Here is a 57,671-nt window from a genome sequence, read left to right on the forward strand (position 1 = left end):
ACCTGCTCTCCGGCCACGCCGACGCGCCGGGCGGGGCGATGTTCCCCGAGCCCGCCGCCGACACCGTCGGCCTGCGCGTGCTCGGCCCGGGCACCCAGGGCCGGTGGCGCAGCCGCGTGCGCGACGCGGAGGAGGTCGGCGGCGAGCTGCCGGCCGTCGTGATGGCGGAGGAGATCGCGACGCCGGGCGAGGGCCGCATCCGCGCGATGGTGACGATCGCCGGCAACCCGGTGCTCTCGACGCCGTCGGGCGACCGGCTGGGCGAGACGCTCGCGGGTCTGGACTTCATGGTCTCCCTCGACATCTACCTCAACGAGACCACGCGGCACGCCGACGTCGTCCTGCCGCCCACGACGCTGCTCGAGCGCGACCACTACGACCTGGTCTTCCACGGCTTCGCGGTGCGCAACACCGCCCGCTGGACCCCCGCGGTCTTCGAGCCGGACGACGACCAGCGCCACGACTGGCAGATCGCCGCCGCGCTGGCGCACCGGCTGGCCGAGCGGCTCGACGCCCCGCTGCCGGCGAGCGCCGCCGGCGCGCTGGACGCCGACCCGCGCGACCTCGTCGCGATGCTGCTGGCGGGCACCGGACGCACCACCTTCGAGGAGCTGCTCGAGCACCCCGAGGGCGTCGACCTCGGGCCGCTGCGGCCCACGCTGCCCGGTCGGCTGCAGACCGCCGACCAGCGCATCGACCTGGTGCCCGAGGCGCTGGTCGCCGACCTGCCCCGGCTGGCGGCGGCCATGGCCGAGCCGCCGGGCGACGGGCTGGTGCTGATCGGCCGGCGCCACCAGCGCGACTGCAACTCCTGGCTGCACAACACCGACCGGCTCACGCGCGGCCGGCCGCGCCACCACCTGCTCATGCACCCCGACGACCTCGCCGCGCGCGGCCTCGCCGACGGCGATCGCGTGCGCGTCGCCTCCCGGGTCGGCAGCGTCGAGACCGAGGTCAGCGCCGACGACGCGCTCATGCCGGGCGTCGTCTCGCTGCCGCACGGCTACGGCCACGGCGCGGCCGGCACGCGCCTGGGCCACGCCAACACGGTGCCGGGCGTGTCCGTCAACGACCTCACCGACCCCTCGCTCGTCGACCCGGTCTCCGGCAACGCCGCGCTCACCGGCGTGCCGGTCGAGGTGACCGCGGGCGGCTGACCCGCAGGGCCGCGCCGCGTCAGTCGAGCAGCGCCCGCACGGCGTCGCGGGCGGCGGCGGGGTCGCCCGCGGCCAGCGCGGCCTCGGCGGCGGCCTCGCACTGCGCGAGCGTGACCCGCGCGAGGCGCGCGCCGACGGGACGCACGGCCGCGGCCGCCATCGACAGCGAGGTGACGCCGAGACCGACCAGCACGCAGGCCAGCAGCGGGTCGGCCGCGGCCTCGCCGCACACGCCGACCGGCTTGCCGGCGCCGCGGCCCGCGTGCGCGGTGATGGCGATGAGCTGCAGCACGGCCGGCTGCCACGGGTCGGTGAGGTGCGCGAGGTCGGTGGCCATGCGGTCGGCGGCCATCGTGTACTGGGTGAGGTCGTTGGTGCCGAGGGAGAGGAAGTCGACGACCTCGAGCATCCGGTGCGCGAGCAGCGCCGCCGAGGGCACCTCGACCATCACGCCGGCCCGCAGGCCGCGGGCGCGCACCTCGCGCGCGAAGGCGTCCGCCTCGGCGACGGTGGCGACCATCGGCGCCATCACCGACGTCGGCGTGCCGGTGCGGCGGGCGGCGGCCGCGATCGCGTCGAGCTGGCGGCCGAGCAGTCCGGGGTTGTCGAAGGAGAGCCGCAGTCCTCGGACGCCGAGCGCGGGGTTCTCCTCCCCCTCGTGCGTGGCGAAGGCGATCGGCTTGTCCGAGCCCGCGTCGAGGGTGCGGACGACGACCGACCGCTCGCCGAACGGCTCGAGCACGGCGGCGTAGACGTCCGCCTGCTCCTCGACGCTCGGCTCGTCGGCGGCGGAGAGGAAGCACAGCTCGGTGCGGAACAGGCCGACGCCCTCGACCGGGCCCGTCGCGGCCTGGGCCGCGGACTCGCCGTCGGCGACGTTGGCGAGCAGCCTGACGGCGTGACCGTCGGCGGTGCGCCCGGGGCCGGCCCAGCCGGCGACGGCGGCCCGCTCGGCGCGGTCGGCCTCGACCCGCGCGGCCGCGGCCACGGGATCGGGACCGAGCTCGACCAGCCCGGCACCCCCGTCGACGAGCACGATCGCGCCGTCGGCCAGGCCCAGGGCGCCCGCGGCGCCGACCACGCAGGGCAGACCGAGCTGCCGGGCGATGATCGCGGTGTGGCTGGTCGGGCCACCGCGCTCGGTGACCAGCGCGACGACCAGGCGCGGGTCGAGCCCAGCGGTGTCAGCGGGGGCGAGGTCCTCGGCCACCAGCACCGAGGGGACGTCGGGCACCGGGACGCCGGGCTCCGGTAGCCCGACCAGCCGGGCGAGGACGCGTCGCTCGATGTCGCGCAGATCGGTGGCGCGCTCGGCCATCAGCCCGCCCTGCTGGCTGAAGAGCTCGACGAACTGGGCCACGGCGGCGTGCACCGCGTCGAGCAGCCCGGCCCCGGTGCGCAGGTGGCGCCGCACCGCGCCGCGCAGGCCCTTGTCGCGGGCGAGCCCCGCGCTGGCCGTCAGCACCGCGGCGGCGGCGCCGCTCCCAGCGGCGACGCGGCGCTCGAAGCCCGCGGCCACCTCGGCCGCGGCGGCGTCGAAGGCGGCGAGCGCGTCGGCCTCCTCGAGCGCCGGACGGGCGGCGTACGCGGCGACGGCGACCGGGTCGAGCTCGGTGCGGGCGACGACGACGGGGCCGAGCCCGAGGCCGGGGACGACCGGGGTGCCGGAGATCGGGGAGACGGGTGCGCTGGTGACCACGCTCACACCGTATCCGCGCGCCCTCTTGACAGTCAAAGACGTTCGGGCATAAAACAACACAAACACAGAACGTGACGGGAGCCACACCATGTACGCCGAGGAACGCCAGCAGGCGATCGCGCAGCAGGTCGCCGAACGCGGCCGACTGTCCGTCGTCGAGCTCGCGCAGGCCTATGACGTGACCACCGAGACCGTGCGCCGCGACCTCTCCGCCCTCGAGCGGCTGGGCCTGGTGCGGCGCGTGCACGGCGGGGCGGTGCCGCCGCACGCCCTCTCGACCCTGGAGGCCGGCCTCACCGAGCGCGACCGCGTGCAGGTGCCGGAGAAGGACCGCATCGCCCGCGCCGCCCTCGAGCTGCTCCCACCCGCCGGCTCGACCGTCGTGCTGGACGCCGGCTCGACCACGGCCCGCCTCGTCGCCGAGTGGCCCCTGGACGTCCGGCTCACCGTCTTCACCCACGCGGTGCCGCTCATCGGCCGGCTCGCCTCGCTCCCCCAGGTCGACCTCCACCTGCTGCCCGGCCGCGTGCGTCCGACCACCCAGGCGGCGGTCGGCGCCGACACCGTCGAGGCGCTCGGGCGCCTGCGCGCCGACGTCGTCCTCGTGGGCACCAACGGGCTCAGCCCCGAGCACGGCCTCTCGACGCCCGACCCGGAGGAGGCGGCGGTCAAGCGCGCGCTCGTCCGCGCGGGTCGTCAGGTCGTCGTGGCCTGCGACTCCTCGAAGATCGGCCAGGACGCGCTGGTGAGCTTCGCCCCGCTGGACGCCGTCGACGTGCTCGTCACCGACGCGGGCCTGCGCGACGCCGACCGCGGCCGCATCGAGGCCGCCGGCGTCGAGGTGGTGATCGCGTGATCCTCACCGTCACCGCCAACCCGAGCCAGGACCGCACCGTCGCCCTGGACGGCCCGCTCGAGCGGGGCGCCGTGCACCGGGTCGCGTCCGTGATCTCCCAGGCCGGCGGCAAGGGCGTCAACATCTCCCGCGCCTGCGCGGCGGCCGGCGTGCCGACCGAGGCCGTCGTCCCGGCGCCGCCGGAGGACCCGTTCGTGCTCGAGCTGCGGGCGGCCGGGGTGAAGGTGCGGCCCGTGGCCGTGAGCGTCCCGCCGCGGGTGAACCTGACGATCACCGAGCCCGACGGTACGACCACCAAGCTCAACAGCCCCGGCCCCGAGGCCTCCCCCGCGCTGCTGGACGCCCTCTCGGAGGCCGTGCGCCGCCGGGCCGCCCGCGCCACCTGGATCGTCCTGGCCGGCTCGCTTCCGCCCGGTGCGCCGGCCGCCTGGTACGCCGACCTGGTCGCCGACCTCGCCGCCTCGCCCGCGAGGGTCGCCGTCGACACCAGCGACGCGCCGCTGGCCGCCCTCGTCGCCGGGCTCGGGCGTGCCGCCCCCGCCCTGATGAAGCCCAACGCCGAGGAGCTCGCCTCCTTCACCGGCACCGACGCCGGCCTGCTCGAGGACGACCCCGAGGCCGCCGCCAAGGCGGCCCGCACCCTCGTCGACGCGGGCGTCGGCACCGTGCTCGCCACCCTCGGCGGCCGCGGCGCCGTGCTGGTCGACCGCACCGGCGCCTGGCACGCCACCCCGCCCCCGACGACGGTGGTCAGCACCGTCGGCGCCGGCGACTCCAGCCTCTTCGGCCACCTCCTCGGCGACCTGCAGCAGCAGTCGCCGTCCTCACGACTCGCGCTGGCCGTGGCCTACGGCAGCGCAGCAGCCGGGCTGCCCGGCACCACCATCCCGCTGCCGACCCAGGTCCGCCCGGACCTGGTCACCGTCCGCAGCCTGTCCACCACCCTGGGAGGGTGACGTGTCCGACCTGATCACCACCGATCTGATCACCCCGGACCTGGTGCGGCTCGACGCCGACCTGGGCCCGGACAAGCACGCCGTGATCCGGGCCCTGGCCCACACGCTCGACGCGGCCGGCCGGGCGGCCGACGTCGAGCAGGTCGTCGCGGACGCCGAGGCGCGCGAGGCCACCTCGTCGACCGGCCTGCGCGGCGGCATCGCGATCCCCCACTGCCGGACCGCCGGCGTCTCCTCGCCGACCCTGGCGTTCGCCCGGCTCGCCCCCCGCGTCGACTTCGGCGCCAAGGACGGCGACGCCGACCTCGTCTTCCTGATCACCGCGCCGGCGGGCGGCGACGCCACCCACCTCGAGCTGCTCACCCAGCTGGCCCGTGCCCTGGTGCGAAAGGAGTTCACCGACGGGCTGCGCGCCGCGACCACCCCCGCCGAGGTGGTCGCGCTGGTGACCCAGGTGATCGGCTCGCCGGCCGCGACGCCGACGCCGGCCCCCGCGGTCGCGACGGCCGACCGACGTCGCCTCGTCGCCGTCACCGCCTGCCCCACCGGCATCGCGCACACCTACATGGCCGCCGAGGCCCTCCAGGCCGCGGCCACCCGCGCGGGCGTCGACCTGGTCGTCGAGACGCAGGGCTCGGCCGGCTCCAAGCCGATCCCGCAGACCACCATCGCGGCCGCGGACGCGGTCGTCTTCGCCGTCGACGTCGGCGTGCGCGACCGGCACCGCTTCGCCGGCCTCCCGCTGGTCTCCGGCGGCGTCAAGCGCGCCGTCGACGACGCCGACGCGATGATCGCCGAGGCGCTCCGCGCCGCCGACGACCCTCGCGCGCCCCGCGTCGAGGGCGGCGCGGGCGCGGGATCCGACCTGCCCGCCGCCGGCACCGGCGAGAGCTGGGGCGGCCGCACCCGCCGCGTCCTGATGACCGGCGTCTCCTACATGATCCCGTTCGTCGCCGCCGGCGGCCTGCTGATCGCGCTGTCGTTCCTGCTGGGCGGGTACCAGATCGCCCTGCAGTCGACCTTCGACGGCAAGGCCGGCATCAACACCGCGCAGCACATCGCGCTGAACTCCACCTTGTTCGACCTGCCCGACCCGGCTGCCTACCAGATGGCCGGCGCTGCCCTGCCTCATGGCCCGCTGCTGACCTATCTGGGCGCCCTGCTCCTCACCCTCGGCGGCGCGGCCTTCGGCTTCCTGGTCCCCGCCCTGGCCGGCTACATCGGCTTCGCCATCGCCGACCGGCCGGGCATCGCCCCCGGGTTCGTCATGGGCGCGATCGCCGTGACCACGAGCTCGGGCTTCCTCGGCGGCATCGTCGGCGGCGTCATCGCCGGCGTCCTGGCGCTGTGGATCGGACGTCTCCAGGTGCCGGCGTGGGCCCGCGGCCTCATGCCGGTGCTGGTCATCCCGCTGGGCGCCACCCTGATCGCCGGCTTCGTCATGCTCGCCGTCCTCGGCCAGCCCCTGGCCGACCTGATGAAGGCGCTCACCGACGGCCTCAACTCGATGAGCGGCGGCTCGGCCGTCCTGCTCGGCGCGGTGCTCGGCCTGATGATGGCCTTCGACATGGGCGGCCCGCTGAACAAGACCGCCTACGTGTTCGCCACCACCGGCCTCACCGCGGCGGCCACGGCCACCGACGCGCCCCAGCTGAAGATCATGGCCGCGGTGATGCTCGCCGGCATGGTGCCGCCGATCGCGCTCGGCCTCGCGACGTTCCTGCGTCCCCAGCTGTTCAGCCCCGCCGAGCGGGAGAACGGCAAGGCGGCGATCCCGCTGGGCGTCTCGTTCATCACCGAGGGCGCGATCCCGTTCGCCGCGGCCGACCCGCTCCGGGTCATCCCGTCGATCATGGCCGGCAGCGCGGTCACCGGCGCGCTCGCCGAGCTCCTCGGGGTGAGCCTGCGCGCCCCGCACGGCGGCATCTTCGTCCTGTTCGCCGTCGACGGCATCCCCGGGTTCTTCATCGCCCTGGCCGCCGGCGTCGCCGTGTCCACCGGCCTGGTCATCGCCCTGAAGTCGATGAGCGGCCGGGCCACCGCGGCCGTCGCCGCCTGACCGTCCCTGCAGCATCCCGCTCGAGGAGGAGCCCATGCCCACCACCACCGTCACCGTCGGCTCGGCCGTCGGCCTGCACGCCCGGCCCGCGGCGATCATCGCCGAGGCCGCCGAGGAGCTCGGCTCGGAGGTGTTCCTGGCCGTCCCCGGCGAGGAGCCCGTCGAGGCCGACTCCGCCCTGCTGATCATGACCCTCGGCGCCGGCAAGGGCGCCACCATCGAGGTCAGCGGCGAGGACGCCGCAGCCGTCGAGGCGATCGCGGCGCTCGTCGCGCGCGACCTCGACGCCTGAGCGGCACGCCACACCGCTCCGGCAGCCCAGGGCGGCGATCCCCGACGCGGGGGTCGCCGCCCTGGTGCGTCCGGGCGTGGGGCCGGGCACGCTTCGGACCGGGCTGCTTGCGGGCCGGGTTCCGACCGGGTACGGGCGGGAGCGGCATCGACCGGCGTCCTCAGTGACGCGTACGGCACCTCGACGACGTCCCCGGGGTGCCGTGCGCGTCACGCAGCGTCGGTTTCCCCGGTCGACCGGGGAAACCGACCGGAGCCGCCGTCAGGCCCCCAGGATCTCCCGGGTGCGGGCGACGTCGTCGCCCATCTGCACCAGCAGGGCGTCGAGCGAGTCGTAGGCCTCCATGCCGCGCAGCCGGTCGACGAAGGACACCTCGACCTCGACGCCGTAGAGCTCGAGGTCGGTGCGGTCGAGCACGTAGGACTCGACGCGACGGCCGACGACGCCCTCGAAGGTCGGGTTGGTGCCGATGCTGATCGCCGCGGGCAGCCGCTCGCCGGTGTCGAGGCGACGCAGCCAGCCGGCGTAGACGCCGTCGGGCGGCACGGCCGTGAGCCCGTCGGCGGGCACGTTGGCGGTCGGGTAGCCGATCTCGCGCCCCCGCTGGTCGCCCTGCACCACGATCCCGCGCACCGCGTAGGGCCGGCCGAGCGCCTCGGCGGCGCCGGCGACATCGCCCGCGGCCAGGCACGTGCGCACGTAGGTGGACGACCACACCTGCGGGCCGCCGTCGAGCGGGATGCCCTCGGCGCTGAAGCCGCGCTCGCGGCCGAGCTCGACCAGCAGGGCGACGTCGCCCGCCGCCCGCTGCCCGAACCGGAAGTTCGCCCCGACGACGACGGCGGCGGCGTGCAGGGCGTCGACCAGCACGCGGTCGACGAACTCCTCGGGCGACCACGCGGCCACGCCGCGGTCGAACGGCACCGCCAGGACGTGGTCGGCCCCGGCCTCGGCGAGCAGCTCGGCGCGCGCGGGCATCGAGGTGAGCGTGGTCGGGGCGTGCTCGGGCCGCAGCACCGCCATCGGGTGGGGGTCGAAGGTGACGGCGCCGACGGGCAGGCCCTGCTCGTCCGCGATCGCCCGGGCGCGCGCCAGCACGCGTCGGTGGCCGAGGTGGACGCCGTCGAAGTTGCCGATCACCGCGACGGTGCGGCCGAGCCCGTCGGGCACGTCGTCGAAGGAGCGCCAGATCTGCACGGATGGAAGACTACGGACCGTGACCTCGGCGAGCACGACGACCCCGCGCCCCGGACGGCTCCGCGGACGCCGCGGGCGCCCCGGGCGCGGCGGGCGCCCGCCCCGCGGTCGCGGCCGGCCGGTCCTCGAGGCGCTGGGCTGGCTGCTGCTGGTCGGCGGCCTGGGCTGGCTGGCCTGGGTGGCCTGGCAGATCTGGGGCACCACCTGGCAGGCGCACCGCGAGTACCGGGCGACGGTCACCCGCATCGAGCAGGGCTTCGCGCTCGGCCCGAAGGCGCCGGCGCGGAGCATCCCCGGCCTGGGCATCCTGCGCGTGCCGCGCTTCGGCGACGACTACGCCGTCCCGGTGCTCGAGGGCACCGACGCCGACACCCTCGCCAAGGGCGTCGGTCACGAGCCCGACACCGCCCTGCCCGGCGAGCGGGGCAACCTGGTGCTGGCTGGCCATGTCGTCACCCACGGCGAGCCGTTCCGCGACCTCAAGGGGCTGCGCCCGGGTGACGTCGTCCGACTCGAGACCCGCGAGGGCACCTACCGGTACCGCATCGACACCCCGGGCGACGCCCTGACCGTCGACTTCTCCGCGGGCTGGGTGCTCGGCGCCGACCCGCGCAACCCCGACCCCGGCGGCGTGGAGCCGAGCGGTGCGCCGCGCCTGATCACGCTGATCACCTGCGCGGAGCTGTTCCACACCGACCTGCGCACCGTGGTCTTCGGGCACCAGGTGGGGTTCACCCCGCGGGCGACCGCGGCGGGCTGAGGGGTCAGACGAAGACGGCCACCGGACGGGCGCGCCCGTCGCGCGGCTCGTAGAGGGCCAGGAACGCCCCGTCGGGGTCGAAGACGGCGCTCAGCGCCTCCAGCGGACGGTCCAGCGCGCGACCGACACGCACCGCCGAGGCCTCCACGGCGTCGAGCTCGACGGCGGGGAACGCCGCCCGGGCCGCGTCGCCGAGCGGCACGAGCGCGAGGTCGTCCTCCAGCTGCGCCAGCGTGCGGGCCTGCGCGAGGTCGTAGGGCCCGACGGCCGTGCGGCGCAGCGCGGTCAGGTGGCCGCCCACGCCGAGCGCGGCGCCCACGTCGCGGGCGATCGCCCGGATGTAGGTGCCGCTGGAGCAGCGCACCGCGACGTCGACGTCGAGCCACGGTCCTGCCGGGCGGACGTCGTGCACCGTCAGCTCGTGCACGGTGACGACACGCGCCTTCAGCGCGACCTCCTCGCCGTCGCGCACCCGCTGGTAGGCCCGCTTGCCGTCGACCTTGATCGCCGACACGGCGGTGGGCATCTGCTGGAGCTCGCCGACCTGGGTCGCGAAGGCGGCCCGGACGACGTCCGGGTCGAGGTGGGCGGCCGGGGTCTCGGTCAGGACGTCGCCCTCGGCGTCGTCGGTGACGGTCGTCCGTCCGAGCCGGACGGTGGCGGAGTACCCCTTCTCGGTGAGCATCAGGTGGCCGAGCAGCCGGGTGGCCCGCTCGACGCCGACCACGAGCACGCCGGTGGCCATCGGGTCCAGCGTGCCGGCATGACCGACCTTGCGGGTGCCGGCGAGGCGTCGCACCCGGGCGACCACGCCGTGCGAGGTGAGGCCGGGGTCCTTGTCGACGATCACCAGGCCCGACGCGCTCACGCGCGCGGGGCCTCGTCGTCGACCTCGTCGGCCGCGTCGCTCTCGTCGTCCCCGTCGGACCAGTCGTCCTCGTCCTCGTCCTCGAGGTCGTCGTCCTCCCGCGGCTTGCGGTACGGGTCGGCCTCGCCGGCGTAGGCGGCGCCGCGGCGGGCGGCGAGCTCGTCGTCGAGCGCCTTGGCCTTGGCGAGCACCTCCTCGAGCGCGGCGGCCTCGGCGGGCAGCACGTCGTGGACGAAGGTGATGGTGGGGGCGGTGCGCATGCCGAGCTGCTTGGCGACCTCGGAGCGGATCATGCCGGTGGCCGAGGTCAGCGCCTGCGCGCTGCCGAGCTGCTCGGTGGTGCCGCCGAGCACGGTGTAGTAGACCGACGCGTGCTGGTTGTCGCCGGTGAGGCGCACGTCGGTGATGGTGACGAAGCCCAGGCGCGGGTCCTTGAGCCGCCGCTCGAGCAGCTCGGCGACGATGACCTGGATCCGGTCGGCGATGCGGCGACCACGCGGGTTGGCCATGGCGGTTCCCTTCTGGGACGGCGGGCGGGGCGGGCGGGGGCGGAGCGGCCGACGGCGCAGGCGCCCGCGGTGTGCGGGCGCCTGCGCCGTCGAGGGGTGATCAGCCGCGCGGGATCTCGCGCATCTCGAAGGCCTCCACGACATCGCCCTCGCGGATGTCCTGGAAGTTGCGGAGCACCAGACCGCACTCGAAGCCCTCGCGGACCTCGGAGGCGTCGTCCTTCTCCCGCTTGAGCGAGGCGAGGTCGAGGTTGTCGGCGATGACCGCGTTGTCGCGGAGCACGCGCACCTTGGCGTTGCGTCGGATGACGCCGCCGGTGACCATGCAGCCCGCGATGTTGCCGATCTTGGACGAGCGGAAGATCGCGCGGATCTCCGCCTGGCCGAGGGTCGACTCCTCGTACTCGGGCTTGAGCATGCCCTTGAGGGCCGCCTCGATCTCCTCGATGGCCTGGTAGATGACCGAGTAGTACCGGATCTCCACGCCCTCCTTGTCGGCCATCTGGCCCGCCTTGCCCTGGGGCCGGACGTTGAAGCCGATGATGATCGCGTCGGAGGCAGCCGCGAGGTCGACGTTGGTCTCGGTGATCGCACCGACGCCGCGGTCGATGACCCGCAGGCTGACCTCGTCGCCGACGTCGATCTGCGCGAGGGCGTCCTCGAGGGCCTCGACCGAGCCGGACACGTCGCCCTTGAGGATCAGGTTGAGCTCCTGGCTCTCGCCCTTCTCCATCGAGGCCATGAAGTCCTCGAGCGTGCGGCGCACGCGGCGCTTGGCCTGCTGGGCCGCCCGCTCGCGGGCCTCGCGCTTCTCGGCGATCTGCCGGGCCATCCGGTCGTCCTCGACGACCAGGAAGTTCTGGCCGGCGCCGGGGACGGCCGAGAGGCCCAGGACCATCGCGGGACGCGACGGGTCGGCCTGCTCGAGCTCGTTGCCGTGCTCGTCGAGCATCGCCCGGACGCGACCGAAGGCCGGACCGGCGACGATGGAGTCGCCGACCCGCAGCGTGCCGCGCTGCACCAGCACGGTCGCGACCGGGCCGCGGCCGCGGTCGAGGTGGGCCTCGACGACGAGGCCCTGGGCGTCCTGCGTCGGGTTGGCGCGCAGGTCGAGCGAGGCGTCGGCGGTCAGGACGACGGCCTCGAGCAGGCCGTCGAGGTTGAGCGCGGACTTGGCCGAGACGTCGACGAACATGACGTCGCCGCCGTACTCCTCGGGCACCAGGCCGTACTCGGTGAGCTGGCCGCGGACCTTGGTCGGGTCGGCCTCGGGCTTGTCGATCTTGTTGACCGCCACGACGATCGGCACGTTGGCCGCCTTGGCGTGGTTGAGCGCCTCCACCGTCTGCGGCATGACGCCGTCGTCGGCCGCGACCACGAGGATCGCGATGTCGGTGGCCTGGGCACCACGGGCACGCATGGCGGTGAACGCCTCGTGACCCGGGGTGTCGATGAAGGTGATGCGCCGCTCGGTGCCGTCGACGTCCGCGCCGACCTGGTAGGCGCCGATGTGCTGCGTGATGCCGCCGGCCTCCTTGGCCACGACGTTGGCGTTGCGCAGCGCGTCGAGCAGCTTGGTCTTTCCGTGGTCGACGTGACCCATGACGGTGACGACCGGCGGCCGCACGACGAGGTCGGACTCGTCGCCCTCGTCCTCGCCGAACTCGATGTCGAAGGACTCGAGCAGCTCGCGGTCCTCGTCCTCCGGGGAGACGACCTGGACGACGTAGTTGAGCTCCTCGCCGATCAGCTCGAGGGTCTCGTCGCCGACCGACTGCGTGGCCGTGACCATCTCGCCGAGGCTGAAGAGCATCTGCACCAGCGAGGCGGCGTCGACGCCGATCTTCTCGGCGAAGTCGGTGAGCGAGGAGCCACGGGCCAGCCGGACGGTCTCGCCGTTGCCCTTGCGGACGCGCACGCCGCCGATCGTCGGGGCCTCCATGGCCTCGAACTCCTGGCGACGGGCCCGCTTCGACTTGCGACCGCGACGCGACGGGCCGCCGGGACGACCGAAGGCGCCCTGGGTCTGACCGCGCTGGCCGGGCCGGCCACCGCCGCCGGGACGACCCGCACCCGCGGGACCGCCGCCGAAGCCGGGGCGACCGCCGCCGGCACCGGCACCGGCGCCGGGACGACCCGGGGCGCCGGCGCGACCGCCGGGGCCCGGACGACCGGGGGCGCCGGGACGGCCGGGGCCGCCGCCGGGACGCGCGCCGAACGCGGCCGGGGACTTCGGCATCATCGCCGGGTTGGGACGCGGCATGCCCGGACGCGGGGCCGCGCCGTCACGACCGGCCGGCGGCCGCGGCGGCCGCTGGTCGCCGGCTCCGGCGCCGCCCGGGGCGGGCGAGCCGCCGGGAGCGGGCGCGGGACGGCGTCCCATGCCCTGCGAGGAGGCGAACGGGTTGTTGCCCGGGCGCGGGGCGCCGGGACGGCCCACGGGCCGCGGCGCCGGGGTGGGCGCCTTCGGGGCCGGCGCCTTGGGCGCGGGGGCCTTCGGAGCGGCCGGAGCGGCCGGGGCAGCCGAGGCGGCGGGCGCGGCCGGGGCCGGGGCCGCGGGCGGCTCGGGAGCCGACGGGGCCTTCGGCGCGGGGGCCGGACGCGGGCCGGGGCGCGGCCCGGGCGCGGGACGACCGCCGGCGGCGGGCGCGGGAGCGGACGGGGCAGCGGGAGCGGCCGGCGCTGCGGGCGCCGGAGCGGACGCGGCGGGCGCCGACGGCGTGGCGGGCTTGGGGGCGGCCGGCTTCGGGGCCGCGGGCGCGGACGCCGCGGGGGCGTCGCCGCCGCCCTTCAGCGTCGGGCCGATCTCCTTGCGGAAGCGCATCTCCGCGGGGAGCTCGATGGTCGAGCTCGCCGACTTGACGAACTCCCCCATCTCCTTGAACTTCTCGAGAACGAACTTGCTCTCGACTCCGAACTCCTTGGCGAGTTCGTGGACTCGGGTCTTGGCCACGGTTCTCCTTCTGGCCTGAGACCCGGACGTCCCGGGGGTGTGTCTCAGACCGTTAGTGGGTGTGCTGGTCGAGCTGGCTCATCGCGAAGTACTCATCGAGTGCTCATGAGCTGGTGCTCCAGTTCCTGGTCGGTCCGGCATGGTCGGTGGGCTCCTGCGCGGCATCCTCGCGAGCGAGGTGGGCGGCGAGCAGGTCGGTGGTCGGCGCGCGATCGAGCCGCAGGGCCCGGGCGAACGCCTTCCGGCGCAGCGCGAGCTCGAGGCAGGAGGTCGTGGGGTGCAGGTGCGCCCCGCGGCCGTGCCCGGTGGCGGCAGGATCCGGCACGACGACGGGAGACCCGTGCGCGTCGGAGCCGGCGACCACGCGCAGCAGCTCACGCTTGGCGGCCCGCTGCCGGCATCCGACGCAGGTCCGGACCGGTGCGGCGGGTGCCGTGCGGGCCGGGCGGGCGGGGACGTGCGGTTCGAGAGCCACCGCCCGTCAGACTACCCCTCGGCGGGCGCAGGACCGAACCGGCGTCAGAGCGCCGCGTCCGGGCCCTCGGACGGGGCGGCCCCGGCCGCGTCGTCCGCGGCCTCGGAGGGCTGCTCGTCGCCGCGGATGTCGATCCGCCACCCGGTCAGCCGCGCGGCGAGACGGGCGTTCTGGCCCTCCTTGCCGATCGCCAGCGAGAGCTGGAAGTCGGGGACGACGACGCGGGCCGAGCGCGCGGCGGCGTCGAGCACGGTGACGGAGGTGACCCGGGCCGGCGACAGCGCGTGCGCGACCATCTCGGCGGGGTCGTCGGACCAGTCGACGATGTCGATCTTCTCGCCGTGCAGCTCGGCCATCACGTTGCGCACCCGCTGGCCCATCGGGCCGATGCAGGCGCCCTTGGCGTTGACGCCGGGCACCGCGGCCCGCACCGCGATCTTGGTGCGGTGGCCGGCCTCACGGGCGAGCGCGGCGATCTCGACGGTGCCGTCGGCGATCTCGGGCACCTCGAGGGCGAAGAGCCGACGCACGAGGTTCGGGTGGGTGCGCGACAGGGTCACCTGCGGACCCCGCATGCCCTTGCGCACCGAGACGACCAGGCACTTGATCCGCGCGCCGTGGACGTACCGCTCGCCGGGCACGCGCTCGCCGACGGGCAGCAGCGCCTCGATCTTGCCGAGGTCGACCATCACGTCGCCGGGGTTGCGGCCTTGCTGGATGACGCCGGAGATGACGTCGCCCTCGCGGCCGGAGAACTCGCCGAAGCGGAGGTCGTCCTCGGCCTCCTGCAGCCGCTGCAGCATGACCTGCTTGGCCGTCGTGGTCGCGATGCGGCCGAAGTCGCCGGGGGTGTCGTCGTACTCGCCGACCCGGTTGCCCTCCTCGTCGAGCTCGGCGGCCAGCACCGCCACCTGGCCCGACTTGCGGTCGAGGACGACCCGCGCCTGCTCCTGCGCGCCGGGCGTCTTGTGGTACGCCGTCAGCAGGGCCTGCTCGATCGCCTCGACGAGCACGTCGAAGGAGATCTCCTTCTCCCGCTCCAGCATCCGCAGGATGCTCAGGTCGATGTCCATCAGGAGTCCCCCTCGTTCTCGTCGATGTCGTCGGTGGCGCCCGCGTCCTCCGGGTCGTCGACCGGCCCGGGGCGGTTGAACTCGATCTGCACCAGCGCCTTGCCGACGTCGGCCAGCGCGACCGTCCGCCGGGCTCCGCGCACCTCGACGACCACCGACCCCTCGCCGGCCTCGACGATGCGTCCGGAGAAGGCGGCGCCCTCGAGCGGCGTCACCTTGACCAGACGGCCGACGTTGCGGCGCCAGTGGCGCGGCAGCGTGAGCGGACGGTCGACGCCGCGGGAGGTGACCTCGAGCGTGTACGGCTGCTGGCCGAGCACGTCGCTGTCGTCGAGGACGGCCGAGATCGCGCGGGTGGCCTCGGCGACGTCGTCGAGGGTGATGCCGCCGTCGCGGTCGACGGCGATGCGCAGCACCCGGCGCTTGCCGGCGGGCGTGAGCTCGACGGCCTCGAGGTCGAAGCCGGCCTCCAGCAGGGACGCGCGCACGGCGTCGCCGATCCGATCGGTCAGGGAGTCCGCTGCGGTCACGGTCTCGACCTCCTGCTCTTCTCTTGTGACGTTCCGGTGGCGTGCTGGTGAGGTGCTGGCCGCACCGCGCTCGATGCGGGCGGCGGGCGGCGCGGGCGGCGACGGCGCCGACCCGGAGCCGCCCACCCTAGCCGGAGTCGGCGCGGCGTCCCGGATCCTCGCCGCCGGCCCACGGCGCCTCGCCGGCCGACGATGCCCGTCCGGCCGCTCGCTACGCTCGGGGCGTGCCGACCGACCCGTCCGCGCGTCCCGTCCTGGGCCGCCGCTCCCTGCTCCACGTCGGTCTCGGCGCCCCCGTGGCGATCGGGGCGCTCGGCCTGCTCGGCACGGCTGCCGGCTGCTCGCCGCGTGACCTGGCCGAGCCCGGCACGCCGGTCGCGGCACCGGGCGACGACGGCCCCGACCCGCGGGCCGACGCCGAGCGCTCGGCCGATCTCGCGCTGGTCACGAGCGCCCGACGCGACGTCGAGCGGCGCGCCCGGACGGCCGCGACCGCCCGCGGCGCGAGCGCCCTGGTCTCCCTGCACGCGGCCCAGCTGACGGCGCTCGGCGCGACCGCCCCGCGGGCCCGGTCCGGCCGACGGCCGGCCGCCGCGTCCGGCTCCCTGCGCCGCGGCGAGGAGACGCTCGGCACCTCCCTCGCCGCGAGCGCCCGCCGCGCGAACCACGGCTCGGTCGCCACCCTGCTCGCCGCCCTGGCCGCGGGGCAGGCGCAGCGGCTGCGCGCCGAGGGCTGGGCCGCCGGCCCTCGGCCCGCCCCGACGCCGTCCGGCACCGCCGACGCCTCCCCGGCGCCGAGCCCGAGTCCCCGCACCGGCGCCGACGACGCGGCGTTGATCGATGCGCTCCAGGACGACCTGGCCGGCGCCCACGCCGCCCTCTACCTCGCCGGGGTGCTCGGTGCACGGACGACGGTCGACGACCCGCTGCGTCCGCGCCTGCTCGCCCTGCTGGAGCGGCACCGCGCCCGCCGCGACGCCCTGACCTCCCGCCTGCTCGCGCTGGGACGACGCCCGGTCGGCCCGGCCGCCGTCTACCGGCTCCCGAGCGCGCTCCGCGCGGCCGGGTCCTCCCCCGACGGAGCCGTGCTGCGCGGCGTCGCCGCGCAGATCGAGCAGCGCACCGTGGGCCTCGCGCTCGCCGTGGTGGCCGCGGCGCCGCGGGAGTCGCGGCCCGAGGCGATCGACGAGGCCGTCGAGGCCGCGGTCGAGGCGGTCGACTGGGGTGCCACGCCCGTGGCGCTGCCGGGTCTGCGTCAGACCGCCCGCTGAGCCCGGCTCCCACCGCGCCATGCGGGGTCGACCCGCAGCGCGCAGGTGCCGCGGATCGACCCCGGACGTGCCGAGGGCCCCCGAGCCCGTCAGCGCGAGGAAGCCCCGAGATCTCCCCCGCGGTGACGAGGCCCGCGGGCCCTCACCGGAGGCGACGCGAACGTCGCACGGACACCTTCCCCCGGGGAGGCGCCTGCGCATGCGCGATGCAGGGGTTCACTTCTGTGCAGAAATCACCGGTGCACACTTGTGCATCTCGTCGACGACGATCACGTCTCCGCAGGTCAGGCGGGGTCTCGGCCGATCGCGTTCGCTGATCGGACGCTCGTTCAGGCGAACGGGACCTCCGGTCAGCCCCAGCCGTCGACGATGGTCAGCACGTCGAGGAGCCGAGGCGCCACGGCGTCCGGCGTGCCCTCGGTGTGCCCGATCTGGACGCTCGGGATCGTGCTGTGCGGCACGTGGATCGCGCGCAGGCCGGCGTTCTGCGCGCCCCACACGTCGTCGAAGAGCCGGTCGCCGACGTACACGCAGCGACCCGGATCGGTGGCTCCGACGGCCTCCAGCGCGGCCGCGAACGCCAGCGGCGACGGCTTGGTGACGGCCAGCTCGCTGGAGTAGACGTCGCCGTCGATCAGGTCGAGCACGCCGTCGCGCTCGAAGAAGCCGCGATGCCACGCCCGCGGCCAGATCGTGTTCGAGAGCACCCCGACGGCGATGCCGCGCTCGTGCAGGCCCTCGAACAGCGGACGCACCTCGGGGTCGGTGAGGGTGTGCGGCTCCCAGAAGTCGTAGTACGCGCGCAGGAGCGCCGGATCGTGCTCGAGCCCGGCCTCGTCGAACAGGTCGGCGATGGTCGCGCTGCGCTGCTCGTCGCGGCTGCGTCCCCACACGACCTCGCCGGCGCGGTGCAGCCGCTCGGCGTGCGCCGCGCGCTCGCCCGCCGCGTCGGGGTGGACGCCGCGCACCGCCTCGGCGAGCGCGAGCGACTCGGCGTGGAAGTCGACGTCGTGCCAGGCCGTGAGCGTGCCGCCCCAGTCGAAGACGACCGCCTGCAGGCTCATGCGCCGTGCCGGACGAGACGCAGCAGGTGGGCGACGACCGCGTCCGCGGCGACGTCCTCGCGCTCCCCGGAGCGGCGGTCCTTGACCTCGACGGTGCCCGACTCGGCCAGCGAGCGGCCGACGGTGACGATCGTCGGCACGCCGATCAGCTCGGCGTCCTTGAACTTCACGCCGGGGCTCACCTTGCCCGTGCGGTCGTCGTAGAGCACCTCGACGCCCTGCTCGGCGAGCTCGTGGGCGATCCGGTCGGCGGCGGCGAAGACCGCCTCGTCCTTGCCGGCGGCGATGAGGTGCACCTCGGCCGGGGCGACGTGCCGCGGCCAGCACAGACCGATCTCGTCGAGCGTGCCCTCGGCGATCGCCGCCACCGCGCGGGTGACGCCGATGCCGTAGGAGCCCATCGTCACGGTGACGAGCTTGCCGTTCTCGTCGAGCACCTTGAGGTCCAGCGCCTCGGCGTACTTGCGGCCGAGCTGGAAGACGTGGCCCATCTCGATGCCGCGGGCGGTCGAGAGCGTGCCGTCGTCGCAGCGCGGGCAGGCGTCGCCGTCGCGCACCTCGGCGGCCTCGATGGTGCCGTCGGGGGTGAAGTCGCGGCCCGCGACCAGGTCGAGCACGTGGCGACCCTCGGCGTCCGCGCCGGTGATCCACGCGGTGCCGGGCACCACCCGGGGGTCGACGAGGTAGCGGATGCCCGAGGCGCTCTGCTCGCCGAGCACGCCGGGGCCGATGTAGCCCTTCACCAACGCGGGGTGCTCCTTGAGCTCGACGTCGGTCATCGGCTCGACGCCGATCGGCTCCAGCTGGCCCTCGAGCCGCTTGAGGTCGACCTCGCGGTCGCCGGGCAGGCCGATCGCGAGCGGCTCGCGGGTGCCGTCGGGGTGGGTGAGCGTGACGAGGACGTTCTTCAGGGTGTCGGCGCCGGTCCACGCGCGGTCGGCGCGCGGGTGCGCGGCGTTGACGACCGCGACGAGCGTCTCGATCGTCGGGGTGTCGGGGGTGTCCTCGACGTGCGCGGCCGGCAGGGCGGCGAGCGCGGCGTCGTCGAGCGGGGCGGGGGCGCGGGTCTCGACCGCCTCGACGTTGGCGGCGTAGTCGCACGTCGAGCAGCGCACGTAGGTGTCCTCGCCGACCTCGGCGGTGGCGAGGAACTCCTCGGACGCCGAGCCGCCCATCGCGCCGGAGGTGGCCTTGACGACCACGTAGTCGAAGCCGAGCCGGTCGAAGATGCGCACGTAGGCGTCGCGGTGGGCCTGGTAGCTGGCCTCCAGGCCGGCGTCGTCGACGTCGAAGGAGTAGGAGTCCTTCATCGTGAACTCGCGGCCACGCAGCAGGCCCGCCCTCGGACGCGCCTCGTCGCGGTACTTCGTCTGGATCTGGTAGATCGAGAGCGGCAGGTCCTTGTAGGAGGAGTAGAGGTCCTTGACGACGAGGGTGAACATCTCCTCGTGCGTGGGCCCGAGCAGGTAGTCGGCGCCCTTGCGGTCGTGCAGCCGGAAGATGCCGTCGCCGTACTCCGTCCACCGTCCGGTGGCCTCGTAGGGCTCCTTGGGCAGCAGCGCCGGGAACGAGAGCTCCTGCGCGCCGATGGCGTCCATCTCCTCCCGGACGATGCCCTCGACCTTGCGCAGCACCCGCAGGCCCAGCGGCAGCCAGGTGTAGATGCCGGGCGCCGCGCGACGGATGTAGCCGGCGCGGACGAGCAGCCGGTGGCTGGGCACCTCGGCGTCGGCCGGGTCGTCGCGGAGGGTGCGCACGAAGAGGCTGGACATCCGCAGGATCCGGGTGCTCGTCATGCGCGCAAGGCTACGGCGCGCGCCGCCGGGCGGGGCAATCGGATTCGGGTGCCGAGGGTCTCGGCCGGACTGGACCGGTGGGCGCCGTCGCCCGCGGCTCCTCGCCGTCGTCGATCGGCGGCGCTACGGTGCGAATCGGCCGGTCCCCCACCGCCGGCCCGCACCCTGGGGAGGGAGCCCCATGCACCTGCGCCGTCCGCGCGTTCGGGTCGGTCACGGCCGATCGTCCCGCGTCCTCGTCCTGCTCGCCGTCGCCTCCGCCTCCGCGCTCGGCCCGACCGTCGCGATCACCGCGGTCGACGCCGCGCCGAGCCGACCGGAGATCTCCCTCGGGCCGCGGGACGTGCCCCGCGGCGCCGACGTCGCGTGGCCGCACATCGAGGGCTCGGAGGTCGTCGACGGCGACGTGCGGCTGCCGGTGCCCGGGACGCCGATCGCGGCGCACCGGGCCGGCGACCACCTCGTCGTCCTGACCCTCGTCGCCAAGCGCCTCCAGTACGTCAGCGTCGCGCCGGGACGCGAGCCGGTCCGGCTCGCCCGGCCCGCCGACGACGACACCGTGCCGCTGCTCGCCGACGACGCGACGCGGCTGACCACGCTGACGTTCTCCGCGCGGGACGGCGGCTCGACCCTGCGGCTCTACGACACCGCCGACGGGACGCTGATCGGCACGCGACGCTTCCCGAGGATCGTGCTGCCGGTGGACGCGACCGGCACGCGCGCGCTCCTCCACGACCCCCAGCGGGGGCTGGTGCAGGAATGGGACGCCGCCTCCGGGGGCGTCCGGCGCATCACGACGGGAGACCTCACGGCGGCCAGCTACGCCGCGGACCGGCTCGCCCTCCTCGTCGGCTCCGGACGCCGTCCGTGCCAGCAGGTGGTCGCCCTCAGCTCGCCGTCGACGGTGCTCAGCCGCTCCTGCGGCGACTGGGTCACCACCGGCTTCGCCCCGGACGGCCGAGCGGTGCAGACCCGCATCCCGAGGGCGCAGGACGGGCTGGACCGCCTGCGGGTCCTGGGGCCCACCGGCCGGATCGTGGGGGTCTACCGCGTGGCGGCGCGCAGCGCGGGCGTCCTCGATCTGGGCTGGCTCGACGACGGCCGGATCATCGTCACCGTCGTGACTCGCCGCACCGTCACGGAGGTGGCCTGCGACGCCGAGCGCTGCGAGCGGGTCGCCCCGGTGCGACCCAACACGCTCCCGGATCGACTCGGGCGGCACGCGCGCCCACCCCTGGTCGGCGTCGATCCGCGGCACTAGCGTGCGAGCCCACGTACCCCCCACCGCATCCTCGGGAGAAACCATGACCGGCTCGACCCTCCGCCGCGGCGGACGCCGCCTCGCCGCCCTGCTCGTGCCTCTGCTCCTCGTCGGCGGTCTCGCCGGCACCGGCTCCGCCGCGGGCGACGTCGTGATCAGCCCACGCGGGCTCCCGCGCGGCGCCGACGCCGCGATCCCGCGCCTCGTGGGCTCCGACGTCGTCGTCGGCGACCTCCGCCTGCCGGTGCCGGGCGAGCCGCTGGAGGTCGTCGACGCCGGTGACCACTACGTCGTCCTCGGCATCGACCTCGCCCGCGGCAGCCTGACCTCCTACAGCGTCGCGCCCGGCCGCGAGCCGATCCGGCTGCGGACGGGCGAGGGCAGCGTGACGATCTCCAGCGACGGCCGGCGGCTGATCACCCGCGAGCCCGCCCGCGGCGCCCGGGGCCTCACGCTGCGTCTGGTGGACACCGCGACCGGGCAGATCCTGGGCGCCCGTCGGATGCTCGCGCGCTACGACGTCGTCGACGCCGGCGGCACCCGGGTCCTGATGAGCGACCTCGACGCGGGCACGCTGGAGTGGAACGCGCTCACCGGCTACCTGCGCAAGGTCTCCGCACAGCCGTCGATCGCGGCCAGCTACGCCGCGAACCGCGTGGCGGTCATCGACGGCGTCACCCGCTCGCGGCCGTGCGAGCGGACCCTGGCCCTCGACGCCCCGCAGACCGTGCTGTCGTCGTCGTGCCGCTGGCTCACCGGCGCGATCGCCCCCGACGGCCGGGCCGCGCAGTTCGACCCCGCGGCCGGCGACGAGCGGATCCGCGTCGCCGACCCCGACGGCCGCACCCTCGACGTGTACAGCACCGCAGCGCCCACCACCGTCGTGCTGCAGGTGGCGTTCCCGGACGCGGACTCGATCCGGTTCCGCACCGTCACCCCGCGCACCTCCACCTACGTCGAGTGCCGGCGCGCCGTCTGCGAGCGCGTCGCTCCCTACGAGCGGATCGAGGACCTCGTCGGATCAGGTCGCCGGATCGTCGGCTTCGGCGCCGCCACGCGGCACGTCCGCGCCTGGCTCCGCTGACCGACGCGGCGCCCCGCGGCAACCGGAGCGCCGATCCCGGCGTCTGCGAGGGCGGGCGGCCCGATCGGGTCGCCCGCCTCTCGGCCCTAGGAGTCACCATGCCCCCTCTGCCCCGCTCGACCCGCCCCATCCGCCCGGCCGGCCCGACCAGCCCGCGCAGCCCCCGTGCTCTCCTCGTGGGCACCGCCATCGCGGTCTCCGGCGCCGTGCTCGTCGGCGCCGCCGCGGCGCCGTCGCCGACGGCGGCAGCCGCGACGGACGTGCCCTCGACGACCGTCAGCCCCCGCTCGGCGCCGACCGGCACCGCCATCGCCGAGCCGTACCTCTCCGGCCGCACGGTCCACGACGGGGACGTCACGGCCGTGGCGCCCTCCCGAGCGCTGCGGCTGCTGGGTCGCACCGGCGACTCCTACCTGGTCCTCGTCTCGGTCGACGGCCACGAGCGGGTCGCCGAGGTCCGACCGGGCACCGCGCCGGCGACGTACCTCGGCGGCGTCCTCGACACCCCGCGGGACGCCGTGCTGGTCAGCCGCGACGGCTCACGGCTGGTGATCGCCGAGCCCGGCAGGCGCGGCGCGGACGCCCTGACGACGACCGTCAGCGCCTACGCGACGGGCGGCACGGACGGCTCCGGCACGCTCCTCGGCCGCCGGCTCGTCGACGGCGACGCCCGGGTGCTCGACGCCCGCCTCGATCGCGTCGTCCTGACCGGCTCGGACGCGCACGGCGTGCACACCAGTCTCTGGACGCCGAGCAGCGGCGCCCTCCGACGCATCGCCGGGGCGACCTCCTACGCCGCCGACCTGGCCGCGAACCGCCTCGCGCTGTACCGCGAGACCTCGTCCGGATCTCGGGTCTGCACGCGGACCAGCACGCTCAGCCGGCCCTCGAGGCCGCTGTGGCGCTCCTGCGGCTGGCAGGTCGAGGCGTTCGAGCGCGACGGCCGCATGGCGCTCGCCCCGCTCGACTTCGACGGCCCCGGGCCCCGGCTGCTGCGTCTGACCACGCCGGCCGGCCGACCGGTCGTCGAGTACCTCGCCTCGCGCCGGACCACCTCGATCCACCTCCAGCGCCGCCTGAACGACGGCCGGGTGCTGCTGCGGGTCGGCGGCCCGTCGTCGACCTCCTACCTGGCCTGCGAGCTGACGGCGTGCGCGCGCGTCTCGCCGGTCTTCGGCGCCGACGCCCGCGACTGACGCCCCGAGCGGGCCCGTCGACGCCTCGGCGCGGATCTCCCGCGGATCTCCTGCGGATCGCCGGCAACAAGAACGCGACTCGATGCGTCTGAGGGGTCGGCGGCCAGGAGGTCGCCGACCCCTCTCTCGGATCCCAGGAGACCCGCCGTGCCCGCACAGCCCGCCCCCCACACCCCCTCCGTCCGCCTGCGCCGCGGCGTCCTCGCCGCCGGACTCGCGCTCTCCGCGGCCGCCGGCCTGAGCGCCGCGGGTCTGCCTGCGGCGACGGCGGCCCCGGTGCCCACGATCACCCTCAGCCCCCGCTCGGCCCCGGCGAGCGAGCCGATCGCCCAGCCGTACCTCGTCGGCCGCACCGTGCACGACGGCGACGTCACCGCGGTGGCCCCGGCCCGCGCGCTGCAGCTGCTCGGCGAGGTCGGCGACTCCTACGCGGTGCGCGTCTCGGTCGACGGGAAGGAGCGCGTCGCCAAGGTGCGTCCCGGCCGGGCCGCGATCTACCTCACCGGGTCGCTGAGCCGCGACGACGACGTCACGCTCGGTCGTGACGGCTCCCGACTGACGATCAGCACGTACCGCAGCGTCGAGACGGGCACGCGCACCACCCTGACCGTCCTCGACACCGGCGGGTCCGACGGTCGGGCGTCCGAGCTGGGCCGTCGCACCTTCGACGGCTACGCCCAGCCGCTGGACGCCTCCGGCGACCGCGCGATCGTGGCGTCGTCCACGCGGCGCCACGCGGCGACGCTGGAGTGGCGGCCGGCCGCCGACACGGTGCGGCAGCTCGTGGGTCGGTACGGCTACGTCGCGGACCTCGCCGCCAACCGGCTCGGCGTCTACGAGGACGTCCGCACCGACGCGCCCTGCTCGCGGATCAGCACCCTGAGCCTGGCGTCGCGCGTGCTGTCGCGCTCGTGCACCTGGCAGGCGAGCTCGTTCTCGCCCGACGGCTCGCTGATGGCCCAGATCCCCGTGCTCAGCGACGGCCCCGGTCCGCTCGAGACCCGCGTGGCCACCATCGCCGGCACCCCGCTGGCCGACTACCGCGCCTCGAAGCAGACCGTGTCAATCGGGGTCGTGCGCTGGCTCGAGGGACGGCGCGTGCTGCTGCGGGTGGCGAGCGAGAGCTCGGCGGCCTACGTGGCCTGCGTGCGGGCCGACTGCGGCCGCGTCTCGCCGATCTTCAGCGCCGACCAGGGGAGCTGATCGCCTGACGACGACGCCCGCCCGACCGTCGCGGTCGGGCGGGCGTCGTCACGTCCGGGGACGGGCGGCTCAGCGGCCGGCGTTCCAGGTGGCGCGGATCATCGGCCACTGCAGCGGCAGACGGGCCAGCGTGCCGACCTTCCAGGGCGTGTTGCGGCCCTTCTGGGCGTCGAGCGCCATCTGCACGTTGCCGGGGAAGACGGCCAGCAGCAGCAGGGCGCTGGCCTTGCCGGCGACCCCGCGGGTGCGCGGGGAGGCCAGGCCGGCGGCGCAGGCGAGCTCGGCGACGCCGCTGGCGAGGATCACCTCGCGATGCGCGGGCACCCACGACGGCATGGCCGGGGCGAAGGTCTGCGGGCGGACGAGGTGGACGACGCCGGAGACGGTGAACGCCACCGCGACGCCCCGGGCGGTACGGGAGAGAGGCACGCGCCGACCCTAGCGGCCCGTCCGGGGCCGCTTCAGAACATCACGGTCGCGAACCGCGCGGACTCCGTGAAGCCGGCCCGCGCGTAGGCCGCCCGGGCCGTGGCGTTCCAGTCGTTGACGTAGAGCGAGACGGTCGGGGCGATGTCGCGGCGCACCAGCTCGACGACGGCGGCCATCCCGGCGGCGGCCAACCCGCGACCGCGGAACTCCGGCGGCACGTAGACGCCCTGGATCTGGGCGGCGTGCGGCGTCGCGCAGGCCACCTCCGCCTTGAACGCCAGCCGTCCGTCCTCGAACCGCGCGAAGGACCAGCCGCGCGAGACCAGCTGGGCGACGCGGTCGCGGTAGAGGGTGCCGGCTCCCCCGGCCTCCGGAGAGATGCCGACCTCCTCGGTGTACATGGCGACGCACGCGGGATAGAGCTGCGGCAGGTCGGCTCGGGTGGTGCGGCGCACCAGCGGGTCGGGCGCGACCGCCGGCGGCCCGCTGATCTGCAGGTGCGGCTGGCGCCAGCGGATCTCCCGCGGCCTGCCCCACACCGGGCCGATCGCGTCCCACAGCACCTCGACGGACTCCTGGGGCCCGACGACGGTCGACACCGAGCGGCTGCGGCCGCACGCCCGCTCGGCGAACGCGCGCAGGTCGTCGGGCGTGCCGCCGATCGGCACCAGGTTCGCGCCCACGTGGCAGGCCGCGATCATCCGACCGCCGCTGAACCGACCCCACATCTCCCCGCCGAGCCAGCGCGGCTCGAGGTTGGTGGTGCGGGCCCGGTGGGAGGCGAAGACGTTGACGACCGGGTCGGCGTCGGCGAAGGCCAGGAACTCGTCGAGGTCGGGCGCGCCGAGGAGGCGCACGCTCGGACGAGTGGTCAGCACGCTGCGAGCCTAGTGGCGCACCCCCCGGGCGGGCGCGTCCCGTTCAGGTGGGCGTCAGGAGGACGTCGTCACAGTGCTGCCATGACGACGACCGACGCCTCCCCCGCCCGCCGCGGGTCCGCCGCCGCCACCGCCGGCACCCTGCTGACCAAGGTCCCCGAGGCCACCGCCCTCTTCTGGTTCACCAAGATCCTCACCACCGGCGTCGGCGAGACGACGTCGGACTGGATCGGCCGCTCCCCGCTGGTGGTCCCGCTGGCGGTCCTGGCCCTGGCCGCGCTGATCGGCTCGCTGGTCGCGCAGCTGCGCGCCGACCGCTACCGCCCGTGGATCTACTGGTCGGCGGTGACGATGGTGAGCGTCTTCGGCACGATGGCCGCCGACGTGTGGCGAGTGGCGCTGGGACTCTCCTACGTCGCCTCGACCCTGGCGTTCGTCGTGGCGGTCGCCGCGATCCTCGCGCTCTGGCACCGCAGCGAGGGCACGCTCTCGATCCACAGCATCACCACTCGCCGTCGCGAGCTCTTCTACTGGTCGACCGTGATGGCGACCTTCGCGCTCGGCACCGCCACCGGCGACCTGTTCGCCTCGTCCTTCCACCTGGGCTACTGGAAGCCCGGCGTCGTGTTCGGCGTGCTGATCCTGCTGCCGTGGCTCGCCCACGCCCGGCTGGGGCTGAACGGCGTCGCCGCGTTCTGGACCGCCTACGTGCTGACCCGTCCGCTCGGCGCGTCGTTCTCCGACTGGGCCGCGGTCGAGCACGAGCGCGGCGGCCTCGGCTTCGGGCCGGGCGCCGTGAGCCTGGTGCTGTTCGGCGTCATCGGCCTGACGATGGCGCTCGGCCACTCCCGCGCCGACCGGTCCGAGGGCGACGTCGAGGTCGCGGCGGCCTGAGCCGCGTCGGGGCCCGGCGTCAGCCCACGCTGACGTCGGGCGAGGCGCCGTCGACGGCCTCCATGCCCTCGGCGATGCGCATGGCCTCCTCGATCAGGGTCTCGACGATCTGCGACTCGGGGACGGTCTTGACGACCTCGCCCTTGACGAAGATCTGGCCCTTGCCGTTGCCCGACGCGACGCCGAGGTCGGCCTCGCGGGCCTCGCCGGGGCCGTTGACGACGCAGCCCATGACGGCCACCCGCAGCGGCACCTCGAGGCCGTCGAGGCCGGCGGTGACCTCCTCGGCCAGCTTGTAGACGTCGACCTGGGCGCGGCCGCAGGAGGGGCAGGAGACGATCTCGAGCTTGCGGGGCCGCAGGTTGAGCGACTGCAGGATCTGGATGCCGACCTTGACCTCCTCCACCGGCGGGGCGGAGAGGGAGACGCGGATGGTGTCGCCGATGCCCTGGCTCAGCAGCGCGCCGAACGCGGTGGCCGACTTGATCGTGCCCTGGAAGGCGGGGCCGGCCTCGGTGACGCCGAGGTGCAGCGGCCAGTCGCCCTGCTCGGCGAGCAGCTCGTAGGCGCGCACCATGACGACGGGGTCGTTGTGCTTGACCGAGATCTTGAAGTCGCGGAAGCCGTGCTCCTCGAACAGGCTCGCCTCCCAGACGGCCGACTCGACCAGCGCCTCGGGGGTGGCCTTGCCGTGCTTCTCCAGCAGGCGCTTGTCGAGCGAGCCGGCGTTGACGCCGATGCGGATCGACGTGCCGTGGTCGGTGGCGGCCCGCGCGATCTCCTTGATCTGGTCGTCGAACTTCTTGATGTTGCCCGGGTTGACCCGCACGGCCGCGCAGCCGGCCTCGATGGCGGCGAAGACGTACTTGGGCTGGAAGTGGATGTCGGCGATCACCGGGATCTGCGACTTGCCGGCGATCGCCGGCAGCGCGTCGGCGTCGTCCTGGCTCGGGCACGCGACGCGCACGATGTCGCAGCCGGCGGCGGTGAGCTCGGCGATCTGCTGGAGGGTGGAGTTGACGTCGGAGGTGAGCGTCGTGGTCATCGACTGCACCGAGATCGGGTGGTCGCTGCCGACGCCGACGCTGCCCACGCGGATCTGCCGGGTCTGACGACGGGGGGCGAGCACCGGGGGCGGGGCGGACGGCATGCCGAGGCTGACGCTGGTCATGCCTCGAGCCTACTGCGGCGCGCGGGAGCGTCCCGCCCCGCCGGGGTGACGTGCGGGACCGCTGCCGGGGGCCTCAGCCGGTGACGGAGACCGGCACCACGAGGTCGGCGACGATCAGCACCACGCCCATGACCAGGATCGCGCTGCCGACGACGTAGGCCACCGGCAGCAGCCGCGCGGCGTCGACGTAGCCGGGGTCGGGCCGCCGGCGCAGCCGGGCCAGGCCGCGGCGCAGCCACTCCCACGCGGCGCTGGCGATGTGCCCGCCGTCCAGCGGGAGCAGCGGCACGAAGTTGAACAGGCCGATGAAGAGGTTGAAGCCGCCGACGAGCAGGCCGAGGTAGGCGGCCTTGGAGGTGGTGTCGATGGCGTCCTGGGAGACCGTCTCGCCGGCGATGCGGCCGCCGCCCACGATGCTGATCGGGCTGTCCGCGGCCCGCGGCTCGAGGCCGACGATCGCCTTCGCGACGCCGAAGACCCGCACCGGCAGGTGCACCAGCGCCTCGACCGACTGGACCGTCATGGTGCCCATCTGGTCGAGGGTGAACAGCGGGCCGCCCTTCTCCACGACCAGCGCGCTGCGCGGACTGACGCCGAGGAAGCCGACCTGACGCAGCGTCGGGTCGGTGTCGGACGTGGGCCGCGCCTCGACGGTGGTGCTCGTGCGGCCGGTCAGGGTGCGGCCGTCGCGCTCGTAGGTGAGGACGGCCGCGCCGGCGGCGTTGTCGCGGATCAGCTGGCGCAGCTGCGTCCAGTCGCGCACGGTCGTGCCGTTGAAGGCGGTGATGACGTCGCCCGGCCGCAGGCCGGCCTTGGCGGCCGGCGACGCGGGGTCGGCGGCAGTGCAGGCGCGTCCGCTCTCGGTGGAGGGCAGCACGCACCTCGACACCTCCGCCACGACGGGAGCACCGGGGGCGGCCTCGATCGTGCGGACGCCGAAGGTGGCGAAGACCAGCCAGAAGACGAAGAACGCGATGAGCAGGTTGACCGTCGGGCCGCCGGCCATGACGACGATCTTCTTCCACGAGGGCAGCTTGTAGAACAGCCGGTCGGCGTCCTCGGGGCCGACGAGCTCCCACTCGGCGGCGCGGGCGTCGGAGATGAGCTGGGTGAACATGCCGGTGTTCGACTTGCGCACCTTGGTGACCCGGTTGCCCTGCTCGTCGACGGTGACCTCGCCGAGCTGCTCGGCGCCCGGCGGCAGCATGCCGACGATCTTCACGTAGCCACCGAGCGGGATCGCCTTGACGCCGTACTCGGTCTCGCCGACCTGGCGGCTCCACACCGTCGGGCCGAACCCGATGAAGTACTGGGTGACCTTCCCGCCGAAGGCCTTCGCCGGGATCATGTGGCCGAGCTCGTGCAGGCCGATCGAGGCGAGGATCGCCAGGGCGAAGAGCACCACGCCCAGGGTGTAGAGCAGGACGGTCATCGGCTTCCCAGCGTTCTCGGTTCTCGGTGGTGCGCGGCGGGCTCGGCGCTCAGCCGGCGGCGACGAGGCGGGCGGCCTCCTCGCGGGCCCAGGCGTCGGCGGCGAGGACGTCGTCGAGCGTGAGGGCCGAGTTCGAGGGTACGTCGTGGACGGCGAGCACGGAGCCGACCACGTCGACGATGCCGGGGAACCGCAGGCGGCCGGCGTGGAAGGCGGCGACGCAGACCTCGTTCGCGGCGTTGTAGACCGCGGGCGCCGTGCCGCCGCGGGTGCCGGCGTCGCGGGCGAGGTCGATGGCCGGGAAGGCGACGGCGTCGACCGGCTCGAAGCGCCAGTCGGCGGCCCGCGTCCAGTCGATCGGGGTCTCGGCGTCGGGCACGCGGTCGGGCCAGCCGAGCCCGAGCGCGATCGGGACGAGCATCGTCGGCAGGCCCAGCTGCGCGACGACGGCGCCGTCGACGAACTCGACCATCGAGTGGATCAGCTGCTGGGGGTGCACGACGACGTCGATCCGCTCGAAGGGCACGTCGAAGAGCAGGTGGGCCTCGATGACCTCCAGCCCCTTGTTGACCAGGGTCGCGGAGTTGGTGGTGATGACGTTGCCCATCGCGAAGTTCGGGTGGGCCAGCGCCTCGGCCGGCGTGACGGCGTCCAGCTCGGCGCGCGAGCGGCCGCGGAACGGGCCGCCGGAGGCGGTGAGCACCAGGCGGCGCACCTCGTCGGCCGAGCCGGCGCGCAGGCTCTGGGCGATGGCGCTGTGCTCGCTGTCGACGGGGACGATCTGACCGGGCGCGGCGAGGTCCTTCACCAGCGGCCCGCCGATGATCAGCGACTCCTTGTTCGCCAGCGCCAGCGTGCGACCGGCCTCGAGGGCGGCGAGGGTGGGCCGCAGGCCGACGGCGCCGGTGATGCCGTTGAGGACGACGTCGCACGGGTGCGCGGCGGCCTCGACGGAGGCCTCCTCGCCGACGCCGTGCACCGCGGGCGCGAACTCGGCCACCTGGGCCTCGAGCAGGTCGGGCTGCGAGCCGCCGGCGGTGAGGCCGACGACGCGGAAGCGGTCGGCGTTCGCGCGGACCAGGTCGAGCGCCTGGGTGCCGATCGAGCCGGTGGAGCCGAGGATCACGACGTCGCGCACGGCGTCATCCTGTCAGCCCGCACCTGGTCGGCGCGTCTCGGGGACAGCGGCGACCCTCGGCGCCCACACTGGAGGCCTTCCCCGTCAAGACCCGAAGGCAGATGCTCGTGAAGCGCCCCGCCGTCACCGTGGTGACCTCCGCCGTCGTCCTGGCCGTGCTGCTCTCCGCCCTGCTCTCGGCGCTCGCCGCGCCGACCGACGCCGGCCGCGCCTCCGGATCCGAGGCCGCCGGCGCCGCCCCGGCCGCAGCCTCCGCGCACCGCGCGCCCGCGCACCGCGCGCGGCCCTCCGCGCACCGCACCACCGGACGCACGGCGCCGGCCGGCCGTCCGCGCGTGGTCGCGGGGCCCGCCATCCGCCCGGTGGGGTCCTGCCGGGCCGGCCGGGTGGCGCTCACCTTCGACGACGGCCCGGACCCGCGCCTGACGCCCCGGCTCGCGCGGCTGCTGCAGCGGCTGCGCGTGCCGGCGACCTTCTTCATGGTCGGCGAGCGCGTCGACGAGGCGCCGGCGGCCGCCCGGGCGGTGGTGCGCCGCGGGTTCACGATCGGCGACCACACCTACCACCACCCGGTGCTCGACCGGCTCAGCGGAGCGCGCGTGCGCACCGAGATCTGGTCGACCGCCGCCGCCTTCCGGCGGGCCGGGCTCGACGCCGGCGTCGTCGACCTGGTGCGCCCGCCCTACGGCGCGGCCGACGCCCGGACGCGGTCCGTGATCGCCGGCATGGGCCGGCCCAGCGTGCTGTGGAACGTCGACTCCCGCGACTGGGCGGGCCTCTCCCCCGCCGCCATCGTCCGGACGGTCGTGCGCGAGGTGCGCGCCAACGGCCGTCGCGACAGCATCGTGCTGCACCACGACGGCGTCACGAACTCGCCGGCGACGCTGGCGGCCGTGCCCCGCGAGGTGCACCGGCTGCGCCGGCTGGGGTTCTGCTTCGTCGCCCTCGACGCCCAGGGACGTCCGGCCCGCCGCTGACCGGGCGCTGACCGGGCTGCGGGGCCAGCCGGGTCAGCCGGTGCGCTGCGCGTAGGCGCTGGCAGCGGCGTACACGTCGCGGACGTAGACGTCGGAGTGGTTGTAGGAGTAGATCGCCGCCGACCAGCCGGTGCCCGTCGCGAGGTCGTGGCCGTCCGCGCACAGGTAGCGGGCGGTGGCCGCCGCGGCGTCGTCGAGGTCGAGCGGGTCGGCGACGCCGTCGCCGTCGCCGTCGGCGCCCCAGCGGTCCCAGGAGGAGCGCAGGAACTGCATCGGGCCCACGGCGTGCTCCCAGCGGGGGTCGCCGTGCCAGGCCGCCGACTCCGGCGTCGAGCGCAGCGCCTTGAAGCCGTGGGTGCCGTCGAGCGCCGGGCCGATGATCGGCGGCTGCGAGCGTCCGTCCGCCTCGAGGACGCGGCCGCCGATGGTGCCGTGGTGCGACTCCACCCAGCCGATGCCGGCCAGGGTCGTCCAGCCGACGTCGCAGCCCCCGACGCCGGAGAGCTGGGCCGAGGCGTACGCGCGCAGCGCGACCTCGGGGATGCCCGCCTTCGCGGCGGTGCGCCGCAGCCAGGCGGGGTCGACCGCCGGACGGTCGGACGACCGGGAGACGGGCGCCGGACGGACGTCGCCGACCGCGGCCGGCGCCACCGCCTCTGCGGGCAGCCCGACGTCACGGGTCGGCGTCAGGTCGACGGGACGGTCCGGCGCGTACAGGCGCGCCAGGCCGCCGACGGCCAGCGTCGAGACGCCCAGCAGCACGACGAAGGCGCCGACCGGACGGGCCAGAGCGGGGACGCGGCGCGGGGCCCGGGCGCGCCGTGCGCCCGAGCCCCGACGACGCCGGGAGCGGGAGGCCACGATCAGCCGAACCGGCCCTGGACGTAGTCGCTGGTGCGCTGGTCCTGCGGGCTCTCGAACATCGCGCGGGTGTCGCCGTGCTCGACGATCACGCCGGGCGTGCCCTGCGAGGCCAGGAAGAAGGCGCACTCGGTGGAGACGCGAGCGGCCTGCTGCATGTTGTGCGTGACGATCACGATCGTGACCTCGCGGGCCAGCTCGAGCATCGTCTCCTCGATCACGCGGGTCGAGGTGGGGTCGAGCGCGGAGCACGGCTCGTCCATCAGCAGGACGCGCGGCGTGACGGCCAGCGAGCGGGCGATGCACAGGCGCTGCTGCTGACCGCCGGACAGGCCGCCGCCGGGGGCGTCGAGGCGGTCCTTGACCTCGTTCCAGAGACCGCCCTTGCGCAGGCAAGACTCGACGAGGGCGTCCTGGTCGGACTTCGACATCTTGGTGCCGGTCAGGCGCAGGCCGGCGAGGACGTTCTCGCGGATCGACATGGCCGGGAACGGGTTGGGCTTCTGGAACACCATGCCGATCGCGCGGCGCGCGTCGATCAGCCGCTTCGCGGGGTCGTAGATGTCCTCGCCGTCGAGCAGCACCTCGCCGGCCAGCTGGGCCGACGGGACGAGCTCGTGCATCCGGTTGAGGATGCGCAGGAAGGTGGACTTGCCGCAGCCCGACGGGCCGATCAGGGCGGTGATGCCGCCGGCCTTCATGGTCAGGGAGACGCGGTCGAGGACCTTGCGGTCGCCGAACCAGGCGGTGATGTCGCGGGCCTCGAGCTCGGCCAGCGGACGCTCGGAGCCGGAGGGCACGGGCGGCAGGACGGTGGTGTCGGCGGTCATCGGTTCACTTCCGGTGCGGTGGGCGAGGCGAGTGGAGCGGGGAGGGTGAGGCCCGGTTCCGGGCGGCGTCCTGCCCCGGCCGCGCGAGGCGACCGGGGCAGGACGGGTGGTGCTGGGTGCTGCTCAGATCAAGGTGCTGATCAACGGACGGCGGTCACCTTGAAGGAGACCTTGCCCTTGGCCACCGAGCCGCTGCCGTTGTAGTTCGCGGTGTAGGTGGTGGACTTCTTGATCGCCGGCAGGGTCAGCGTGACCTTGCCCGACCTCAGGGTGCCAGACTTCACGGTCTTGGTGCCGACCTTCACGGTCACGGTGCCACCGGCCGAGGCCTTGGTGGTGGCGTTGGTGACGGTGATGGTGACCTTGAAGGACTTGCCGATCTTCACCTTCGACGGCTTGACGACCGAGATCTTCGCCGCGGCCAGGATCGTGGCCGAGGACGTGGCCGAGGTGGAGCCCTGGTAGTCGCTGTCCAGCGTCGGGATGTAGACGGCGAAGAAGCCCCGCTTGCCGGGAGCGACGCTCCGGGTCACGGTCGCCTTGCCGGCGGTCACGGCGACGGGGCCGCCGAGCGCGGTCTCGTCGGCGTCGTAGAACTGGACGGCGCCGGTGCTCGGCGCGGCGTGGCCGGCCGAGGTGATGGTGGCGGTGAAGGTGCCCTGGCCGGCGGCGGAGGACTTCACGGACAGCGCGGTGCTGGTGGCGAAGCGGTCCTGGACCGTGACGGTCTTGGTGTCGCTGGAGTCCTGGAACGCCTTCGGGGAGTCCGAGGTGAAGGTCGCGGTGTAGGTGTGCTCACCCGCGGTGGCCGCGCCCGAGAACGTGGCGACGCCACCGGTCAGCGGGACGTCCTTGGCCACGACCGTGTCGCCCTCGGTGAAGGTGACGGTGCCGGACGGCTGGCCGCCGACGCCCGTGATCGTCGCGCTCAGCGAGACCTTGAGCGGCTTGGTGACGTCGACGCTCAGCGCCGTGGTCGAGGCCTGCGAGACGTTGGTGGTGAAGGTGCTGGTCGCGGCCTGGGTCGCGACGCCGCAGACGCCGTCGGCGTCCGGGGTGGCGAGCTGCTCGAGGCCGCCGGCCTCGATCAGCGGGCGCGCGGCGTCGGAGCAGAGGAAGCCGTTGCTGCCGAAGAACTTCGCGATCTCCGGGTCGGCCTGGGCGCCGTTGCGGACGACGTTGTAGACCGCGCGCGGGAAGGCGAAGTCGGTCGAGCCGGTGGCCGTGTTGGTGCCGAGGTACTTCAGGGTGCCGAGCAGCTTGGCGCGGCCGAGCGAGATCGGGACGATCGCGTTCGGGTTGCCCTTGATGTCGGTGTCGTCCTGCTCCTGGGTCGTGCTGACCGAGGGAGCGAAGGTGACGGCGTTGCCGCCGTTGGCGGCCTGGAGGTTGGTGCGGAAGAAGCTCAGCGTGCCCGAGCCGTCCTGCGGGCGGTACGGCTTGATGACGCCGTCCTTGCCGCCCACCTCGGACCAGTTCGTGACCTTGCCGGAGTAGATGTCGACGACCTGCTGACGGGTCAGGGTCGCCGGCGCGTTGGTGTCGGTCGCCGAGACGGCCATCACCATCGTGTCGAGGCCGAACGGGATCTGCTGCAGGTTGTTGCTGATCTCGGTGCTGTTCAGCGTCGAGGACGACCGCGCGAAGTCGACGTCGGTGTTGTTGCTCGCGCCGTAGAGCAGGCTCTTGCCGGCACCCGAGCCGTTGGGGCGGTTGATCGCGCCGCCGGGCAGGGTGATCTGGCCGCCGCCGGTGGCGGCGAACGAGGCCACCTTGACCGCGCCCGCGGCCAGACCGGCGTTGTAGGCCTCGGCCGCCTTGTGCAGCGAGATCTGGGTGGTGTCGGAGCCGACGCCGATCAGGTCGGCGGACACCGGCGTGAAGCTGGGGTCGTTGGGGTCGGTGGCGGCGTTCGCCGGCGTGCCGAGCAGCGCGAGCGCGGAGCCGACCAGGGCGGCTGCCGTCAGGCGGGCGCCGACGCGGTGTCGACGAGCGGTGCTGAGCTTCATGTCTCTCCCTTAGAGAACGGATGCAGCGGAGCGATCGGTCACATGACGTTGGGCAGCAGGCGCGCCGCCACGTCGGTCGTGACCCAGGACAGGGCGAGGACCACCGGAGCGGCCACCACCCACACCAGCGCTGCGGACCAGCGCTGACGGGCGGCGGCGACGCCGAGCGTCGCCGCCAGGAGCAGCGCCAGGCACAGCGCCAGGAGCGGGAGACCGCTCGTGGAGCCCTGCATGACCTGCTCCGACTCGGGGAGCACCGACGGGACGCCCGCCGGGGCCGGGAACGCCTTCGCCGCCTGGGCGTCGACGTAGACCGCGTCGCTGGGGCGCAGCGCGGCGAGGAAGCCGGAGCCCTCGGCGCTGACCAGCGTCAGGCGCGCGGCGTCGGCGGGTCGCGGCTGCGGCAGCGGATCGCCCGCCCGCCGGATGCCGATGACCTTGAACTGGGTGGTGCCCTGGCCGGTGATCGCCTGGATCGAGTCGCCGACCCGGAGGTCGGCGATCCGCGCGAAGGGCGCGCCATAGGTGGCGGCCCGTCCCATGACGACCGACGTGCCGAGCTGACCGGGCAGCACCGTGGTGCGCTGGTGGCCGGGGCCGAGCTGGGTGTCGCCGGAGGCGGTGCCCTCGACGACCGTCTGCTCGAGGTTCAGCCGCGGGATGCGCAGCAGGGCCACCGGCTGGTCGACCGGCGTCGTCGGCCCGAGCGAGGCCGTGCCCGCGGCCACCTGCTGCCGGAAGTCCCGGTAGAGGAGGTCCTGGGCGCGGGCCTGGCTGAGGTCGCTGAGGACGAGCAGCTGGAGCAGGCCCCACAGGCAGACGATCGCGATCATCGTGAACGCCGAGGACACCAGGAACGCCGGCTCGTCGGCCGGGTTGACCGGCGCGGGCGGCGCGGTCATCCGCCGGTCGAGGGAGCCGCGCAGCCGCTCCCCCAGACCGGCTCGACGCGAGCCCGCGCGCGGCGTCTCGACGAACCCCTCACCCGGCTGCTGGGGCTGCTCGGGCACGGGACCCACGGCGGGGTCGAGCGTCGGCGCGCTCATCGGCCCGCCGCCCCGGGCGAGGCCGGACGCGTCGGCTGGACGAAGAACCGCACGCCGCTGGCGACCGCGATGCCGATCAGGCCGAGGATCAGCAGGGACGGCAGCAGGCCGCCCGCGGTGCGCGAGCCGACCGCCTGGGTGGCGGGCATCGCGACGGGAGCGGTGCCGCCTCCGGGAGCCGTCGAGGCACCCGTGGAGGGACCGCCGGACGCACCGCCGGCCGGGGCCGCGACCCCGCCCGGAGCCGCGCCCGCGCCACCGCCGGTCGGCAGGGTGCCGCCACCGGCGGTGCCGCCGCCCGGCGGCAGTCCGCCGGAGGAGTCGGTGCCGCCCGTGCCGTCGCTGCCGCCTCCGTCAGTGGTCGGGTCGGCCTTCTGCTCGGCGACCAGCTGGGCCACGCGCTGGGCCGAGCGGAACAGCGGGCGGGTCGCGCCGGAGTCGACGATGGGCAGGAAGCCGCCCGGCAGCTGGCCGTTGCCGTTGCCCGGCCGCTGGCCCTCGGTGGTCGAGACCCGGATGAACTGGGCGACCTTCTTCGCGTCCGCAGGCACCGCTCCGGAGATCTTGGCGGCCGTGTAGACCACCATCGTGCCGGGGTAGGCGCTGGCGGACTTCCGCACGTCGGCCTGGTCGAGCACGAACGGGCCGTTCTCCTGCTTCTGGCGGGTCAGGCGCAGCGCGGCGGCCATCGAGGCGTCGGAGGGCGCGACGAAGGTGCCGGGCTTGGTCTGGAGCGCGGCGGTGCGCAGGCCGTAGCGGTCGGCGTCGCCGAGGCTGACGATGCCGAGCACGAACCGGGAGCCGAAGTTCTGCCGGTCGATGCGACCGAGCTTGAACAGGCCGGTGCCCTGGTCCTTGTCGCAGCGCGTCTGGACGTTCGGCCAGGCGTCGAGGACGACGGTGGCGATCTTCGCCAGCGTGGTCACCGGGGCGGCGAGCTGGTTGAAGTAGATGCCGGGGTTGGCCTGACGGCACGGGTCCTCGGTCTTGGGGATGTAGGTGTCGAGCAGCGGCCAGCCCTCGGTCGGGATGCTGACGTCCTTGTACGACGGGTTGACGACCATGCCCCACGGATCGGGCTTGCCGGCGATGAACGCCCGGGCGTCGGGGTCCTCGGCGATGTACGACGTCAGCTGCTGCAGCACGTCGGAGTCGTTGGACAGCGAGAGCACCGTGGCTCCCGCCTCCTGCGAGATCGTCGAGAGACCCGGGTTCAGCCTCTGGAACTCGGGGTCGTTCATCAGGCCGAGCGGGTTCTTCGCCAGACCCGGATGTCCCTGGCCGAGCGCCGAGCCCACGTAGCTCTGCGTGTAGAGCTTGGCCAGCAGGCGTGCGTTGAGCCGCAGGTTCGTGAACTCGCCGGCGTTGTCGGGCTTGTCGATGGCGTAGCCGACCGCGAAGCCGGTGACGGCCGTCGGCGCGTAGCCGACCTTGGCGCCGACCGAGTCACGGGCCGAGGAGACCTCGGCGGCGGCCGCCTCGTTCTTCAGCATCAGGTTCCAGCCGGCGACGTCGGAGGTCTGGTTGAGCTGGAACTTGAAGCGGTCCTTGCGCAGGCAGTACGCCGGGGCCCACTGCAGGCCGGCCTGGGCGAGCAGCTCAGAGCCGTAGAAGCCGGTCGGCGGGCGCGGGTCGAGCAGGTCGCAGGTGTTCGGCGGCAGGCCGAAGGTGATCGGGATGGTGAACCGGTTGCGCCAGTTCGACTCCGACCACCACAGCGCGGGCGAGACGGCCTGGTCGACGCCCTGGCCGGCGAAGTTGCTCGAGCCGGCGGGGAAGCGGCCGCCCTTGCGGCACGACCGGTCGAGGGTCGTGGACGGGACGGAGGGCTTGTCGCAGCTCAGGCCCAGGATCGGGATCACCACGACCGAGCAGCGCACCTTGTCGTTGCAGCCGAGCGACTCGTTCTCGACGTCGCTGCGGACCTCGAACTGCACCTGGCCGGTGCCGTCGAGATCGGTGAACGCGGCGATCTCCGCCGGCGGGAACGCCGCGCCGACGGCCGCCTCGGGCGGCATCTGGTCGGCGTTGCAGGAGGCGTAGGTCTTGGCGTTCGACCCGACGGCGACGAACGGCGTCAGGTGGGTAGCGGAGTCGGGCACGTCGGCACCGGGGCAGGTGGCGGGGTTCGGGAACGGGTCGACGCCGGAGAGCCGCTGCCGGTCGGCTGCGGTGTTGTAGCGGTCCGCGAGCCACGTCGACTCCGCCGCGCCGCGGGCGATCTGCGAGCGCTCGGCCACCGAGGCGGTGAAGCACGTCGACGGGCTGAGCCGCTGGGTCGCGGGCGCCTTCGGGTCGTCGGTGCCCCGGCACTGCAGGATCATGACCGGGTACTCCTGGGCCATGCCGGTGTCGCCGTACGGGTTGGTGGCCCGCCCGCCGCTGGGCTGCGCGCCCTTCCAGGAGATGAGGATGCGCTGGCGTCCGCGGAGGTTCTCGGTCTGGTCGGCCGTCACGGTGACGTCCTTGGTCAGCACCGGGGTGACCGAGCCGTCGGCGTTGACGAAGGTGCGGTCGATCGTGCGGGTCTCGCTGAACGCGGGCTTCGAGGTCTCGGCGGCCGCCCGCGGCTGGTCGGCGCTCGCCGGAGCCAGCGACGGGATCGCCGCGGCGAGCAGGAGCGCGGTGACGCTGACGGCCAGGGGCCGCTTGTCGCGACCGGCCAACCAGTCGCGCAGGCTGCGGCGGCTCATCGGGCCGCCGCCAGCAGGCGACGCCGCAGCGAGGCGACGTAGACGCCGGGGATCAGCACGAGGCCGACGAGCAGCAGCCCCGACAGCCAGCCGAAGGCCTTCTTGTCGCCCGGCCGGTCGGCCGAGAGCACCGTGCTGGGGTCGGCGAACACGTCGCCGCCGCCGGTCTGGGCCGACGCGTTGGTGATGGCCTCGCCGGTGACCGGGTCGATGGCGCCCGGCGCCCCGCCGGCCGCGCCGGCCGTGGTGCCCGTGCCTCCGGCAGCGCCGCCGGCGGCCCCGCCGGTCGCCCCCGGACCGCCCGCGGTCGTGCCGCCCGTCGTCCCACCGCCGGCCTTGGCGCCGCCACCGCCTGCGGTGGTCGTGCCGCCGCCGGCCCCGCCGGACCCGCCGGTCGGGTCGTTGGTGCCGGTCGCGAAGCCGCACGGCCCGGCGCCCTGCTTGTCGCAGGCAGGGGGCTGCGGGGCGATCTCGGCCAGCTTGTTGCGGTTCGGGTTCTTGCCGTCGAAGGTCGGGTTGTTGCAGCCGCGCACGTCGCGGTTGGAGAGGTTGACCTTCGGGTCGGCCTTCTTGAGCAGCGCGATCTGCTTCAGACCCGCCTGCACGAGGTTCAGGGTCAGCGGCGAGTAGCCGTAGTTGCCGGCCTTCGTCTGGCCCGTGCAGAGCGAGTAGTACAGGAAGTCGGCGAGGGTCTGGCGCTTGGCCGTCGTCATGCGGGGGTCGTTCGCCGCGGTCGGGATGATCATGTACGAGTACGACGAGATCGGGTACGCGCGCTTGTCGGGGTTCGTGTAGACGCCGGTGAGGATCTGGGTCAGCGACTTCGGGTCGATCTTCGCCTTCGTCAGCGCGACGGCGGTGTTGTACTGCGTCGGCTCGACGTAGTAGCCGGCCTTGTTGAGCACCTTGACCACCGGGAAGTTCTTGTTGACCGGGTAGGAGTACTCGACGTAGCCGATGTAGCCGTTGCCGGAGGCGGCCGAGACCGCGTTCATCACCTGGTCGGAGCCGGACTGGCCGATCGTGCGGGTGCCGTTCTTGATCGGGTAGTACGACGTGAGGCCGGAGCGGCCGAAGTAGGAGCGCCACAGGCTCGGGTACTGGTTGTTCATCCAGGTGGTGAGCTGGGCGGTGGTGCCGGAGCCGTCCGAGCGGACGACCGGGGTGATCGGCAGCGAGGGGAACTTGCGACCGTTGTTGTCCTTGCTGATCTGCGGGTCGTTCCAGTTCGTGATCTGGTTGGTGAAGATCTTCACCAGGGTCTCGCCCGAGAGCCGCAGGTTGCGCACCAGGTCGTTGCCGACCTTGAGCTGGTAGGTGAAGGCGGTGCCGCCGGCCACGATCGGCAGGTAGGCGTAGGGCCGGTCGGACTTGTCGGCGTTGCCGAGCTCGTCGGTGCCCTGGTAGGGGATCTCGGAGATCGCGAAGTCGTTGGAGCCCTGGGCGAAGTCCTTGCGGCCCTTCGACGAGCCGCCGCCGGTGTAGACGACCTTGATGCCGTTGGCGTCGACGTCGGCGATCCACTGCTGGACGATGAGCTCCGACCAGGTCGAGCCGGTGCCCTCGATCTGGGCGTAGGCGACGGCGTTCGACGCCGCCGGCATCGACGCGACGCAGCCCAGGGCCAGCGCGATGGCGGCCAGGCAGCGGACGAGCACGGACACGGTGCGGTTCACGAGGACACCTCGGGGTCGTTCTGGACGGGACGGTTCTGGTCGGCGCGGTTCACGGGACCCATCTCGACGAACGGGTCGCCCTGGATGGGGTCGAACCCGCGCTGCGGCGAGAGCAGCCGGGGCCGCCGGCGCGGCTTCTTGGCCTTCTTGGGCCGCGCGACGAGCCGGGCGATGACGAAGAGCAGCAGCACGAGCATCAGCAGCACGCTGGCGGCGCCGAAGGCGCGCTGGATGGCCACCGGCTCGCCGGAGCGCACGAGGGAGTAGATGTAGAGCGGGAGCGAGTTCATCGAGCCGTCGATCGGGTTCTTCACCAGGAAGCCCGCCGCGCCGGAGGTGAGCAGCACGGGGCTGGTCTCGCCGATACCGCGCGCGACGCCGAGGATCACGGCCGTGGCCAGACCGGGCCGCGCGGTCGGCAGCACGACGTGCCACACCGTCTTCCAGCGGCTGGCGCCCAGCGCGAGGCTGGCCTCGCGCAGGCCGCCGGGCACGACGCGCAGCACGACGTCGGCGGCGCGGGCGACGATCGGCAGCATCATCACGGTGATCGCCAGCGCGGCGGCGAGGCCCGACTTCGGCCCGCCCAGGGAGAGCACGAAGACGGTGTAGACGAACAGGCCGGCCACGATCGAGGGCAGCGCGGTCATCGCCTCGACGACCGTGCGGACGATCCGGGCGAACCGGCCGCCGACCTCGGTCATGTAGACCGCCGTGCCGATGCCCAGGGGCAGCGTGATGAGCAGGGCGAGGCCGAGCTCGATCAGCGAGCCGACGACGGCGTGCAGCACGCCGCCCTTGCTGAGCCCGTCCTTGGGCGCCACGCCGGACATGTCGCTGGTGAGGAAGTTCAGGTGCGTGAGCGGCTCGTAGCCCTTGAAGAACACGAAGCCGACGGTGCTGACCAGGGCGGCTCCGACGAGCACGGCGCCGCCGGTGATGACCGCGCCGGCGAGCCGGTCCTTCAGCTCGATGACGCCGCCGTTCATGGCGCCGAGCACGGCGCTGGTCGCCAGGCCGCTGAGGAAGAAGATCACGACGAACCAGGCGACGCCGGGCATCGGCAGGAGGCGCTGGGTGATCACCCAGGCCAGGCCGAGCGCGGCGACCCAGGCGCCGATCTGGCGGAACCGCTCGTCGGCGGTCGGCTTGCCCAGCGCGGAGCGCGGGACGGCCGGCGCGGCGTCGTCGTCGCGGGTGGGCAGGATCGTGCGCGGCGCTGCGACGGGGCTCGCCACCGTCTCGGTGCCCTCGACGGCGGTCATCAGGCGTCCGTCCCGGCGCCGGAGCGCGAGCGGTTGACGATGATCGCGGCGAGCGTGTTGACCACGAGCGTGATGAGGAACAGGACGAAGCCCGCGGCCAGCAGCGCGGACAGCTGGGCCTGGGTGGCCTCGCCGAACCGGCCGGCGATCAGCGAGCTGACCGTCGAGGTGCCGACCTCGAGGACGTTCGGCTTGACGACGAACGACGGCGAGATGATCAGGACGACGGCGATGGTCTCGCCGAGCGCCCGGCCCAGGCCGAGCATCGTGCCGCCGATGATGCCGCCGCGGCCGAAGGGGATGACGACCGAGCGGATCATGCCCCAGCGGGTCGCGCCGAGCGCGAGCGCGGCCTCCTTCTCCCCCACCGGGGTCTGGGAGAAGACCTGGCGCATGACGGCGCAGGCCATGGGCATGACCATCATCGCCACCGCGATGCCGGCGCAGAACGCGCTGAACTGGTAGCGGCCGTAGTCGGGCACGGCGGCGTTCGGGTCGCTGCCCGGCACGTCGAAGATCGGGATCCAGCCGAGGTGGGCCTGGAGGAACCGGGCGAGGTCGCCGGCGTGCGGCATCACCAGCAGGTAGCCCCACAGGCCGTAGACGATCGACGGCACCGCCGCCATCAGGTCGACCAGCGAGACCAGCACCGGCTTGATCCGCGCGGGCGCGTACTCGCTGATGTAGAGCGCGGTGGTGAGCGCGAGCGGGAAGGCGAAGAACATCGCGACGAGGGCCACCGAGATGGTGCCGGTGAGCACCGCGGCGATGCCGATCTGGTCGGTGTCGGGCTGCCAGGTCTGGGTGGTGAAGAAGCCCCAGCCGTAGCGCTGGAACGTCGGCACGGCCTGGTAGCCCAGGAAGAGGCCGACGCCGCCGGTGATGACGAGCATCGTCGCGCCGACGGCACGGATGCCGTGCTCGAAGACGGCGTCGACGCCGGCGGGCTTGCGGGAGATGTGCCGCGGCGCGACCGTGTCGGCGCCGGGCAGATCGAGCACAGGGAGGCTGGTCAAGCGAACCGTTCCAGATCGTGCGTACCGCGGGTCCGGGGAGGTCCGTGCGGGCTCGCCGGAGGCCCCGGGAGCGGCTCCAAGGTGCGGGAGCCAGGGAACCGATCAGGGTGGCGCAGGTGAACGGACGCTGAACCGTCGAGCCTCGTTGGCTGAACTCGACCGTGGCGCCGCCCACAGGGCCAGGCGGGCATGGTTCTCGCAGGTCACCCGGCATGGCCCGATCGGACTAGATGGCGGCTCCGAACGCAGGACCGCCCGGAGCCGAGCGGCTCCGGGCGGTCCTGAGGTCACCTGCTGTTCACCTGGGCGACGGCCTCCGTCACGGGCGCAGTCGGCGGTAGAGGAACGGCGGCGCGAGGGCCGTCAGGAGCAGCATGAGGGCCACGACCCACGCGGCGACGGCCGTCTGACCCGAGCGCTGGCCGCCCACCTCGACCGCCGTCGCGGGCGCGCCGGCCGCGAGCGCGGTGCCGGCCGCGGCGGGGGCGCCGGTCAGGGGGTCGACCGCCGCGGCCGCTCCACCCGCGCCGGGCGCGCCCGACACACCGGCCGCGCCGGCACCGGTGCCGCCGCCCGTCGCGGCCGTGCCGCCGGCCGTCGTCGTCCCGCCGGTGCCGGATGCTGGGGCCTGACCGCCGGCGGCACCGCCGGCACCGGCGCCGACCGTCTGGCCGCCGCCACCGGCGCCCCCCGCACCGGCACCGCCCGACGCGCCCGTCCCGCCGGTGCGGCCGGCCGTGCAGACCTTCCCGCGGGCGTCGCACGGGTTGGGCGCCGGCGCGTTGCGCAGGATGTCGAAGGCCGGGTTCGCGCACTTGCTGAACGACGGCGGGTCGACGTGCCCGGGGATGCGGCGCACCTGCTTGAAGCCGGCCTCGACGAGGTTCTTCGGCAGCGGCGAGTAGCCGAGGATGTCGGCCTTCTGCTGCCCCGCGCAGAGGAAGTAGTTGACGAACGTCGAGAGCGTGCGTCCCTTCGCGGCGTTGAAGGGGGCGTCGGTCGAGATCGGCGCGACCATGTAGGAGTAGCTCGACATCGGGTAGGCGCGCTTGTCCGGATTGTTGTAGACGCCCCGCAGGTCCTGCACCAGCGTCTTCGGGTCGACCCGCGCGCGGGTCAGCGCCACGGCCACGTTGGACGCCGTCGGCTGGGCGTAGTAGCCGCCCTTGTTGAGCAGCGAGGCCACCGGGAAGTCGACGCGCTTGGCGTAGGCGTACTCGACGTAGCCGATCGCGCCCTCGCCGTAGGGCGCCGAGACGTAGTTGGCGACGCCGTTGGAGCCGACCTGCGCCTTGGAGGCGCCGAAGGCCGGGTAGAACGACACGCTCGGGCAGGCGTTGCCGCCGAGCCTGAGCTTGTCGCGGATGAAGGGGCAGTAGATGCTCGGCGTCTGGTTGATCATGTAGAGGCTGAACTGGGCCGACGCGCCCGCGCCGTCGGAGCGCACCACCGGGATGATCGGGATGTCGGGCAGCGCCTTGCCGTAGTCGGCCTTGATCGCCGGGTCGTTCCACCGGGTGATCTGGCCGGTGAAGATCTTGGCCAGGGTCGGCGCCGAGAGCCGCAGGTCGCGCACCCGCTGACCGCCGACGGTGAGGTTGTACATGAACGACGTGCCGCCGGCGACGATCGGGATGTAGGCGTAGGGACGGCTCGGTCGCTCGGCCTGCTGGCCCGGCTCGGGCGGGTCCTGGAAGGGGATCTCGGTGTTCGCGAAGTCGACCGTGCCCTGGATGTACTGCGAGCGGCCGTCGGTGGAGCCGGTGCCGGCGAAGTTGACGACCACGCCGCTGGCCCGGATGTCGGCGCGCCAGGCGTCGACGGCCACCTGCGACCAGGTGGAGCCGGCGCCGGAGATCGGCACGTAGTCGGCGGCGAACGACGGCGCGGTGGCCGGCGGGGCGGTCAGGCCCACGGCGCCCAGGGCGAGCGCGGCGGCGAGGATCCGACGGATCCGGCGCGGAGGGGTCACGGGAGGTCTCCTTCGTGGTCCGGCTGGTCGCCGGCGTCGATCTGGTCGGGGCGCTCCTCGGAGCGCTGGTCGAAGCGCGCCGCGAGACGGCGCTGCTGCCGGCGGCTGACCCGGCCCGGCGCACGACCGCCGACGATCCGGGCCAGGGAGAAGAACAGGACGACGAGCGTCAGCAGGACGACGCCGGCGCCGAAGGCGCGCTCGATCGCCTGGTCGAGCGGGAGGCGCACCTGGGTGAAGATGAACAGCGGCAGGGACAGCTGCGGGCCCTCGAGCGGGTCGAGGTTCATCTCGCTGGTGTTGCCGGCCACGAGGAGCACGGGCGCGGTCTCGCCGATCACCCGCGCCACTCCGAGCAGCACGGCCGTCACCAGACCCGGGAGGGCGGTGGGCAGGACCACCCGCGAGACGGTCTGCCAGCGGCTGGTCCCGAGGGCCAGCGAGGCCTCCCGCAGGCCGTTCGGCACCAGCCGCAGGACGACCTCGGCGGTGGTGGTGACGACCGGGATCATGCTCACGCACAGGGCCAGGGCGGCGGCGAAGCCGGAGCGGTCGAAGCCGAACTGGATGATCATCATCGAGTAGACGAACAGGCCCGCGACGATGGTCGGCACCGAGCTCATCGTCTCCACCACCCGGCGCACGGCGTCGGCGAGCCGACCGCCGACCTCGCTCAGGTACACCGCGGTGGCCAGCCCCAGCGGCACGCTGATCAGCATCGAGATGCCGACCTGCTCGGCGGTGCCGGCCATGGCGGCGAGGATGCCGCCCTGGTCGAGCGGGGCGTCCGGTCCGATCAGGGCGGTGGTCTGGGTGTAGAAGTTCAGGTGCCCCAGCGCGGAGCGTCCACGCAGGAACGTGAAGACCACGATGCCCGCGAGCACCGTCACGAGCACGAGGCCGCAGGTCGTCACCAGCGCGGCCGTGAGCCGGTCGATGACGCCCTGGCGGTCGAGGGTGGTGCTGCTGACCGCCGCGAGCAGCGTCAGGAAGAGCAGGTACCAGACCAGCCAGAACCCGATCGTTCCGCGCACCGGCAGCACCTGCTCGAAGAGCAGCCAGGCCAGGGCGAGGGCGCCGAGGAGCGCCGCGAGGTGGTGGACGAGCGCCTCGGGCGTCAGGCCGCGGGTGCGGACCCGCGGACGCGGCGGTCGGGGGTCGCCGGACTCCCGCTCGCGCAGCGGCAGGTGCGTGCGCGGCACGTCGGGGTCGGCGCTGGTGACGGGGGGCATCGGCTCAGATCTCCGTGGCCGCACCCGAGCGCGAGCGTCGCACGACGACGCCGGCCAGGGTGTTGATGAACAGGGTGAAGACGAACAGGACGAGGCCCGCGCCGAGGAGGCCGGCCAGGCCGACGCCGTTGGACTCGGAGTACTTCGCGGCGATGTGCGCGGCGATCGTGTTCGAGCCGCTCTCCAGCGGGCGGGTCGTGAGCGTGAAGGTCGGCGCGATGATCGTGTAGACGATGATCGTCTCGCCGAGCGCACGGCCGAGACCGAGGATGACGCCGCCGACGATGCCGCTGCGGCCGAAGGGCAGCACGACCGCGCGGATCATGCCCCACCTGGTGGCGCCCAGCGCGATCGCGCCCTCCCGCTCGCCCTGCGGCGCCTGCGCGAAGACCTCCCGCATGATCGAGGTGACGGTCGGCAGCACGACGGCGCCGGTGGCCACGCCGGCGATGAACGCCGAGGACGTGTAGCCCGACAGCGAGTCGGGCGTCGTGACCCGCAGGAAGGGCAGGAAGGGCCCGAGGTGCACGGAGATCCACTGCGCCACCTGCAGCAGCTGGCCCTGGAGGAAGAAGAAGCCCCACAGCGCGTAGATGATCGCCGGGACGGCCGCCATCAGGTCGACCAGCGTCACCATCGGCCGGCGCAGCCACGGCGGCGCGTACTCGCTGATGAACAGCGCCGCGCCGAAGCCGATCGGCACCGCCACCGCGAGCGCGATGAGGGCGATCAGCACGGTGCCCCACAGCAGGGAGGCGATGCCGAAGGTGCCCGCCTCGGGCAGCCACTCCTGGGTGGTGAGGAAGCGCCAGCCCTGCGACTCGAACGCCGGCCAGGCGCCCAGCGCGAGGAAGAACGCGATGAGCACCATGACGACGAGGGTCGAGATCGCGGCGCCGCGGACGGCGGCGACGAAGCCGACGTCGGCCGGGGTCGGCTTGGCCACGATGGAGCGCCGGGCGCGCTCGGCGCCGGCCACCAGCACCGGCGGCGGCCCGGCCGGTCCGGCGGGTCCCTGGGTCGGGGTGAGGGTGCTCATCCGAACCGTCCGTTCACGTAGTCGTCGGTGCGGGGGTCCTGCGGGCGGCCGAACACGTCGGCGGTGGGGCCCTGCTCGACGATGTGGCCGGGCCGGCCCTCGGCGGCCAGGAAGAACGCGCAGTGGTCGGAGACCCGCTGCGCCTGCTGCATGTTGTGGGTGACGATCACGACGGTCACCTCGGCGGCGATCTCGCGGATCGTCTCCTCGACCCGGCGCGTGGAGGTGGGGTCGAGGGCCGAGCAGGGCTCGTCCATCAGCAGGACGTCGGGCCGCACCGCGAGCGAGCGGGCGATGCACAGGCGCTGCTGCTGGCCGCCGGACAGCGACGCGCCGGGCGTGCCGAGCCGGCCGCGCACCTCGTCCCACAGGCCCGCGCTGCGCAGGCTGCGCTCGACCAGCGCGTCGTCCTCGTCGGTGCGGCGCCGACGCCGGCCGAGCGCGGCGCCGCGGGCGTCGCGTCCGGTGAGCGCCAGGCCGGCGAGCACGTTGTCGTAGATCGACATGGTCGGGAAGGGGTTGGCCTTCTGGAAGACCATGCCGATGCGGCGGCGGCTCTCCAGCGGTCGCAGCGCGGGGTCGTAGACGTCCTGGCCCTCGAGGAGCACGCGGCCGGCCAGCGAGGCGCCGGGCACCAGCTCGTGCATGCGGTTGAGGATGCGCAGGAAGGTCGACTTGCCGCAGCCCGAGGGCCCGATCAGCGCGGTCACGCGGCCGGCGGCCATCGTGAGGTCGACGTCCTCGAGCACCTGGTGGTCGCCGAACCAGGCGCTCACCTGCTCGGCGACGAGGGCGGCGGGGGTGGCGTCGGCGCGATGGGCCGGCCGCGCCGTGGGGCCGGCGGCGGGGGTCGGGGCCACGGGGCCCTCCTTCCGGTCGAGTCGGGTCACGGCGGCGCTCACAGCGTGTTGGGCAGCAGGAGCGCCAGCTGCCCGAAGACGGTCCAGAGCAGCGCGAGAAGCACCGGCACGCCGCCGATCCACAGCGAGCGGCGCAGCGTGGCCGCCTGCGGCACCCGGACCCAGGCCCAGGTGAGCCCGAGGGCGACGAGCAGCAGCAGCTGACTCCACAGGACCAGCGACACGAGGTGGTCGGAGCTGCCCTCCCCCACGGCGTCGGTCGGACGCGCCGCGACGCCGGCCGCCGCGCCGGTGGTGCGGGGCAGCGCCTCGCCCTGCAGCCGCGCCGAGACGGTGAGCGTGCGGCTCGGGGCGAGCGCGGGGTCGGAGGTCACCAGGGTGAGTCGCGAGGCGACCACCGGCACCGTGGTCGGGGCGGCGTCGCTGGTGCGCACGAGGTCGACCACGTAGGTGAACCGGCCCTGGCCGGTCGTCACGGTGAACCGGTCGCCGGGCCGCAGTCGGTCGAGGTGCGCGAAGGGCGCGCCGAAGGTGGCGCGCCGCCCCACGAGCACCGATCCGCCGGCCTGTCCGGGCAGCGAGGTGTCGGGGCGCAGCCCCGGGGCGAGCGCGGTCTGCTCGCTGCTGCTGCCCTGCACGAACACCTGGGTCAGGCCCAGCTGCGGGATCTGCAGCAGCCCGAGCGGGGTGCCGATCGGCTGGGCTCCGTTGACCGGCACCTCGGTGCGCTTGAGCGCCGCGACGAGGTCGTCGTAGGCCAGGGCCTGGTAGCGGTCCGCGGCGAGCCGCGACCCGCCCACGAGGAAGGCCAGGAAGCCCAGCACGAGCACCAGCACGCCGATCAGGGCGGAGGCCAGCAGCGTGCCCGTGCGGGGGCCCTCCGGCCGGGTGCCGGGGTGCGGCCGGTCGTCCCGGTCGTCCCCGACCCGGTCGACCACGGCGTCGGCCGAGCCGTCCGGCACCAGCGGCGCGGGGGGCGGGCTCAGCGTCGCAGCCACTGCGGCCCCCGTCCGGTCCGGGTGGCCCACAGCACCGCGGGGCCGAGCACGAGCAGCACCAGGGCCAGGCCCAGGAGGGTCGGCAGGAGCAGCATGCGCCCGGTCGCCGGGGTCGAGCCGACCGCCAGGGTCTGCGCGGTCGTCGTGCCGGGGGCCGACGACGCGCTCGCCGAGGCGCCGGGGACGCCCGGGGCGGCCGCCGCTCCCGGCGCGGTGGATCCGGTGGTGGCGCCCACGGGTGCGATCGGGACGCCACCACCACCGTCGAGGGGTGCACTCGACGGGCTCAGGGGGACCGGCGACGTCGACGAGCCCGTGGTCGGGTCGCCGGTCGGGTCGCCGGTCGGGTCCGGCGCGCTCGGCACGCCGGCGAGCACGGCCTTGCGGGCGGTGGTCACCTGGCGGCGCAGCGCGGCGGGCAGCGGGGCGTAGCCCGCGGGCAGCTGGCCCACCTGCTCGCCCGGCACCTGGCCGGCGCCGCCGGCGTAGGCCAGCAGGTCGGCCATCTCCTGCCGATCCGCCTTCGGCGCCTTGCGGGAGAAGCCACCGGTGATCTGCAGCATCAGCGGGTAGACGTCCTTCGCCGTCGAGGCGAGGTCGACGCTGCGCGTCACGCCGTCGGCGCCGGTGACCGCGTGCTCGACGCCGGCGAGCAGTGACGCCGTGGTCGGCTTGACGTACTCCCCCGCGGTGTTGCGCAGCGAGGCGGTGCTCAGGCGGAAGCGCGCGGCCGAGGCGGCGTCGATGATGCCGATCACCTCGCGCCGGCCGGGGTTCTGCCGCGGCGGCTTCGTGACGACCGTCTTGCCGTCCTCGATGCTCGTGGTGGCGCCGGGGAACCGGGCGATGGAGAGCTGGCGAGCCACCGCGTCCAGCTCCTGGATCGGCTCGAAGGTCTCCGACATCAGCGCATCCAGCGCCGGGTACCGCGCGAACGGGAGCGCCAGCCCCCGGTAGTTGGCGTTGACCGTCATGCCCCACGGGTCGGGCTTCCCGGCCAGGAAGTCGCGGGCCTCGCGATCGGAGGCCAGCCAGCGGGTCAGCGCCACGGTGCTGTCGGAGAGATCGCCCAGCAGCAGCGGGTGGTTGCCGGGAGCGCCGCTCGGGAATGCGATGCCGGGGTTGAGCGCCTTGAGCTCGGGGTCGCGGAAGACGTTGACCGGGTTCTTCAGCACCGCGGGGTTGCCGCCCGAGCGGTAGGAGCCGGTGATCAGCTTGGCGACCAGCCGGGCGTTGAGGCGCAGGTCGGTGATCGGGCGGCCCGACGCGTCGTCGATCTGGAAGGCGACGACGAGACCGGTGACCGCCAACGGCGCGTAGGTGACGGCCTGCGGGGACGCCTGCTCGGCGGTGAGCGGGTCGATCGTCAGGCCCACGCCCGTGGTGCCCGTCGCGAGGTCCTGACGCACCTGCGGCTCGCCGACCGAGGTGAAGTCGAGGCGCACGGGGTCGGTGTCGAGCGTGCACGTGCGGGCGCGCCAGCTGGCCAGGAGGTCGCCGGAGAACGGGCTGCCCTCGACCCGCAGCGAGGTGCCGGTCAAGGGGCAGGCGTCGCCGACGGGCAGGAACGACAGCGGGACGACGGTGCGTCGCGCCCAGGCCCACGGGGCGTCCATCTGGTCCTCGGTGGCGCCGTTGCCGGTGCCCTCGCGGCCGTAGTTCGGGACGACGACGATCGAGCACGGACGGTCGGCGTCGCAGCCGAGCGAGGCCGACTCGCGCTTGGTGAAGACCTGGAGGGTCACCTCGCCGGAGCCGTCGGCCCGGGTCACGTTGTCCTGCCAGTTGGCCGGGCCGTCCGGGGTGGCGTCGAAGGCGTCGTCCTGGCCCGGGTAGGTGAAGGGGCGCACGGCCGGGATCGCCGGCGAGCCGGGCGAGGCGTCGATGCCGAGGAAGCCGGGCGAGCCGTAGCAGTCGCTCGAGCTCGCCGGCGCCGCGCCGCGGCACTGGTAGACCCGCACGGGGTTCTGGGTGTTGATGTCGAGGGAGTCCCCCGAGTTGGCCAGCCGCGAGGCCGAGCTCGGCCGGAAGCCGGTCCAGGAGACCGAGACGCTCTCGTTGACCAGCCCCGTCGTGCGGCTGACCGTCACCTGTGCCCGGTCGCCGGCGCCGGGGGCGTCGACCGTCACCGCCTCGGAGGCCTCCGAGCGGGCCGAGGCCGGGGAGGCCCCGACGGGCAGCCCGATCGCGACCAGCGCGGCGAGCAGCGTCAGCAGGCCGGACGCCGTGGTGACGACGCCGAGCCGGCCGCCGCGCGTGGTCGCGCGGGGGCGGATGCACCCGATCCGCATGTGTCGTGCTCCTGGAGGGTCGATCCGGACGGACGTCCGGAGGGTGGTGGACCCGGACCGATCAGCTCGCACCCGATCGGTCCGGGTCCCGGGGAGGGGACGAGGTCAGTTCGCCTTGCCGCAGTACTGGGACTGCGAGGTGTCGTCGCCCAGCGGCGTGTTGCCGTACGGGATGAGCAGGGCGTCGGCCCGCTGGCAGAGGAACCCGCCGGCCTTGAAGATGTCCTTCAGCGCGTCGGGCGCGGTGTTGCGCACGGCGTTGAAGAACAGCCGCCCGAACGCGGCGCTGTCACCGGTGGTGAACGCCGGGTTGAGCACCTCGTAGGTCTGGCCGCCGAAGGTCGTCGTGGTGGTCGGCGCGGTGTCGGTGTTGACCGTGCCGATCCGCACGCCGCCGCGCAGGTCCTGGATGCCCTGGGGCTCGTTGACCTGGGCCGCCCACTTGGTCACCGCGTACGGGAGGATGCCCTGCGGGTCGCCCTTGAGGGACTCGCCGTTGTTCTGCTGGCCGTCGTAGACGGTGGGCAGACGGGACGGACCGGTGCCGCAGCCGGCCTTGACCGCGTTGAGGTCGGTGCCGATCGCCTGCAGGAAGAAGGTCAGCGTCGCGGCGGTGTCGGGCGGCAGGTAGACGTGGATCGCGCCCGGCTGGCCGCCGACCTCGCTCCAGTCGGTGGTGGTGCACTCGAAGATGTCCTTGAGCTGCGCCGTGGTCAGGGGCGTCGTCGGCGCGTAGGCGTTGCCGATCGTCGCGTAGGAGACCGCGTCGCGGCTCTGGGCGAAGAAGGTGAGCTTCGCCTCGGCGGCGGCGGTGCCGCGCGCCCGGCTGGCGCGCACCCAGTCGATGCAGAACTCGTTGGGGTCGACCGTGCTCTTCTGGTCCAGCAGGATCGCCGAGATGCCGCGGTTGGCGCCGTTCGGACGCGCGACCGAGCAGCCGGGCTTGGTGGTGATGTTCTCGCTGACGGCGCCGGTGACGGGGTTGATCGCGTCGTAGGACGCGAGCACCCGGGCGGGAGCCGGCGACTGGGCGTTGTAGACGTTCGCGAGGTTGTTCGTCAGCTCGGCGAACGCGTCGGCGCCGACGGTCGCGTAGATCTCGTTGGCGGCCTTGCCGGCCGGCGGGGTGCCGGGCTGGGAGTTGTCCGGGTCGGCCAGGGCGCTGGGCGAGCCGCCGAGGGCCAGGCCCAGGGTGAGACCGCCGACGGCGAGGACCGAGGCGAGGCGCTTCATGGGACGTCCTGTTCGGTGGGAAGACGGGTCGGGGGACGGGCGGCCGGACCGGGCCGGCGGGACGAGGCGGCTCATCACGAGATCCTCAGCGAGCCGACGTAGACCGCCGTGCCCTTGCTCTTCGCGTTGCGGGTGCCGAGCACCTTCACCTGGACGGTGTGGGTGACGCCCGCCGTGACCTTGATCGTCTTGGCGACGGTGCCGGTCTTCGCGCGGTAGAGGTCGATCGTCGTGGCCTTGCCGTCGATCACGACGGCGGCCTTGCCGGAGGTGGTGCCGCCGGTGAAGGTGACGGTGACGGCCGCTCCGCGGACCTTGGTGGTCAGCGTGGCGTTCTTGGTCTTGGCGAACAGGCCCTTGCGGCCCGGCGCGTAGGACGCCGTGAAGGTCTTCCAGGTGCCCTTGCGCACGACCTTGGCGTTCGTCCACGCGTAGGAGCCCTTGGTCAGGTAGTCGACCGGCGGCGGGGGCGGCGGGTTGAGGACGCCGGTGGGCGCGAGCGCCACGCCGCGGAACTCGGTGCCGGTCGGCGCGGAGGCCAGGGTGGTCGGCGCCGCCGGCGCGAAGCCGGTGCGGGCCGCGCCCTGGGCGTCGGTGACCAGCTGCAGCGCGGCCGGCGTCGTGACGGCGAGGCTCACCGAGCCGTTCCGCACGTCGGCGACGAGGCCGGAGATGCCGGGCACGTCGAGGTAGCCCGCGAGGCTCCAGCTCTGGCCGTCGAAGGCGTACTTGTCGAGCGTGCCGCCACGGCGCGAGGCGTCGGCGACGTAGAGGGTGTCGAGCGCGGTGCCCGCGTAGCCCTGGTCGGTGAGGTCGGCGAAGGCGTAGCCGTAGGCCAGGAGGTTGGCGCTGAGCCCGGGGACGTCGGTCAGGCCCGAGCCGGAGGCCGGCGCGGCGGTCGGGGTGCCCGTGCCGACGGCGGCGAGCCGGTCGGCGAGGACGCCACCGGAGAACAGCTGGCCGCCCTGCACCGTCAGCGCGGTGAGGTTGCTGGTCGCGTCGCCGGCGACCCGCGTGGCGGTGGTGCCGCCGATGGTCGTGGCGAGCACGCCGCCGTTGCCGCCGGTCACCCACACGTTCGTGCCGTCGGTGACGGCCGACCGGACGATCTTCGGGGCGTCGGCGCCCAGCACCCGGGTCGTGGTGTCGATGGCGCCGTCGCCGCCGACGATCGCGACCGTGCGGCCGACGGTGGTCGGGTCGGTGTTGGCGAGCGAGGTCGTCGTGGCGTCGCCGGCGGCCGGGCCGGTGGTGCCCACCGGAGCGTCGTAGCCGGTGACGGCGAGGAAGCGGCCGTCGCCGGAGCGCGCCAGCAGGCCCTCGGAGCGTCCCTGTCCGGTGGCCGTCAGCGCGTACGGCGTGTCGGTGCCGGCCGTCCCGGTGACGGGCAGCGCCAGCGACTGACGCTTCGCGCCGGTGCTGCTGACCTCGTCGAGGAACACCGGGGCGGCGGCGTTGGTGAGCGGCGTGGAGCCGTCGCCGACGCGGTAGACGACCAGGTTGCCCCCGGTGAACGCCGCGGCCTGGGCGCCGGGCTGGCTGAGGAGCGGGACGGCGACGGCGGCCGTGGACAGGGCCACGGTCGCGCCGAGGATGCGCAGGCGTGTGCGCCGGCGTGGGCTCATGGGAGGGCCTCGCTTCGAGGAGGGGCGGGTCGTGGGGAACCGCGGACGGCAGGGACCTCCGACTGACCCGAGTAATCAGACCGAAGTGGTAGAGATAATCGGGATGCACGGCTTCGGTTTCAAGCCACGGGACGCCGATCTCACGCCTCGGTCTGGCACCGGACGCAAGATGGCCCGGTCGGGCCACCCGGAGGTGGCCCGACCGGGCCAGGAGGCTCGGTGGGTCGTCGGGAGCGACGGCGGGATCGGCGGACCCGCGGCGCGTCGGTCGGCGTCGGTCGGCGTCAGTCGGTGCCGTGCGCGGCGAGGAACGCCAGGATCGGCTCGGCCAGCTCGGGCCGGCACACCACCACGTCGGGCAGCGAGACGTCGGCCTGGTTGTAGACGAGCGGGGAGCCGTCGACCCGCGAGGTGTGCAGGCCGGCCGCGCGGGCCACGGCGACCGGCGCGGCGGAGTCCCACTCGTACTGGCCGCCGGCGTGCACGTAGGCGTCCGCGACGTCGCGCACGACGCTCATCATCTTCACGCCGGCCGAGCCCATCGGCACCAGCTCGGCGTCGAGGTGCTCGGCGAGCGCGGCCACGAAGGCCGGCGGCCGGCTGCGCGAGACCGCGATCCGCGGGCGGGTGGAGGTGCGCGGCGCGACGCGCGGCGCCGGGGAGGTCGAGAAGGTCTCCCCCAGCGCGGGCTGCGCCACGGCGCCGGCCACGAGGTCGCCGCCGGCCCACAGGGCCACGTGCACCGCCCAGTCGTCGCGGGGCGGCTCGGAGAACTCGCGGGTGCCGTCGAGCGGGTCGACGATCCACACGCGGGACGCGTCGAGGCGCGCGGCCTGGTCGGCGGCGCTCTCCAGCGCCTCCTCCGAGAGCACGGCGTCGTCGGGCCGGTGCTCGGCGAGCAGCGCGACCAGCAGCTCGTGGGCCGCACGGTCGCCGGCGTCCTTGAGCGCCGCCCCCTCGAGGCCCTGCGCGACGGCGTCGGCGCGCACCTCGAGCAGTCGGCGTCCGGCCGCCTCGGCCAGCCAGGCGGCGAGGGCGTGGTCGTCGGCAGGGGCGGGGCGGGGTGCGTCGGTCACGCGGCGGACCCTATCGGGCCGCGACCGGGACGAGAACAGGTTCTATCTGCAGGCTCAGGAGAGGCTCAGGAGTTGAACCGCTGCTGCGTGCGCTCGAGGCCCTCGAGCACCAGCGCCTCGACGGCGTCCGCCGCCGTGTCGACGACGAACGGCACCACCTTGCGCTCGGCGCTGGAGAAGTTCGAGAGCACGAAGTCGGCGACCTCCTGGCGGCCGGGGGGACGGCCGATGCCGACCCGCACCCGGTGGAAGTCGCCGGTGCCCAGCGACGACCGCATCGACTTCAGGCCGTTGTGGCCGTTGTCGCCGCCCCCGAGCTTGACCCGCATCGTGTCGAAGGGGATGTCGAGCTCGTCGTGGATCGCCACGACCTGCGCGGGCGCGACCTTGTAGAAGGACGCCAGCGCCTTGACCGGGCCGCCGGTGTCGTTCATGTAGCAGCGCGGACGTGCGAGCACGACGCGCGGGGCGGACGCGCCGGGAGCGCCGAGTCGTCCCTCGACGACGTCGGCGCGCCCGGACTTGTGCGCACGGAAGGAGCCGCCCATGCGGGTGGCGAGCTCGTCGGCCACCAGGTAGCCGATGTTGTGCCGGTGGCCGGCATAGGTCGGGCCCGGGTTGCCGAGCCCGACCACCAGCCAGACCGCCTGGTCCGCGGTCACGACCGGATCACTCCTCGGTGGACTCCGCGGACTCGCCCTCGGCGTCGCCCGCCTCGGCCTCGGCCTTGGCCTCGGCGATCTCCTCGTCGGACGGGTCGCGCTCGATGCCGGCCTCGGCCTCGGCCTCGGCGAGCTCGGCCTCGATCTCGGCGGCGGTCGGCGCGGCGGTGACGTTGACGACGAGCAGCTCGGCGTCGGCCAGCAGCGTGACGCCCGAGGGCAGCTGCAGGTCGGAGGCGAGGATCTGGGTGCCGACCTCGGCGCCCTCGACCGAGACCTCGATCTGCTCGGGGATGTTCGTGGCCTCGGCCTCGACCTCGACGGCGGCGTTCTCGGTGACGACGAGCGTCTCCGGAGCGGCCTCGCCGACGACGACGACCGGCACCTCGACGGTGACCTTCTCGCCGCGCTTGACCGCGACGAAGTCGATGTGCTCGAGCACGCGGCGGATCGGGTCGACCTGGACCTGCTTGGTGAGGGCGAGCTGGGCCTTGCCGTCGATCACGAGCTCGAGCAGCGCGTTCGCGCCGCCGTGCTTGAGCGCCATCATGGTCTCGTGGCCCGGGAGGGTCAGGTGGACCGGCTCGGAGCCGTGGCCGTAGACGACGGCGGGCACCTTGTTCTCGCGGCGGATGCGGCGCGCGGCGCCCTTGCCGAACTCGGTGCGGGTCTCGGCGGTGATCTTCTCGGCGGACATGACTCTCCTCGTGCTGCTGTGCGGAAGCTGGGCGCAGCCCGGGCGGGATCGGGGCGACCGGCACGAGAGCCGAGCCCTGTCGATCACGGAGTGGAGGCACTCCCTCGCCGAGGCAACCTGGCAAGGCTACTCGCGCCGACGTCGGGCGGGCCAATCGCGGACGGTGCCGTACCTTCCCAGGCGTGACGCTCACCCTCGCCGAGGCCCGCGCCCGGGCCGCCGCCGTCAGCCAGGTCGCCTACGACATCGCACTCGACCTCACCGCGCCCGACGCGGCGGGCTACGGCCTGCGCCAGGAGATCGCGTTCACCGCCCACGCCTCCAGCACGTTCCTCGAGCTCACCGGCGCCACCGACCTCGAGACCCGCCTGGACGGGCGGCCGGTCGACGTCCGCTACGACGGTCGCCGCCTGCACCTGGACGGCCTGGACGCCGACAGAGGTCGCCACCGGCTCGTGGTGACCGCGCGCCTGCCGTACGTCAGCGACGGCGCCGGCCTGCACCGCATGGTCGACCCCGCCGACGGGGAGGTCTACCTGGGCGCGTACGTCGGCGTCGACGTGGCGCAGCGGGTGCTGTGCTGCTTCGACCAGAACGACGTCAAGGCCACGTTCACCCTCGCCGTCGCCACGCAGCCCGGCGTCACGGTGATCGCGAACGGGCAGCCGACGACGACCTCGGCGGAGCAGGCCGACGGCGTCTGGGCGTTCACCACCACCCCTCTCCTGCCGCCGGCCCTGTTCGCGGTCTGCGCCGGCCGGTACGTCTCGCACCGCTTCGAGCACGCCGGCGTGCCGTTCGCCTGGCATGCGCGGGCCTCGCTCGCGGCGGCGCTGGAGCGTGACGCCGAGGAGCTCCAGCGGATCACCCTGCAGTGCTACGAGCACCTCACCGACCTCTTCGACGAGCCGTACCCGTTCGACTCCTACGACCAGGTGTTCGTGCCCGGGCTCAACTGGGGTGCGCTGGAGAACGCCGGCTGCGTCACCTACCGCGACGAGCTGCTGCCGCTCGCCCCGCCCGCGGAGCACCAGCGGGTGGCCCGGGCGACGGTGATCGCGCACGAGATGTCCCACATGTGGTTCGGCGACCTCGTGACGATGACCTGGTGGGAGGACACCTGGCTGCAGGAGTCCTTCGCCGACTACATGGGCGTGCGGGTCGCCGCCGAGGCCGCCGGCTACGTCGGCGCGCAGGCGGCCTTCGAGGTCGGCCAGAAGCCGGCGGTGTTCGAGGCCGACCGACGACGCTCGACCCACCCGGTGGCCGCACGGCCCGAGGACGTGCCCGACGTGGGCACGGCGCTGACGATCTTCGACGCGATCTCCTACGGCAAGGGCAACGCGGTGCTGCGCCAGCTCGTCACCTGGCTCGGCGACGCGGCGTTCCTGCGGGGCGTCAACGCCTACCTG

The 57,671-nt window shown here is 74.4% G+C and carries 48 protein-coding genes (2 of these 48 only partly in view); 14 read left to right on the plus strand and 34 right to left on the minus strand.

From position 1 onward, the window contains the following. On the plus strand, nt 1-1,157 hold the 3' portion of the coding sequence (locus tag K8Z61_RS07585) for a molybdopterin-dependent oxidoreductase (RefSeq protein ID WP_224128097.1). Its footprint begins 988 nt before the window's first position; the window shows 1,157 of its 2,145 coding nt (coding positions 989-2,145); its start codon lies beyond the left edge, outside the window; it ends in the stop codon at nt 1,155-1,157. A gap of 19 nt (nt 1,158-1,176) precedes the next feature. Here K8Z61_RS07585 and ptsP read toward each other — a convergent pair whose 3' ends face one another. Next, nucleotides 1,177-2,856, minus strand: coding sequence for a phosphoenolpyruvate--protein phosphotransferase (ptsP, locus tag K8Z61_RS07590; RefSeq protein WP_224128099.1), 1,680 nt, complete (start codon nt 2,854-2,856; stop codon nt 1,177-1,179). Between the two features lie 88 nt (nt 2,857-2,944). Between ptsP and K8Z61_RS07595 the strand changes: the two genes are divergently transcribed. The 4 genes from K8Z61_RS07595 to K8Z61_RS07610 are packed head-to-tail and all read left to right on the plus strand — an operon-like array spanning nt 2,945 to nt 7,019. Beyond that, complete coding sequence (locus K8Z61_RS07595; RefSeq protein ID WP_224128100.1) at nt 2,945-3,712, plus strand: DeoR/GlpR family DNA-binding transcription regulator; 768 nt, start codon at nt 2,945-2,947, stop codon at nt 3,710-3,712. After that, nucleotides 3,709-4,668: a 1-phosphofructokinase family hexose kinase gene (locus tag K8Z61_RS07600; RefSeq protein ID WP_224128101.1), complete on the plus strand. Its 960-nt coding sequence runs from the start codon at nt 3,709-3,711 to the stop codon at nt 4,666-4,668. Before K8Z61_RS07595 ends, K8Z61_RS07600 begins: the two co-directional genes overlap by 4 nt. 13 nt (nt 4,669-4,681) lie before the next feature. Then, a complete protein-coding gene (locus tag K8Z61_RS07605) occupies nt 4,682-6,727 on the plus strand; it encodes a fructose-specific PTS transporter subunit EIIC (RefSeq protein ID WP_224128764.1) in 2,046 nt (681 codons plus the stop codon). Nucleotides 6,728-6,761: 34 nt separating this feature from the next. Further along, a complete protein-coding gene (locus tag K8Z61_RS07610; protein WP_224128102.1) occupies nt 6,762-7,019 on the plus strand; it encodes an HPr family phosphocarrier protein in 258 nt (85 codons plus the stop codon). A 261-nt stretch (nt 7,020-7,280) separates the two neighbouring features. Here the strand turns inward: K8Z61_RS07610 and K8Z61_RS07615 are convergent, their stop codons facing one another. Next, entirely contained in the window at nt 7,281-8,216 is a 936-nt protein-coding gene (locus tag K8Z61_RS07615; RefSeq protein ID WP_224128103.1) for a bifunctional riboflavin kinase/FAD synthetase, read from the minus strand. A gap of 19 nt (nt 8,217-8,235) precedes the next feature. Between K8Z61_RS07615 and K8Z61_RS07620 the strand changes: the two genes are divergently transcribed. After that, nucleotides 8,236-8,976, plus strand: coding sequence for a sortase (locus K8Z61_RS07620; protein WP_224128104.1), 741 nt, complete (start codon nt 8,236-8,238; stop codon nt 8,974-8,976). Nucleotides 8,977-8,980: 4 nt separating this feature from the next. On the opposite strand, the gene truB is transcribed toward K8Z61_RS07620, so the two are convergent. The 6 genes from truB to rimP all read right to left on the minus strand — a co-directional run bounded on the left by truB (nt 8,981) and on the right by rimP (nt 15,384). Then, on the minus strand, nt 8,981-9,844 hold the full coding sequence (gene truB / locus K8Z61_RS07625) for a tRNA pseudouridine(55) synthase TruB (RefSeq protein ID WP_224128106.1): 864 nt from the start codon (nt 9,842-9,844) through the stop codon (nt 8,981-8,983). Continuing rightward, the gene (rbfA, locus tag K8Z61_RS07630; protein WP_224128108.1) at nt 9,841-10,353 is read right to left on the minus strand and encodes a 30S ribosome-binding factor RbfA; all 513 of its coding nucleotides are present in this window, start codon (nt 10,351-10,353) and stop codon (nt 9,841-9,843) included. Before rbfA ends, truB begins: the two co-directional genes overlap by 4 nt. Before the next feature lie 100 nt (nt 10,354-10,453). Further along, a complete protein-coding gene (gene infB / locus K8Z61_RS07635; protein WP_224128110.1) occupies nt 10,454-13,306 on the minus strand; it encodes a translation initiation factor IF-2 in 2,853 nt (950 codons plus the stop codon). A 103-nt stretch (nt 13,307-13,409) separates the two neighbouring features. Next, nucleotides 13,410-13,781, minus strand: coding sequence for a YlxR family protein (locus K8Z61_RS07640; protein ID WP_224128112.1), 372 nt, complete (start codon nt 13,779-13,781; stop codon nt 13,410-13,412). Between the two features lie 44 nt (nt 13,782-13,825). After that, nucleotides 13,826-14,854 (minus strand): transcription termination factor NusA, encoded by a 1,029-nt coding sequence (gene nusA / locus K8Z61_RS07645; RefSeq protein ID WP_224128114.1) that lies wholly within the window; start codon nt 14,852-14,854, stop codon nt 13,826-13,828. Continuing rightward, the gene (gene rimP / locus K8Z61_RS07650; RefSeq protein WP_374227921.1) at nt 14,854-15,384 is read right to left on the minus strand and encodes a ribosome maturation factor RimP; all 531 of its coding nucleotides are present in this window, start codon (nt 15,382-15,384) and stop codon (nt 14,854-14,856) included. The genes nusA and rimP overlap by 1 nt, the downstream gene beginning before the upstream one ends. Nucleotides 15,385-15,608: 224 nt before the next feature. On the opposite strand from rimP, the gene K8Z61_RS19260 reads away from it, so the two are divergent. Beyond that, nucleotides 15,609-16,655 carry a DUF4439 domain-containing protein gene (locus K8Z61_RS19260; RefSeq protein WP_224128116.1) on the plus strand — a complete coding sequence of 349 codons (1,047 nt, stop codon included), beginning with the start codon at nt 15,609-15,611 and terminating at the stop codon, nt 16,653-16,655. A 350-nt stretch (nt 16,656-17,005) separates the two neighbouring features. On the opposite strand, the gene K8Z61_RS07660 is transcribed toward K8Z61_RS19260, so the two are convergent. Beyond that, entirely contained in the window at nt 17,006-17,719 is a 714-nt protein-coding gene (locus K8Z61_RS07660; RefSeq protein ID WP_224128118.1) for an HAD family hydrolase, read from the minus strand. Next, a complete protein-coding gene (locus K8Z61_RS07665) occupies nt 17,716-19,515 on the minus strand; it encodes a proline--tRNA ligase (RefSeq protein ID WP_224128120.1) in 1,800 nt (599 codons plus the stop codon). The genes K8Z61_RS07660 and K8Z61_RS07665 overlap by 4 nt, the downstream gene beginning before the upstream one ends. A gap of 181 nt (nt 19,516-19,696) precedes the next feature. Between K8Z61_RS07665 and K8Z61_RS07670 the strand changes: the two genes are divergently transcribed. The 4 genes from K8Z61_RS07670 to K8Z61_RS07685 all read left to right on the plus strand — a co-directional run bounded on the left by K8Z61_RS07670 (nt 19,697) and on the right by K8Z61_RS07685 (nt 24,259). After that, nucleotides 19,697-20,776 carry a hypothetical protein gene (locus K8Z61_RS07670; protein WP_224128122.1) on the plus strand — a complete coding sequence of 360 codons (1,080 nt, stop codon included), beginning with the start codon at nt 19,697-19,699 and terminating at the stop codon, nt 20,774-20,776. A 43-nt stretch (nt 20,777-20,819) separates the two neighbouring features. Continuing rightward, nucleotides 20,820-21,860, plus strand: a complete 1,041-nt coding sequence (locus K8Z61_RS07675) for a hypothetical protein (protein ID WP_224128124.1) — start codon at nt 20,820-20,822, stop codon at nt 21,858-21,860. Nucleotides 21,861-21,958: 98 nt separating this feature from the next. Then, on the plus strand, nt 21,959-23,056 hold the full coding sequence (locus K8Z61_RS07680; RefSeq protein WP_224128125.1) for a hypothetical protein: 1,098 nt from the start codon (nt 21,959-21,961) through the stop codon (nt 23,054-23,056). A 147-nt stretch (nt 23,057-23,203) separates the two neighbouring features. Then, entirely contained in the window at nt 23,204-24,259 is a 1,056-nt protein-coding gene (locus K8Z61_RS07685) for a hypothetical protein (protein WP_224128127.1), read from the plus strand. 69 nt (nt 24,260-24,328) lie between these two features. Here the strand turns inward: K8Z61_RS07685 and K8Z61_RS07690 are convergent, their stop codons facing one another. Beyond that, nucleotides 24,329-24,688: a DoxX family protein gene (locus tag K8Z61_RS07690; protein WP_224128129.1), complete on the minus strand. Its 360-nt coding sequence runs from the start codon at nt 24,686-24,688 to the stop codon at nt 24,329-24,331. Nucleotides 24,689-24,720: 32 nt separating this feature from the next. Continuing rightward, entirely contained in the window at nt 24,721-25,566 is an 846-nt protein-coding gene (locus K8Z61_RS07695; protein WP_224128131.1) for a GNAT family N-acetyltransferase, read from the minus strand. A gap of 81 nt (nt 25,567-25,647) precedes the next feature. Between K8Z61_RS07695 and K8Z61_RS07700 the strand changes: the two genes are divergently transcribed. After that, nucleotides 25,648-26,460 (plus strand): hypothetical protein, encoded by an 813-nt coding sequence (locus K8Z61_RS07700; RefSeq protein WP_224128134.1) that lies wholly within the window; start codon nt 25,648-25,650, stop codon nt 26,458-26,460. A 19-nt stretch (nt 26,461-26,479) separates the two neighbouring features. Here the strand turns inward: K8Z61_RS07700 and ispG are convergent, their stop codons facing one another. From ispG to dxr, 3 genes are all read right to left on the minus strand, one after another. Then, nucleotides 26,480-27,631: a flavodoxin-dependent (E)-4-hydroxy-3-methylbut-2-enyl-diphosphate synthase gene (gene ispG, locus K8Z61_RS07705; RefSeq protein WP_224128136.1), complete on the minus strand. Its 1,152-nt coding sequence runs from the start codon at nt 27,629-27,631 to the stop codon at nt 26,480-26,482. Between the two features lie 73 nt (nt 27,632-27,704). Continuing rightward, nucleotides 27,705-29,063, minus strand: coding sequence for a site-2 protease family protein (locus tag K8Z61_RS07710; protein WP_308116756.1), 1,359 nt, complete (start codon nt 29,061-29,063; stop codon nt 27,705-27,707). Between the two features lie 49 nt (nt 29,064-29,112). Continuing rightward, nucleotides 29,113-30,201, minus strand: coding sequence for a 1-deoxy-D-xylulose-5-phosphate reductoisomerase (dxr, locus tag K8Z61_RS07715; protein ID WP_224128138.1), 1,089 nt, complete (start codon nt 30,199-30,201; stop codon nt 29,113-29,115). A gap of 107 nt (nt 30,202-30,308) precedes the next feature. Here dxr and K8Z61_RS07720 point away from each other — a divergent pair, with 107 nt between their 5' ends. Next, nucleotides 30,309-31,178: a polysaccharide deacetylase family protein gene (locus K8Z61_RS07720; RefSeq protein WP_224128140.1), complete on the plus strand. Its 870-nt coding sequence runs from the start codon at nt 30,309-30,311 to the stop codon at nt 31,176-31,178. A gap of 33 nt (nt 31,179-31,211) precedes the next feature. On the opposite strand, the gene K8Z61_RS07725 is transcribed toward K8Z61_RS07720, so the two are convergent. The 19 genes from K8Z61_RS07725 to K8Z61_RS07815 all read right to left on the minus strand — a co-directional run bounded on the left by K8Z61_RS07725 (nt 31,212) and on the right by K8Z61_RS07815 (nt 56,259). Then, nucleotides 31,212-32,039, minus strand: coding sequence for a lytic murein transglycosylase (locus K8Z61_RS07725; RefSeq protein ID WP_224128142.1), 828 nt, complete (start codon nt 32,037-32,039; stop codon nt 31,212-31,214). Nucleotides 32,040-32,041: 2 nt separating this feature from the next. After that, nucleotides 32,042-32,869 carry a phosphate ABC transporter ATP-binding protein gene (locus K8Z61_RS07730; protein ID WP_224128144.1) on the minus strand — a complete coding sequence of 276 codons (828 nt, stop codon included), beginning with the start codon at nt 32,867-32,869 and terminating at the stop codon, nt 32,042-32,044. 140 nt (nt 32,870-33,009) lie between these two features. After that, nucleotides 33,010-34,878: a substrate-binding domain-containing protein gene (locus K8Z61_RS07735; protein WP_224128147.1), complete on the minus strand. Its 1,869-nt coding sequence runs from the start codon at nt 34,876-34,878 to the stop codon at nt 33,010-33,012. Between the two features lie 38 nt (nt 34,879-34,916). After that, entirely contained in the window at nt 34,917-35,924 is a 1,008-nt protein-coding gene (locus K8Z61_RS07740) for a sortase (RefSeq protein WP_224128149.1), read from the minus strand. After that, the gene (locus K8Z61_RS07745; RefSeq protein ID WP_224128151.1) at nt 35,921-38,617 is read right to left on the minus strand and encodes a hypothetical protein; all 2,697 of its coding nucleotides are present in this window, start codon (nt 38,615-38,617) and stop codon (nt 35,921-35,923) included. Before K8Z61_RS07745 ends, K8Z61_RS07740 begins: the two co-directional genes overlap by 4 nt. After that, on the minus strand, nt 38,614-40,293 hold the full coding sequence (locus K8Z61_RS07750; protein ID WP_224128153.1) for a substrate-binding domain-containing protein: 1,680 nt from the start codon (nt 40,291-40,293) through the stop codon (nt 38,614-38,616). Before K8Z61_RS07750 ends, K8Z61_RS07745 begins: the two co-directional genes overlap by 4 nt. Beyond that, the gene (pstA, locus tag K8Z61_RS07755; RefSeq protein WP_224128155.1) at nt 40,290-41,558 is read right to left on the minus strand and encodes a phosphate ABC transporter permease PstA; all 1,269 of its coding nucleotides are present in this window, start codon (nt 41,556-41,558) and stop codon (nt 40,290-40,292) included. The genes K8Z61_RS07750 and pstA (K8Z61_RS07755) overlap by 4 nt, the downstream gene beginning before the upstream one ends. Further along, nucleotides 41,558-42,574, minus strand: a complete 1,017-nt coding sequence (gene pstC / locus K8Z61_RS07760) for a phosphate ABC transporter permease subunit PstC (RefSeq protein WP_224128157.1) — start codon at nt 42,572-42,574, stop codon at nt 41,558-41,560. Before pstC (K8Z61_RS07760) ends, pstA (K8Z61_RS07755) begins: the two co-directional genes overlap by 1 nt. A 319-nt stretch (nt 42,575-42,893) precedes the next feature. Next, nucleotides 42,894-44,546, minus strand: coding sequence for a phosphate ABC transporter substrate-binding protein PstS (locus K8Z61_RS07765; protein ID WP_224128159.1), 1,653 nt, complete (start codon nt 44,544-44,546; stop codon nt 42,894-42,896). Then, nucleotides 44,543-45,778 carry a phosphate ABC transporter permease PstA gene (gene pstA / locus K8Z61_RS07770; protein ID WP_224128161.1) on the minus strand — a complete coding sequence of 412 codons (1,236 nt, stop codon included), beginning with the start codon at nt 45,776-45,778 and terminating at the stop codon, nt 44,543-44,545. Before pstA (K8Z61_RS07770) ends, K8Z61_RS07765 begins: the two co-directional genes overlap by 4 nt. Before the next feature lie 4 nt (nt 45,779-45,782). After that, on the minus strand, nt 45,783-46,817 hold the full coding sequence (gene pstC, locus K8Z61_RS07775; protein ID WP_224128163.1) for a phosphate ABC transporter permease subunit PstC: 1,035 nt from the start codon (nt 46,815-46,817) through the stop codon (nt 45,783-45,785). Continuing rightward, nucleotides 46,814-47,593, minus strand: a complete 780-nt coding sequence (locus tag K8Z61_RS07780) for a phosphate ABC transporter ATP-binding protein (RefSeq protein WP_224128768.1) — start codon at nt 47,591-47,593, stop codon at nt 46,814-46,816. Before K8Z61_RS07780 ends, pstC (K8Z61_RS07775) begins: the two co-directional genes overlap by 4 nt. A gap of 122 nt (nt 47,594-47,715) precedes the next feature. Next, nucleotides 47,716-48,675: a sortase domain-bontaining protein gene (locus tag K8Z61_RS07785; protein ID WP_224128165.1), complete on the minus strand. Its 960-nt coding sequence runs from the start codon at nt 48,673-48,675 to the stop codon at nt 47,716-47,718. After that, a complete protein-coding gene (locus K8Z61_RS07790; RefSeq protein ID WP_224128167.1) occupies nt 48,660-50,966 on the minus strand; it encodes a hypothetical protein in 2,307 nt (768 codons plus the stop codon). Before K8Z61_RS07790 ends, K8Z61_RS07785 begins: the two co-directional genes overlap by 16 nt. Nucleotides 50,967-51,071: 105 nt before the next feature. Beyond that, nucleotides 51,072-52,199 carry a substrate-binding domain-containing protein gene (locus K8Z61_RS07795; protein WP_224128169.1) on the minus strand — a complete coding sequence of 376 codons (1,128 nt, stop codon included), beginning with the start codon at nt 52,197-52,199 and terminating at the stop codon, nt 51,072-51,074. Nucleotides 52,200-52,273: 74 nt separating this feature from the next. Then, nucleotides 52,274-53,824, minus strand: coding sequence for a hypothetical protein (locus K8Z61_RS07800; protein WP_224128171.1), 1,551 nt, complete (start codon nt 53,822-53,824; stop codon nt 52,274-52,276). A gap of 284 nt (nt 53,825-54,108) precedes the next feature. Continuing rightward, nucleotides 54,109-54,900, minus strand: a complete 792-nt coding sequence (locus K8Z61_RS07805; RefSeq protein ID WP_224128173.1) for a 3'(2'),5'-bisphosphate nucleotidase CysQ — start codon at nt 54,898-54,900, stop codon at nt 54,109-54,111. A 65-nt stretch (nt 54,901-54,965) separates the two neighbouring features. Further along, complete coding sequence (pth, locus tag K8Z61_RS07810) at nt 54,966-55,562, minus strand: aminoacyl-tRNA hydrolase (RefSeq protein ID WP_224128175.1); 597 nt, start codon at nt 55,560-55,562, stop codon at nt 54,966-54,968. A 7-nt stretch (nt 55,563-55,569) separates the two neighbouring features. Then, nucleotides 55,570-56,259, minus strand: a complete 690-nt coding sequence (locus tag K8Z61_RS07815) for a 50S ribosomal protein L25/general stress protein Ctc (RefSeq protein ID WP_224128177.1) — start codon at nt 56,257-56,259, stop codon at nt 55,570-55,572. A 182-nt stretch (nt 56,260-56,441) separates the two neighbouring features. On the opposite strand from K8Z61_RS07815, the gene pepN reads away from it, so the two are divergent. Further along, a protein-coding gene (pepN, locus tag K8Z61_RS07820; protein WP_224128179.1) for an aminopeptidase N crosses the window boundary here: on the plus strand, nt 56,442-57,671 show its 5' portion. It continues 1,197 nt past the right edge of the window; 1,230 of the gene's 2,427 nt are visible here — the first part of the coding sequence; it begins with the start codon at nt 56,442-56,444; its stop codon lies beyond the right edge, outside the window.

The sequence above is a fragment of the Nocardioides sp. TRM66260-LWL genome, assembly GCF_020075545.1.
Lineage (GTDB): Bacteria > Actinomycetota > Actinomycetes > Propionibacteriales > Nocardioidaceae > Nocardioides.

Bases quoted from the DNA above. Each gene is read 5' to 3' on its own strand.
- K8Z61_RS07595 (WP_224128100.1), top strand. From the start codon at position 2,945: ATGTACGCCGAGGAACGCCAGCAGGCGATCGCGCAGCAGGTCGCCGAA.
- K8Z61_RS07610 (WP_224128102.1), top strand. From the start codon at position 6,762: ATGCCCACCACCACCGTCACCGTCGGCTCGGCCGTCGGCCTGCACGCC.
- rbfA (WP_224128108.1), bottom strand. From the start codon at position 10,353: ATGGCCAACCCGCGTGGTCGCCGCATCGCCGACCGGATCCAGGTCATC.
- nusA (WP_224128114.1), bottom strand. From the start codon at position 14,854: ATGGACATCGACCTGAGCATCCTGCGGATGCTGGAGCGGGAGAAGGAG.
- K8Z61_RS07660 (WP_224128118.1), bottom strand. From the start codon at position 17,719: ATGAGCCTGCAGGCGGTCGTCTTCGACTGGGGCGGCACGCTCACGGCC.
- K8Z61_RS07665 (WP_224128120.1), bottom strand. From the start codon at position 19,515: ATGACGAGCACCCGGATCCTGCGGATGTCCAGCCTCTTCGTGCGCACC.
- K8Z61_RS07670 (WP_224128122.1), top strand. From the start codon at position 19,697: ATGCACCTGCGCCGTCCGCGCGTTCGGGTCGGTCACGGCCGATCGTCC.
- K8Z61_RS07675 (WP_224128124.1), top strand. From the start codon at position 20,820: ATGACCGGCTCGACCCTCCGCCGCGGCGGACGCCGCCTCGCCGCCCTG.
- K8Z61_RS07680 (WP_224128125.1), top strand. From the start codon at position 21,959: ATGCCCCCTCTGCCCCGCTCGACCCGCCCCATCCGCCCGGCCGGCCCG.
- K8Z61_RS07700 (WP_224128134.1), top strand. From the start codon at position 25,648: ATGACGACGACCGACGCCTCCCCCGCCCGCCGCGGGTCCGCCGCCGCC.
- ispG (WP_224128136.1), bottom strand. From the start codon at position 27,631: ATGACCAGCGTCAGCCTCGGCATGCCGTCCGCCCCGCCCCCGGTGCTC.
- K8Z61_RS07710 (WP_308116756.1), bottom strand. From the start codon at position 29,063: ATGACCGTCCTGCTCTACACCCTGGGCGTGGTGCTCTTCGCCCTGGCG.
- K8Z61_RS07730 (WP_224128144.1), bottom strand. From the start codon at position 32,869: ATGACCGCCGACACCACCGTCCTGCCGCCCGTGCCCTCCGGCTCCGAG.
- K8Z61_RS07735 (WP_224128147.1), bottom strand. From the start codon at position 34,878: ATGAAGCTCAGCACCGCTCGTCGACACCGCGTCGGCGCCCGCCTGACG.
- K8Z61_RS07740 (WP_224128149.1), bottom strand. From the start codon at position 35,924: ATGAGCGCGCCGACGCTCGACCCCGCCGTGGGTCCCGTGCCCGAGCAG.
- K8Z61_RS07745 (WP_224128151.1), bottom strand. From the start codon at position 38,617: ATGAGCCGCCGCAGCCTGCGCGACTGGTTGGCCGGTCGCGACAAGCGG.
- pstA (WP_224128155.1), bottom strand. From the start codon at position 41,558: ATGACCGCCGTCGAGGGCACCGAGACGGTGGCGAGCCCCGTCGCAGCG.
- pstA (WP_224128161.1), bottom strand. From the start codon at position 45,778: ATGCCCCCCGTCACCAGCGCCGACCCCGACGTGCCGCGCACGCACCTG.
- pstC (WP_224128163.1), bottom strand. From the start codon at position 46,817: ATGAGCACCCTCACCCCGACCCAGGGACCCGCCGGACCGGCCGGGCCG.
- K8Z61_RS07790 (WP_224128167.1), bottom strand. From the start codon at position 50,966: ATGCGGATCGGGTGCATCCGCCCCCGCGCGACCACGCGCGGCGGCCGG.
- K8Z61_RS07795 (WP_224128169.1), bottom strand. From the start codon at position 52,199: ATGAAGCGCCTCGCCTCGGTCCTCGCCGTCGGCGGTCTCACCCTGGGC.
- K8Z61_RS07800 (WP_224128171.1), bottom strand. From the start codon at position 53,824: ATGAGCCCACGCCGGCGCACACGCCTGCGCATCCTCGGCGCGACCGTG.
- K8Z61_RS07815 (WP_224128177.1), bottom strand. From the start codon at position 56,259: ATGTCCGCCGAGAAGATCACCGCCGAGACCCGCACCGAGTTCGGCAAG.